Raw genomic sequence first — 55,584 nt, 5'->3', positions numbered from 1 at the left:
AATGACAACGGCTATCCGCCGTCGATGCGTGAAATCGGCGACACCGTGGGCCTGGCGAGCTTGTCCAGCGTGACCCATCAGCTCTCGCAGTTGGAGAAACTGGGATACCTGCGCCGGGACCCGAAGCGTCCGCGCGCCATGGAGGTCCTGATGCCGTTGACGCTTGACGGCGGGTCGGCCAAGACCAACGGGGCAACCAAGCCTTCAGTCCTGCACGGCATCGGCGGAACGGTCACCGAGCTTCCCTCTGCCATGGACACCGCTATGGTGCCGTTGGTGGGCCGGATCGCGGCCGGCGGGCCCATCCTTGCTGATCAGGTGGTGGAAGACGTGATGCCCCTGCCACGGCAGCTCGTGGGCCAGGGTGAGCTTTTTATGCTGCGCGTGGCCGGCGACTCCATGGTAGACGCGGCCATCTGCGACGGCGACTGGGTAGTGGTCCGCCGCCAGGCCGACGCCGCCAACGGCGACATCGTCGCGGCCCTGCTGGACGATGAAGCCACCGTCAAGACGTTTCGCCAGCGTGATGGCCACACGTGGCTGTTGCCGCAGAACACGCAGTACGAGCCCATTCTGGGCGATCACGCCACGATTATGGGCAAAGTCGTCTCAGTCCTGCGGTCTTTGTAGTACCCGCGCTTCGTCAGGCGCTCTTCCCGGCCAGCCTTTCAAGGGCGGCAAACGCTGTCTTGCGGTCCGTGGTGGGCCAGAACGGCGGCAGCGCTGCGCGGAGGAATCCGGCGTAGCGCTCGGTGGCAAGCCGGGAATCAAGCACGGCCACCACGCCTTTGTCTCCGGTGGAACGGATCAGCCGGCCCGCGCCCTGAGCCAGGCGGATGGCCGCATGGGTCGCCGATACCGCCATAAAGCCGTTTCCGCCGGCCTGTGCAACGGCGCGGGACCGTGCGGTCATCAGCGGATCATCCGGCCGCGGGAATGGAATGCGGTCGATCACCACGAGCCGGCATGATCCGCCCGGAACATCAACACCCTGCCACAGGGACATGGTTCCGAAGAGGCAGGTGTCGGGCTCGTCCGCGAACTGCTTCACGAGGGCAGTCATGGTGGAGTCGCCCTGGCACAGAATGCTGAGGCCGAGCCGGGGACGCATCGCCTCCGCTGCCTCCTCGGCGGCACGGCGCGATGAAAAGAGACACAGGGCGCCGCCACCGGACGCCCGGATCAGCGCCTCGAGTTCATCGAGTGCCTCCGGCGAAGCCCCGCGGCCCGGCTTGGGGAGGTGCCCTGCGACGTAGAGGATCCCCTGCTTGGGATAGTCAAAGGGCGATCCGACATCGATTCCGGTCCAGCTCGGCGCGCCCTCCCCCACCAACCCCAAGCCGCCGGCGGCCGGTTCAAAGGCTGAGCCGATGGCTAGGGTTGCCGAGGTCAGCACCACGGTGTGGCCCGCGAAAAGCCCTTCCCGGAGCTTGCCGGCAACGCTGAGCGGCGCGATGTTGACCAGAGCCGGCGCAGAGTCGTCGGGCTGCGCATAGCCCTGTTGCGGGTCGAAGGAACTCGCGCGGGAAAACCACACCACTTCACGGTTTTCCCGTGCCACGATAAGCCGTTCACAGAGTTCCAGGATCAGCATCAGACGTGAGCGTGCAAGCTGCCGCCCCCCGTCGGCCGTTTGGCTGCCGTCCCCCTTGGAGTCGGACAGAGCAGCGCGGCAGGCTTCACGCAGCTGGTCCACGCAGTCCAGCTGTTCGTCGTTGAGGCCGTTGGGGAGCAGCCCGTTGGGCACCCCGGCCAGGGCGAGTTCCAGGTTGGCGGCAGCCGCGTTGAGGGCATCCACGGTGATGGCCGTGTGTTTCCGCGCACCCGATGCCGCGGCGTGGACCATTGCCACGGAAAGCTGCCCGGACACCGCGCCGGTGACCCGGTCCTGCAGTTCGTGGGCCTCGTCCACCACCACAACGTCGTACTCAGGGAGGACAGCGAGGCCTTCAAAGGCGCTGACGGCGAGCATGGCATGGTTGGTGACCACAACGTCGGCCTCGGCGGCGTCGTGGCGTGCCAGTTCGCTGAAGCATTCGGCGGCCATGGGGCATTTTTGGGCCCCCAGGCATTCCATGGACGTCACTGAAACCTGCCGCCAGGCCCGGTCTGTGACCCCGGGAAGCAGTTCATCACGGTCACCCGTGGTGGTCTTTTCCGCCCACTCGCGCAGGCGCACCACTTCCTTCCCCAGCTGGGACGACGGCCCGCCCAGGGCCGCGGCGAAATGCGGAACGCTGGTGTCCTCGCCGAGGGAGAACAGCTGGCCCTCGGCGGGTTCCTCGGAAGGGAACCCGCCTACGAGCTTGTGCTGGCACACGTAGTTGGAGCGGCCCTTGACCAGGGCCACCTTGACCGGGCGGTCCAGGGCGGGGGTGATGGTCTTCAGCAGCCGGGGAAGGTCGCGCCCCACAATCTGGGTCTGCAGCGCAAGCGTGGCTGTAGACACCAGGGTGGGTTTGTTGCTCACGAGTGAGTGCGCAATGAGCGGAATCAGGTAGGCCAGCGACTTTCCGGTCCCCGTCCCGGCCTGCACTAGGAGGTGGTCGCCGGTTTCGATGGCTCTGGCCACCTGCCGGGCCATCTCGTGCTGCCCGCTGCGGCTTTGACCGCCCATGCCGGCCACGGCGCGGTCGAGCAGTTCGATCACGAACTGCTCGCCGGCCGTACCTTTGACTTCCCCCGCCACAACCTCAGTCATGGTTGATGAAGGATTCCAGTTCAGCCGCAAGGCCCTCGCGCACCATCACCAAAGCACGGGTACCGTGCTCGCCGTGATCCAGGCTCAGGATCTCGGCATCGGTCTCGTGCAGTTTGCTGATCAGGTCACCGCGGTCGTAGGGAATAAGGAGCTCCAGCTTCACGCCGGGACGGGGAATACCGTCACTGATGGCCTGCAGCAATTCGGCGATCCCCTGGCCTGTGCGGGCAGAGACCACCACGTGGCGCGGCTCGCGCTGCTTAAGGCGCTCCACCACAAACGGATCAGCGGCATCGGCCTTGTTCAGGACAATGATCTCCGGCACCTTGCGGGCATCCACTTCGCTGAAGACTTTGCGGACTGCAGCAATCTGGCCCTCCGGGTCCGGATGGGACACGTCCACCACGTGCAGGATCAGATCCGCGTCAGCCACTTCCTCCAACGTGGAACGGAAGGCCTCCACCAACTGCGTGGGCAGTGAACGCACAAAACCCACGGTGTCCGCCAACGTGTACCCGAGGCCATCGGAGGTCTCGGCCTTCCGCACAGTGGGATCCAGGGTGGCGAACAGTGCGTTCTCCACCAGGACGCCGGCGTCGGTCAGCCTGTTCAGCAGCGATGACTTCCCGGCGTTTGTGTACCCGGCAATGGCAACGGACGGCACTGAATTACGACGGCGGTTGGCTCGCTTGGTTTCCCGTGCCGGCTTCATCGCCGCGATTTCGCGCCGCAGTTTGGCCATGCGGGTCCGGATCCGGCGGCGGTCCAGTTCGATTTTCGTTTCACCGGGTCCGCGCGAACCCATGCCGGCACCGGCGCCGCCCACCTGGCCACCGGCCTGGCGGGACATCGAATCACCCCAGCCGCGCAGGCGCGGCAGGAGGTATTCAAGCTGCGCCAGCTCCACTTGGGCCTTGCCTTCGCGGCTCTTCGCGTGCTGGGCAAAGATGTCCAGGATCAGGGCCGTGCGGTCAATGACCTTGACCTTGACGATGTCCTCAAGGCTTCGGCGCTGGGACGGTGCCAGCTCGGCATCCACCACAACGGTGTCAGCCCCTGTGGCCATTACGATTTCCTTGAGCTCAAGCGCCTTTCCGGAACCGAGGAACGTCCCCGGGTCCGGTTTGGCACGGCGCTGCACCATCCCGTCCAGGACTTCCGAGCCTGCCGTTTCGGCCAGGGCGGCGAGTTCACGCAGTGAATTTTCCGCGTCCGCCAACGTACCTTCGGACCATAGCCCGGCCAGGACCACACGTTCGAGCCGCAGTTGCCGGTATTCGACTTCGGTGACGTCTTCGAGCTCGGTGGACAAGCCGGCCACACGTTTCAGTGCCCGGCGTTCCTCCCGGTCCTGCTGGTCGCCGTCGTAGCTGGTGTGTTCGTCGTCCAAGCGGGAAATCGCCTGGGCCCTGCCGAACACGGCCTTGTCACCGTCAGAGGCGGTGACGTTCCTGGCCGGTACGTCCTTGGCGAGAATCCGGTCGATGACAGCTTGGATCTCCTCGGGACTCATGTCCTGGGCTGCTGGATCGGAACCGGTGTTGGGCTGGCTGGTCATGGTCTCCTTTGAAGATTCGGCATTTTCAGAATAGTGCTGATCGTTGGTCTGTGGTGAAGTATTCGCGCTGGGCTGACGGCTTGCAGTCATCCGGGCCTCCTGGTCTGCTGCGCGCGCTGGTCGGGACCGTGGCGTGCAGGGAGTCTTCGCATCCAAGAGATGCGGGGAGTGGTGGAAAGCGCGGGCAAACAGCACGGGACCGGCGTCGGCAGATCACTCGAGTATTGCCCGGCGGCATAACAGCTACGAACAGCTGTTACGTGGCGCATTTGCGGAAGGTTAATACCTGCATCGCTGCGGGGCGCGGCTTCGGGACAGGCGGCGTCGCGGGCCCTGTTGGGCTAGACGCTGCCAGTGCCGGCTACTCGAAGATCAGGAACATGGTTTCAAGATTAGCAGAAGCGGTGGCCGCGGTTTCGCATTGTCCACCCCGGCCAACTAATCTGGCCAGTTATGGAGTCCGCACACTATTTCAGCGCATCGCCCGCCGGGCCGTTCACCCGCAAACCGCTCACCGTGGAACTGGCCGGCGAGACGCGCAGGTTGCAGACGTCCGGCGGCATCTTCAGTCCCGACGGCATTGACAAGGGAACGGCGGTGCTCCTGGCCGAGGTCCCGGCGCCGGACCCCACAGGCAACCTCCTTGACATCGGCTGCGGCTGGGGGCCCATTGCCCTGACCCTCGCACTGCGCGCGCCGCATGCCAAGGTGTACGCCGTGGATGTCAATGAACGCTGCATCACGCTGACCAATGAGAATGCGGCCCTGCTGGGCCTCGGCAACGTGCAGGCCAACACTCCGGAGGCTGTGGACCCGGAACTGCGCTTCGACACGATCTGGTCCAACCCGCCCATCCGGATCGGCAAGGATGAACTCCACAGCCTCCTGAAGATGTGGCTGCCGCGGCTGGCGCCGGGTGGTTCCGCGTGGCTGGTGGTCCAAAAGAACCTGGGCTCGGATTCGCTTCAGCGCTGGCTCTCGACGGAGCTGGATGCCTCGTTCACCGTCAGCCGGGAGTCCACGTCCAAGTCTTTCCGGATCCTTCGGGTCAGGAAAGCGTCCCAGTAGCGACAATTACGGCGGGCCCGCTGAGCTCGACGTGCTCGTGCCCGCCCGCTCCGGCGAAGAACTTGACGCCCACGACGCCTCCCGGCACGTTGACCTGCCAGGAGTCCGGCGCTTCCGCCCCCGCCCAGTGCCGGATTGCCACTGCGGCCGCGCATGCGCCGGTACCGCAGGACTGGGTCTCACCCACGCCCCGCTCATGGACGCGCATGGTCACGGTGCCGATCCCGTTGTGGACCAGCGGTTCAGCAGGCACCACAAATTCAACATTGGTTCCATTGGCGGGCACCGGATCGACCTGCGGAGCAGTGTAGAGCTTGGTGGACTCCAGTTCGGACAGTTCAGCCAGCGCCACCACGGTGTGCGGGTTGCCCATGCTGACGGACAGTGCCGGGCGGGGCACCTCCAGGCCGTCCGCGGTGACCAGCGAATCCATGGCCTTGGCGCTCGCGTCGCCGGGGAAAATAAACTCCCACGGCCCCATATCCACCGCATAGCTGTCCCCGGTCCGGACCACGGTCTTGACGCCGCCGCGCGTCCCGATGGTGAGTGCGCCGCCGTCGGGCAGGTGTACCAGTCCCTCGGCACGCAGGAAGTGCACAAAAACGCGGACCCCGTTGCCGCACATTTCCGAGAGCGAACCGTCGCCGTTGCGATAGTCCATGAACCACTCCGCCTCGGGACTGCTCAGCAGCAGCTCGCGGCCTTCGGAGAGGTACCGGGAGGGCACGGCACGGATCAGGCCGTCGCCACCGATTCCGCGGTGACGGTCGCAGAGGGCGGCTACCTGGCCGGCGTCGATGGTGTGGACGCCATCGGGATCAGCGATCAGCACAAAGTCGTTGCCTGTGCCGTGCCCCTTGGAGAAGCGGAGTCCGCCCAGGGTGCGGAAGGCGGGCTCTGTGGTCTCTGCGGGAGTTACGTCCATGGTCCTAGATTACCGGCTGAGCGCCACGGCCAGGGCCGCAAGGTCCGGCGCCTGCCAGTCCAGCCAGCTGATGCGGGGATCGGCACGGAACCAGGTGAGCTGGCGCCTGGCAAACTGCCGGGTGGCCACAATGGTGTCCTCGGCTGCCTCGGCAACTGTTGAGCCGCCGTCGAGCACTTTCAGGAACTGGGCATAGCCCAAGGCCCGCGGCGCAGTTTTACCGACACGCAGACCGGCCGCATCCAGCCGGCCCACTTCCGCCAATAAACCCTGGTCCACCATGGTGTGGACGCGCTGGGCCAACCGTCCGCGGAGGACGTCGCGATTCACCGCCAGCCCGATCTGGACAGCAGGCTGGAAATACTCGCGCTGGGGCATAAAGGAGCTGAACGGCCGGCCGGTGAGCTCGTGGACTTCGAGCGCCCTGATGATCCTGCGCGAATCGGAGACACGGGCCGCTGACACCGGGTCAACCTCCCGGAGCCGCACCAGGAGGGCATCCTGGCCGGCTTCCTCGAGCTCCGCCTCAAGCTGCCTCCGGAGGACAGGATCCGTGCCGGGAAATTCGAGGATGTCGAGGGCAGCCCGCACATAGAGACCCGAACCGCCTGCCAGAATGGCGCGCTTGCCGCGTGCGTGGATATCGCTGACGAGGCTCCGGGCCTGCTGCTGGAAGTCTGAAACGCTGGCCTCCTCCGTGACGTCCAGGATGTCCAGGAGATGGTGGGGAACGCCCTTGCGTTCTGCCGGCGTGATCTTGGCGGTGCCTATGTCCATCCCGCGGTAGAACTGCATCGAGTCGGCGTTAATGACCTCGCCGTCCAGTTCCAGCGCCAGGCTCACGGCCAGATCGGACTTACCGGACCCCGTGGGGCCAACAACTGCGATAACCGGTGGCTGGACCACCGGTCAGCGGCTCCGGACAGGCAGCGTGGGCATACCGAGCGAAACTCCGCTCCGGCCGGGGCCGCCTGCGGCAGCCGGCATGGGAGCACCGCACGAGTCGGCCTGGGACCTGTCCCAGGCATCCCCCGCGCGGGAGCGCCGCAGGCTGTAGTCCTGCACTGACGGATCGGCCACGAGGTGGAAGGCTGCGGCTTCGGTGATGGTCACGGTGACCAGATCCCCGGGACGCGGCGTCTCTGCCCCGTCGGGAACAGAGAAGTGCACCAGCCGCTGGTCCTGGGACCGGCCGGACAGCCTGTGGGTTTCTTCGGACTTGCGCCCTGAATGGGCAGTGACCATCACCTCTACCCGGCGGCCGAGCTGTGTGGCGTTTTCCTCGGCGGCAATCCTGTCCTGCAGTGCGGTCAGACGCTCAAACCGCTCCTGGACCACGGCCTTGGGAAGCTGGTCCGGCAGGTCTGCGGCCGGGGTGCCCGGACGCTTCGAATACTGGAAGGTGAAGGCGGTGGCGAAGCGCGACTTCTCCACCACGTCGAGGGTGGCCTGGAAGTCTTCCTCAGTCTCGCCGGGAAAGCCGACGATGATGTCGGTGGAGATGGCGGCGTGCGGGATCTTCTCCCGGACCTTGTCCAGGATGCCCAGGAACTTGGTGGAACGGTAGGACCGTTTCATGTCCTTCAGCACTTTGTCGGACCCCGACTGCAGCGGCATGTGCAGCTGCGGCATAACGTTGGGGGTTTCGGCCATGGCGTCAATGACGTCCTCGGTGAAGGCGGCGGGGTGGGGGCTGGTGAAGCCGACCCGCTCCAGCCCGTTGATTTCGCCGCACGCGCGCAGGAGTTTGGAGAATGCCTGCCGGTCACCGAACTCCACGCCGTATGAGTTCACGTTCTGGCCCAGCAGGGTGACTTCGATGGCGCCGTCATCCACCAGGGCCTGGATTTCCGCGAGAATGTCGCCCGGGCGCCGGTCCTTTTCCTTCCCGCGCAGGGCCGGGACGATACAGAACGTGCAGGTGTTGTTGCAGCCGACAGAGATGGACACCCAGCCGGAATACACCGAATCACGCTTGGTGGGCAGGGTGGAGGGGAAGACGTCCAGGGATTCGAGGATCTCCAGCTGGGCTTCGTTGTTGTGCCTGGCCCGGTCCAATAGTGCCGGCAGAGCCCCGACGTTATGGGTGCCGAAGACAGCGTCAACCCAGGGAGCCTTCTTGAGGATGGTCTCGCGGTCCTTCTGGGCCAGGCAGCCGCCGACGGCGATCTGCATCCCCGGGTTGGCCGCCTTGACCGGCGCCAGCATGCCCAGGTTCCCGTAGAGCTTGTTGTCCGCGTTTTCCCGGACCGCGCAGGTGTTGAAGACCACGACGTCGGCCTGCTCACCGAGAGCCGGCACGTAGCCCGCGGCCTCGAGCATGCCGGCCATCCGCTCCGAATCATGCACGTTCATCTGGCAGCCGAACGTACGTACCTGATAGGTACGGGGCTGCTGCAGGGCAGGGTCGGCTGACGGGGCGGTAACGGATGCGGGGGAAGGAATGGTCAAACTCACCTGTTAAGGGTAGCGGGTCGCTCAGGTTACTGGATCGATCAGGTTTCCGGACCGCTCTGGTTGCCGGATCGGCGAGGGCGCCGCTTCGGCGGCCTATGGATCGAGCAGGTTGTCCGGCGCGTCTGTCTGGGTCTCCGCATGTGCGTCCAGCACTTCACCGACGATCCGGAACGCCTGCGACGGCTGATAGCCCTTGCGGGCCAGCATGGACGCCAACCGCCGGGTGATTTTGTCCCGCTCGGCGCGGTCGGACAAATCCGTGCCTGCCCGGAGCTTGCGTTCCACCAGGAGCCGGGCAGCAACTTCCTCGTCCGCGTCAGAAAGTTGTTCCAGCGCGGCGGCGGCGGTGTCTGCGTCAATCCCCTTGTCCGCCAACTCGCGCCGGAGGGCCCCTTTGGCAAGCTTCCGGGACTGCGACCGGCTGCGCACCCACATGTCAGCGAACTCGGCGTCGTCAATGAGGCGGACCTCCTGGAAGCGGTCCAGGACGGCCTCCGCCACATCCTCCGGAATGTTCCGCTCGGCCAGTTTCCGCGCCAGCTGGAGCCGGCTCTTGGCCGAACTGGTCAACTGCCGTAGCACGATGGCCCGCGCCACGGACGCGGGATCCGGTTCGGCGTCTGCGTTTGCGTCCGCTGCGATGGCAGCCTCCGGATCGGGTCCGTTCGGCCCGAAGCCGGGGCGTCCGCCACCCCGTCTCCGCTGCCGTCGGCCCGATCCGGCGTCCTGCCCGGCCGCACGCCAGCCGGTGCTCTGACCGACTGTCAGGTCACGGGCTTCCCTAGAAGCCGTCAACAGCCTTCAGCTTCGGTGTGTCTTTGGCATCGTCTTCGGCGGGCTTGACTACCCCGACACCAAGCTTCTCCTTGATCAGGCGTTCCAGTTCGGTCGCCAGCTCCGGGTTGTCGCGCAAGAACCTGCGGGAGTTCTCCATGCCCTGGCCCAGCTGGTCGCCGTCGTATGTGAACCATGAACCCGATTTCTTGATGATGCCGTGCTCAACGCCCATGTCGATGATGCCGCCCTCGCGGGAGATGCCCTGGCCATAGATGATGTCGAATTCGGCGATCTTGAAGGGCGGGGCCATCTTGTTCTTGACGATCTTGGCCTTGGTGCGGTTACCGACGGAGTCGGCACCTTCCTTGAGCGTCTGGATCCGGCGGACGTCGATGCGGATGGACGCGTAAAACTTCAGGGCCTTACCGCCGGTGGTGGTCTCCGGGGAGCCGAAGAACACGCCGATCTTTTCACGGAGCTGGTTGATGAAGATGGCGGTGGTTTTAGTCTGGCTCAGGCGGCCGGTGATCTTTCGCAGCGCCTGGCTCATAAGACGGGCCTGGAGGCCCACGTGGCTGTCGCCCATGTCCCCCTCGATTTCCGCACGCGGCACCAGGGCAGCAACGGAGTCGATGACGATGACGTCCAGCGAGCCGGAACCGATCAGCATGTCCATGATTTCCAGGGCTTGCTCGCCTGTATCCGGCTGCGAGACCAGGAGGGCGTCCGTATCCACGCCCAACCTGGCGGCGTATTCAGGGTCCAGTGCGTGCTCGGCGTCGATGAAGGCGGCAATGCCGCCCAGGCGCTGCGCGTTGGCAACGGCGTGCAGGGCCACGGTGGTCTTACCCGATGATTCCGGACCGTAGATCTCCACTACTCGGCCGCGGGGCAGGCCGCCAATTCCCAAAGCCACGTCCAGCGCAATGGATCCGGTGGGGATGACCTCGATGGGGGCACGGACTTCATCGCCCAGCCGCATAACCGAGCCCTTGCCGAACTGCTTGTCGATCTGTGCCAGCGCTGCGTCGAGCGCCTTTTGCCGATCCGGGGCTGCCGCCATGGTTCACACCTCTAATGCTTTCTCGCTTTGGAGTGGCCTCAGCGGCCATTTCTTGGTCATCTCTGACGCTAACGGCACCCGCCGACATTCTGGCCGGATGACATCGCCTATGTGGATAACCGACTACAAAAAGCATAGCTTTACCCGAACAGATATTCGAACAGATCCGACGGCGTGTCAGCGCCGAAAGGTCGCAGATGAGCTGGACCATGCGGACACGTTGGTGGCGGCGGCGTCAGTCGCGCAGGGGTTTGACGTCGCGTCCCAGGCGCCTCTCCGGCGGCACATCCTGGACGTCACAGACGGCCAGCCACACCTGCCGGGGGCTCAGCCCGGCCGCTAGGGCCTGGTCCGCGGTCCGCCCGCCGGCCCCGGCCAGGACCAGGGTGCTGCTCAAGACCCGGGAGTAGCCGGCCCCGAATTCGTCGTCCATAAGCCGCCAATAGTCACTGATCCGCACCAATAGAGTCTCTCACGGTCCCGGACCCTAGAATTGTTGCCATGAGCAACCCTGCCGACGGCCCTCCTGCGACAGGCCTTCCTGAGACCGGCGTTCCCGCGACGTCCCCCGCGGAGACAGGTGCCGACAAGGACACCGTCGATGAAGCCCTGAACACCGTGGAACACCAAATCAGTCTCTTTTGGCGGCGTGCCCGGTCGGTGTCCCATCAGCTCTCGCGGCAGGTGCACCCGGACATGGAACCGGCGGCCTACGGCCTGCTATCGGTCATCCGGCGAGAGGGACCCATCCGGTTGACGGACCTGGCCCTGAACATCGGCGTGGGCAAGCCTTCCGTTAGCCGCCAGATCGCTTTCCTGGAGAGCATCGGGTTGGTGTTCAAGGAGGCTGACCCCCTGGACGGAAGGGCGCAGTCGATCCGCCTGACCGAAAAGGGCGAGGAAAAGATGCACCAGGTCCAGGATGCGCGCCGGCAGGACTTCCGTGAGCGGCTGGCTGAGTGGCCGGTCGAGGAACTACAGACCCTCGCCGAATACATGGCAAAGCTTAACTCCATGTTTGAGCTCGACGGCTTCGTGAAGGATCCGTCCGCCGGCGACACGGCAAAATAGCCACCACACAGCAAAGCCTCCGGCCAATGGCCGGAGGCTTTGTAGCACTTCCTGTCAGGCTCCTGCGGACGGCTTACCGTGCGCCGGAAAGCAGGCCCTTGGACAGTTCGTTGTTGAGTTCAGCGTTCAGATCGCGATCAAGGTCGCGGCCGTAGCGCTGAGAGAATTCCTGGGGAACGGTGTCCGGAACGGCGACGCCCTCGGCGACGGCGACACGGTCGCTGACTTCCCTGAGCATGCTGGACAGCGGCACGTCCAGGGCTGAGCAGATCGACGAGAGGAGCTCTGATGAAGCTTCCTTCTGGCCGCGTTCTACTTCGCTGAGGTAGCCCAAGGAAACACGGGCGCTGTGCGAAACTTCGCGGAGCGTGCGTCCCTGGCGCTGGCGTACATCGCGCAGGACATCACCGATTTCGTGACGAAGTACAACCATCTTGCGCTCCTTCTGTTGGCTTTTGGCCTGATCGGCGAGGCCCACATCCTTCCAGCGGACAACGCCGTTTATGGATACGGGCTGCTTTACCATCTGTATCGCCTTGCTCCCTCATAAGTGCGGTTCGCCGTGGAGCGAACCGTGCTGGTTTATTCATCCTAGGCGCCTCCGCTCTCCGGAAGCGACACAATGTAATAACTAATGGACACCGGGATTTGTTCCCGGCAACTTTACGCCCGGTAGCTTCAGGAAGATAGGGCCGCGATCAGGCTTTCCAGCGCCGCACCACAAGCCTGTCCGCGGATCTCTGCCCGGTTACCCGTGAAGCCGTACTCGACGTGGGACACACCGGCCGCTGTGGCAATCCCGATGAACACCTTCCCCACCTCTTTGCCGTCATGTTCCTCCGGGCCGGCTACCCCCGTGGTGGCGATCCCGATGTCAGCCCGCAGCGCAGTCCTTGCCCCGGCTGCCATGGCCGCTGCGACGGCGCCGTCAACGGATCCGGCGGCAGCCAGCAGCCCCGCCGGAACACCGAGGACGTCCACTTTGACGGAGTTCTGGTAAGCCACCACGCCGCCCTGGAGCATGCCCGAAGCTCCGGCTGTGTCGGCGAGAACAGCACTCACCATTCCTGCAGTGAGTGACTCCGCGGTTGCTACGGTGCGGCCCATTTCCAAGGCCGTTTTGACGGCCTGTTCCGCCAGGTGGTGAAGGTTGGTCACGTCGGCTCCCTAGTTTCCAGCTGTAGTTGTTCCCGCCCGTTTGCCCTGTGACCGAATTCGCAGGGCTTCAATGACGTACTCGACGCCGGTCCATACCGTGATCAGCACAGCCACCATCATGACGGCGAATGCCACCCACACAAGCCAAGGTGCCAGTGCACCGAGTGGCAGGAGGTACAGGAAGATCGCGGCCGTCTGAACGACGGTCTTGAGCTTGCCGCCGCGGGAGGCTGGGATGACACCGTACCGGATGACAAAGAAGCGCAGGGCGGTGATGCCCCATTCCCTGACGAGGATGACGATGGTGACCCACCACGGCAGTTCATTCAGGATGGAGAGCATCACCAGGGCTGAGCCGATGAGGAGCTTGTCGGCGATGGGGTCTGCAATTTTGCCGAAATTGGTAACGAGGCCGCGGCTCCTGGCGATGTCGCCGTCGAGCTTGTCAGTGTAGATGGCGACGGCGAACGCCACCACCGCGGCCCAACGCCAGGGCCCTGATTCGCTGCTCAGCCCTGGGGCATCGGCGAGGAGGAACCAGACGAAGAACGGCACCAGGGCGATGCGCAGCATGGTCAGGATGTTGGGAAGATTCCAGATTCCTGAGCTGTTGGAGCCGGCGGCAGTTCCTTCGGTACTAGTCACACTCCTAGGCTACCGTCCGGTGAGTGACCACGCGTCTTCGGAACCGTCCTCGTCGTCTCCCGATGTGCCATCGGCGCCGTCAAAGTACTCAACCTTCTGGCTGCGCTGGTCCAGGTCCGCCTGTACAAGGTCCTCCGCGTAACCGCCCTGGGCGATGTTCGAGTTGGCGTTGTCGCTGAGCGCCGCAGTCTGCGAGTCCGTAACTGCGGGCGCGTCCTGGCCCTTCATGGCTGCGAGCACGGAAGCGAGGTCGTCCGGTTTTACCAGAACGTCGCGTGCCTTGGACCCTTCTGAGGGGCCAACCACTCCCCTGGACTCGAGCAGGTCCATCAGCCGTCCGGCCTTGGCGAAGCCTACCCGGAGCTTGCGCTGGAGCATCGACGTCGAGCCGAACTGGGTGGTGACCACCAGTTCGGTGGCCTGCAGCAGCACTTCGAGGTCGTCCCCGATGTCGTCGTCGATCTGCTTTTTTGGCGCCTCGGGGGCGACATCGTGGCGGTAATCGACTTTGAGCTGGCCTTTGACGTGTTCCACGACCTTGTGGATTTCGGACTCCGTGACCCAGGCGCCCTGGACACGCATGGCCTTGGAGGCACCCATCGGCAGGAACAGGGCATCGCCCTGGCCGATGAGTTTTTCGGCGCCGGGCTGGTCAAGGACCACGCGGGAGTCGGTGACGGACGACGTGGCGAAAGCCATCCGGGACGGCACGTTGGCCTTGATCAGGCCGGTGACGACGTCCACGGAGGGCCGCTGGGTGGCCAGGACCAGGTGGATGCCGGCGGCGCGGGCCAGCTGGGTGATGCGGACAATGGAGTCTTCGACGTCGCGCGGGGCCACCATCATCAGGTCGGCAAGCTCGTCAACAATCACCAGCAGGTACGGGTAGGGCCGGATGACGCGCTTGGAGTCCACGGGCGGCTGGACCTTGCCGGCGCGGACGGCCTTGTTGAAGTCATCGATGTGCTTGAACCCGTAGTTGGCGAGGTCGTCGTAACGGGCGTCCATCTCGCGGACCACCCACTGCAGGGCCTCGGCAGCCTTCTTCGGGTTGGTAATGATGGGAGTGATCAGGTGCGGGACGCCTTCGTAGGCGGTCAGTTCCACACGCTTGGGGTCCACCATGACCATGCGGACCTCATCCGGGGTTGCCCGCATAAGGATCGAGGTGATCATGGAGTTCACAAACGAGGACTTACCGGCGCCTGTGGCACCTGCGACGAGCAGGTGGGGCATCTTGGCGAGGTTCGCCACAACGTAGCCGCCTTCGACATCCTTGCCGACACCCATCACCATGGGGTGGTCGGTCCGGCGCGCGTTCTGGCTGCGGAGCACGTCGCCGAGGGAGACGGTCTCACGGTCCGTGTTGGGGATCTCGATACCGATGGCGGACTTGCCCGGGATGGGGCTGAGGATCCGGACGTCGCTGGAAGCGACGGCGTAGGAGATGTTCTTGGACAGGGCGGTGACGCGCTCCACCTTGGTGCCCGGGGACAGTTCGATCTCGTACCGGGTGACGGTGGGCCCGCGGCTGAAGCCGGTGACCTGCGCTTCCACGTTGAACTGGTTGAGGGTCTCAGTCAGGGAAGCCACTATGGCGTCGTTGGCTTCGGTGCGCTCCTTGGGGATGGAGCCGGGGGTCAGAACGTCCGACGGCGGCAGCGTGTAGGTGACGTCGCCCGCCAGTGAGAGTTGCTCTGTCCGCTGCGGAATGGGAGCCGGAAGGGGCATGGGCGTGACAGGCCTGGCCGGCACCTGCGCAGCGGCGGCAGGTGCAGCGTTGAGCGAGCCGGCGGCGACCATCCCGGGGGTGACCAGCGGGATGGCCTCGGTGGCGTTGTTCTCGGCCGGCGCGCTGCCTGCGGTGCCGATGCCCTGGGCGGCTTTGATTTTCTCGACGGCGATCTCCGCCTTCGTGGGGCGGCGCACGCCGGGAGCGGGGCGCGGTCCACTGCCGGATTTTGCGTCGGCCTCGTCGTCGTCGATAACGGCGTGCTCGAAGGCTTCGTCGCCCACGTAGCCTTCCAGACCGGCGTCGGACTCGTCGTCCTTGCCGAAGAAGCGCCGCTTCTTCTTCCGCGGCGCCTGGATTGCCTTCGTTTCCTCGAGGTAGCTGCGGTCGTGGCTGTCCCCGTCGTCGCCGGGTTCCTGCAGGTCCAGGCCCATGAGGTGCGCATAGGCACCCCGGAGCCGGCGTGGAATGGCGCCGAAGGGGGTTGCGGTAATGATGAGCAATGAGATGAACGCCAGCAGCCCGTAGATCACGACGGGCACTGCTGCATGGATGGCTGCGAGAGGTGAGGCGGCCAGGAAACCGAGCATACCGCCGGCCTGGCGGAGGCCGTCGAAGCCTTCGGCAACGGTGGGCTGCCCGCCCACAACGTGGGCAAGGCCGCAGCCCGCAAAGGTCATGATGAGGAAACCGATCCCCACCCGGTTGTTTCCCCGGCCGTCGTCCGGTTGCCGGAAGAGCCTAAAAGCGCAAACAAACAACATCAGCGGCAAAAGCAGCGACATCCAGCCGAAGGTGCCGTTGACCACGCTGTAGACGGCGTCGGGGAACCAGCCGGTCATTCCCCACCAGGCGAAGGTGGCGATGAAAACACCCAGGGCAAGGTTGAACAGGGCAGCACCGTCGCGGCGTTCTTCTGCCGGCAGGTCGCTGACATCGGAGCCGATCCTGCGGACTCCGCCGCCGACCAGATGGCCGACGCCCAACCAGGCGCCGCCCACAACGCGAAGGAGCCAGGGCTGCCGCTGTTCGACGGCGGGAAGCTGGCGGGTGCGTGCGGTGCCCGTCGATGAACCGGCCCGTCCGCCGGTGCGGCCGGATCCTGTGGCGCCTGCACCGCGGCCCGCCGGGCTGCCGGATTTGGCGCTGGATTTGCCGCCAGCGGTGCCTCGGGGCGCGGGAGTAGTACGAGTGGCCATACGTGCCACGGTACCGGAACTGACGCGGTTTTCCGCGGATTTCCGGCTGTTCCCGGCCTCATGTTGCAGATGCGAAAGGCCCGGTTCCGAAGAACCGGGCCTTTCGCTATTCCGCTTGCCTTCGGGGCTGTTACGCCTCGAGGACCACCGGGATGATCATGGGCTTGCGGCGCAGCTTGCGGTTGACCCAGGTGCCGACAACGCGGCGGACAACCTGCTGGAGCTGGTGTGTGGTGTGGTCCGTGCGGTTGAGCACGGCTTCTTCCAGGGCGGCGTTGATCTTCGGGATGATCTCGTCGAAGACCGAATCGTCCTCGGCTACGCCGCGGGCGTGGATCTCCGGTCCGGAGACCACCTTGCCGGTGGTGCGGTTGATGACGGTGATGATGGAGATGAAGCCTTCATCGCCGAGCGTCTGGCGGTCCTTGAGGTCCGCTTCCGTGACCTCGCCGACGCTGGAGCCGTCCACGTAGACGAAGCCCACTTCAACCTGGCCCACTACGTCTGCGCGGTGGTCCTTGAGGTCGATCACGGTGCCGTTGTCGGCAAGGATGACGCTGGCGGTGGGGACGCCGGACTCGATGGCGATCTTGCCGTTGGCGATCAGGTGGCGGGTCTCGCCGTGCACCGGCATGGCGTTGAGCGGCTCGAGGATGTTGTAGCAGTACAGCAGCTCGCCGGCGGCCGCGTGTCCGGAGACGTGCACCTTGGCGTTGCCCTTGTGGATGACGTCCGCGCCGAGCTTGAGCAGGCCGTTGATGATTCGGAAGACGGCATTCTCGTTGCCCGGGATGAGGCTGGAGGCAAGGATCACGGTGTCGCCGTCGCCCACAACTACGCGGTGGTCGCCGTTGGCCATGCGGGACAGCGCGGCCATCGGTTCGCCCTGGGAACCCGTGGACATCAGGACCACGCGGTTGTCCGGCAGGTTGTCGATGTTCTTGATGTCCACCAGGAGGCCCTCGGGAACGTCAAGGTAGCCGAGCTTGGCGGCGATGGCCATGTTGCGGACCATGGAGCGGCCCACGAACGCCACCTTGCGGTTGTGCTTGGCGGCGGCGTCGAGCACCTGCTGGACGCGGTGGACGTGCGAGGAGAAGGACGCCACGATGATGCGTTTGGTGGCCTGGCCGAAGAGCCGTTCCAGCGTGGGGCCGATTTCCTTTTCGGCGGTGGTGAAGCCCGGTACGTCGGCGTTGGTGGAGTCGGACATAAAGAGGTCAACGCCCTCTTCACCCAGCTTGGCGAAGTGCCGGAGGTCGGTGATCCGGCCGTCCAGGGGCAGCTGGTCCATCTTGAAGTCGCCCGTGTGCAGGACAGTGCCGCCGGCCGTGCGGATGAACACTGCCAGTGCGTCGGGGATGGAGTGGTTGACCGCGACAAACTCGCATTCGAAGGGGCCAAACTTTTCGACCTGGCCCTCTTCGACGGTCATCGTGTACGGACGGATCCGGTGTTCCTGCAGCTTGGCCTCGATGAGGGCCAGCGTCAGCTGTGAGCCCACCAGGGGGATATCGGCGCGCAGCCGCAGCAGGTAGGGAACGGCACCGATGTGGTCCTCGTGGCCGTGGGTCAGGACAACGGCCACGATGTCGTCGAGACGGTTCTCGATGTAGGAGAAATCGGGCAGGATCAGGTCAACGCCGGGCTGGGTCTCCTCCGGGAAGAGGACTCCACAGTCCACGATGAGCAGTTTGCCGTCAATTTCGAACACGGCCATGTTCCGGCCGATCTCCCCCAGTCCGCCCAGCGGAACGATCCGAAGGGTGCCTTGCGGCAGGCGTGGAGGCGTGACAAGGCCAGGAAGGGCGGTTTGGGTCATAGTGCACTACTTTCCAGGCGGAAGGGTGCTGGTCTTAGCCCTCAGGGAAAGACCAGCCCCGCTTCCGCCAAATCCTCGCGGATGGATACGATCTCGGCTTCGTCCGGCTCCACGAGGGGCAAACGGACAATCGAGTTGGGCAGGACTCCCTGCCATTTAAGAATTAGTTTGGCTGCAACGGCTCCCTGGATGCGGGTCATCGTTGCCCTGACAACGGGCAGCAGCTCGAAGTTGATCTTACGCGCGGTTTCGAAGTCGTTCGCATTGATGGCGTCGATCAGGTCGCGGAAGCGGCGCGTTGCGATGTGGGTTGTGACACCCACGAGTCCGACGGCGCCCAAGGACATCCACGGAAGGGTCAGCCCGTCGTCGCCCGAGTAGAAGTTCAGGTCCGTCTCTGCCATCACGCGGCTGGCTGCCACGAAATCGGCTTTGGCATCCTTGACCGCGACGATGTTCGGGTGCTGCGCCAGGCGGATCATGGTTTCGGGCTCGATCGCGATGGAGGAGCGGCCCGGAATGTCATAGAGCATAACGGGCACATCGGTTGCAGACGCGACGGCCTCGAAGTGTGCCTGGACCCCGGCCTGGCTGGGCTTGTTGTAGTACGGCGTGACGAGCAGCAGGCCGTCGACGCCGAGCGCTGCCGCCTGCTGGGAGAGGTGCACCGAATGTGCGGTGTCGTTCGTCCCGGTGCCGGCAATGATGGCGGCACGGTCTCCCACAGCCTCCTTGACAGCGCGGAACATGCCAAGGTTTTCTTCATCCGACAGGGTGGACGTTTCGCCGGTAGTCCCGGTGACGACCAAGCCGTCGCAGCCATCGTCCACAAGTTTGGTGGCCAGCTCGGCTGCCTGCTTGTAGTCCACGGCGCCATCCTTGGAGAAGGGCGTGACCATGGCGGTCAGGAGCGTACCAAGGGCAGGAGCGGTGGCGGATTTGTGAGGCATGGAAAAAACGTTACCCTGTCGGCGGCTGGTTAGGACAATGGGGGCGGCGTGATACGCGTCAAATAGCGGGCCGCCGTGCCCTACTGACTACGGTCAGGAAGCACTGCAGTTCGACTCCCGCGGCGTCAGCGGAATTTCCGCAAGGCGCTCCGTTGCAGGACGGTGGTGACCACTTCTGTGCCGGTTCCGGCGGCCTTTTTCAGTTCGAAGCCGTCCGGTCCCCAGAACCCGCTGAGGCCGCAGGAGGGACCCAGCGACGTGGATCCGCCAAGGTTCGCCAGGACGGCGAACATCCGGTTGTCCATGGCCCTGGCTCCGAGTTGCAGGCGAAGCCGCTGCTCTTCAGCCAACGTGTACAGGGCCGACACGGCATAGATATCCGCGCCGGCCTGGGCTGCCCCGGTGGAGTGGGCCGGAACCGCGGCGTCAAAGCAGATGGCTAGCGCGATCTTCCAGCCATCCAGCTCGATCACGACGGCCCCGTCGCCGGCGGCGAAGACCTCCCGCTCCGGTCCATGGAGGTGGGTTTTGAAGCCGAGTTCGGTGGTGCCGTTGGGATGGATCACGACGCTGGCTAGTCGCGGCGTGCCATCCGGTTCGCGATAGGCAGCACCGGCCACGGCGGTGATCCCGGTCCGGCGGCAGATTTCGTGGAGATCGCCCAGGCGTGGGTCATCGCTTTGAAGCCACGGCTCGTCAGCAGCCAGTAGCCCCAGGTTGTACCCCGTCAAAGACAGCTCAGGGAACACCACCAGCCGGGCACCGTGGGATTCGGCATCCTCGATCAGCCGGACGTGTTGTTGCACATTCGGCACAATCCCGCCTTCCAGCGCCTGGTACTGCACGGCAGAGACGGTCAGGGAATCAGTCACCTCTTTATCCTAGGGATGCCGCCTAGCCGAGGGAACTACGCCATCCTGCTGCTTCCCCGGCTGGCAGTACCGGTCCACCGCAGCCTCCCGCAGCCCCTCGGCCCAGGCTGCGAGCCGCTGGGCCGCCCGGACGTAGTGGAACAGTTCCGTGGGCGTCAAAGCGTCGAGGTCGGTGTCGGCCAATCTGCGGGCCAGCTCGGCCCCCGCCGGCTGGGCGGTGAGTGTCACGCCTTCGTCCTGCCACTGGATGTCCACGGGAGGCCGACCTGCCACGAGCTGCCGGAAAAGAAAGTCCACCACTCCTGGACTCATCGCTTTCATTAGCCCTGCAGGATGTGCCGGAGCAGCGTCCTGGGCATCCCGGGCGGGGCGCACCGATCCGCTGGCGGCTGGGGATTCCGGAAACGGTCGCGGCTGGGATGGGGTTTGCATGGTGTCCATATTATTAGAACATATATTCGAACACAAGGACTTCGGGACCGTGTTTCCGGCCGGTCTGGCTGCCGCCACAAAGGTTGGTGTGAGAACATCGCCTCATGACGTCCCGTGCCCCGGCTAGACCCTCGCGGGCGCCTCGAACCTCACAGGCCGCGGGCCGCCTCCGCGGTATTGACGCCGCCAGGGGGCTGGCGCTCCTTGGCATGATGGCCACGCATCTGCTGCCCACCTTCGAGGCAAACGCCGACCTCACGCCCACCTGGATCGGCCTTACCTTCTCCGGCAGGGCGGCCGCGCTGTTTGCCGTATTGGCTGGCGTGGGACTGGCACTGTCCACCGGAAGGCAGGTACCTCCGGAAGGTACTGCCTTGAACGCAGCCCGCCGCGGCATCGCACTGCGCGCCCTGGTGATTGCCGCCGTCGGGCTCTCACTGGGCGGGCTGGAAGTAAACCTCGCGATCATCCTGGTCCACTACGCCCTGCTGTTCCTGTGCATCCTGCCGTTCCTGGGCCTGAAGCTGAGGGCGCTATGCGCGTGGGCCGTCGGCTGGATCGTGGTTTCCCCGGTGCTCGCCTATCTGCTCCGCCCCTGGCTGATGGCGGCCAACCCTCCCCTGAACCTGGGGCACAACCCGTCCTGGGAAGACCTCTCGACCCCTTTCCCTCTCCTGGGAGACCTGTTCCTGACCGGTTACTACCCGGTGTTCCAGTGGCTGTCATACCTGCTGGTGGGCCTCGTCATCGGACGGCTGGCCCTCACCAAGGCGATGATTCCCGTCCTGCTGCTCTGCAGCGGCGCGGCGGTGGCCGCCTTGGCCAAGGCTTTGGGTACAGCCGCGATGGAGAACTGGGGCGGACGGGCCGCGCTGGAAGCAGTCCTGAACGCGCCCGGCTACCCGCTGGACAGTGTCCTCCAGGTCAATCTCACGGGAATCCGGCAGGAAGGTTCCTGGTGGTGGCTGGCGGCCGCGGCGCCGCATTCGGCCACCACGCTGGACCTTCTGCACACCTGCGGCGTGGCAGCCGCCGTGGTGGGTGTGTTCCTCCTGCTCGGCAGGCTGGCTGACTGGCTGGACCTGGACCTGTTGCTGCCGCTGCGCGGCGCGGGTGCCATGACGCTCACGCTCTACTCAGCGCATGTCTGGGTGGTTTCGGCGTTCTACCTGAAGCCACTGCCCGCGGGCTGGACCGAGGACGGGATGTACTGGGCGCATGCCGCCACGGCCATCACCGTGGGAATTGTGTTTGTGCTCCTGAAATGGCGGGGCCCGTTGGAGCTGGTGGGCCATGCGGCCAACCAGCTGGGGCGCGGCGAGCGGCCCAGCCTGCGCTGACCGGGCCAGCCTGCGCTAGGCAGGAACCTTGCCACGGAACAGTTTCACGGCGTCGCGCATGGACGCGCGGGCACGCTTCCGGTCACCGGCAGCGTCATAGGCGCAGCTGAGCCGGAACCACGAACGCCAGTCACCGGGCGCCGCTTCCGCTTCAGCCTTGTATTTTTCGAATTCCAGATCCGCCGCTGAGCGGACGATCCGGCCGGCGGGTGTGCGCGGCAGCTCGTCGACAGGGAGCCCGCCTTCGGCCTCCAGGACCTTGGCCATCTGTTCAGTGCGTGCGCCGAACAGCAGTTCACGGATCATGGCCCAGGCGCCGATGGCCGGGAGAACCAGGTAGGCAGCTCCGATGGCCTTGGCGGCGGGATTGCTGTCCAGCAGCAGGAGCACGGAGCGCTGGAAGGACACCACCAGGTAGAAGACCAACAGGAGCGTTACTGCACCCACCCAGATCTTGGTGCGGTTCTTCCGGAACGCGGCAAAAAACCCGCCCACGGCCTAGAGTCCCAGGTCCAGGTAGCCGTCCAGGCCCACCGTCAGTCCCGGATGTGCGGCAACATTGCGCACGCCAAGCAACACACCGGGCATAAAGGAGGCACGGTCAAAGGAATCGTGCCGGAAGGTCAGCTGCTCCCCCGGACCGCCGAGCAGCACCTCCTGGTGGGCCACCAGCCCGCGCAGCCGGACGCTGTGAACGCGGACTCCCTCAACGTCGCAACCCCGCGCGCCGGCGAGTTCACTGGTGGTCGCATCAGGGCTGGGGGGAACGTCCGCGGCCTTGCGCTCGGCGGCAATGAGCTGGGCCGTCCGGACAGCGGTCCCGGACGGCGCATCAACCTTTTCCGGGTGGTGCAGTTCGATGATTTCGACGGACTCGAAATATTTGGCGGCCTTGGCGGCAAAGGCCGAGGCCAGCACGGAGCCGAGGGCAAAATTGGGGGCGATCAGCACCCCGGTTTCCGGGTTTTCCGCGAGCAGTTCCTCCAGGGCGGTGAGCCGGGTGGCATCCCAACCGGTGGTCCCCACAACGGCGTGCATGCCATGCTCGACGGCGTAGCGCACGTTCGCTTCGGTGCTTTCGGGGACGGTGAGGTCCACCACGATCTGGGCACCCGACGCGGCCAGCTGGTCCAGCGAGTCGCCGCGTCCGAAGGCGGCTACGAGCAGCAGGTCGGAGGCAGCTTCAACGGCCTTAACGGCTTCGGCGCCCATGCGCCCGTTGGCGCCCAGGACAGCCACGCGGGTGGGCACGGAGAGTTGTTCGATCATGCCGTTAACCCTACCGTCGGGCCGGGTGCGGGATTGAACCGAAGGCTGTGCGTTACCTCGCAACCGCCGGAAGGCGTCGGGAATCCGGCACTGCTCAGCTGCCCGCGCCGACCCACTCCACCGTGCCGTCGGCGAAGAACTGTTCCTTCCAGATGGGAACCTGCTCCTTGATGCGGTCCACCAGTTCGGAACACACGGCAAAGGCCTGTCCGCGGTGCGCAGCGGAGACCGCACAGACCAGCGCAGGATCGCCGATCTCCAGCATCCCGATGCGGTGGGCAGCCCAGATCCGCACGGGCTGCGTTCCGGATCCGTCGCCGGCATGTTCGGCGGCCAGCCGGGCGACGACGTCGGCCATTACCTGGTGAGCCGTGGGGTGCGCACTGTAACTGAGCCGCTCCACTGCCTTGCCGCCGTCGTGATTCCGCACTACGCCGCTGAAGCTGACCACGGCTCCCGCGGTGTCAGACTCCACCGCGGCGATGGCCTGGTCCACGGAGATGGGTTCCGGGCTTAGTACCGCGTGGACTACTTCGAATACCGAGTCAGTGCCCATGGCCGCCCTCCAGCTGGTCGCACAGGTGCCCGATCAACGGGTCAAGCACAGACAGGCCGTCCATGACCCCCTTGGGTGAGCCAGGCAGGTTGACAATGAACGTCTGCCCGGCGGCTCCGGCGTGCCCGCGGCTGAGCGCCGCAAGCGGCGTTTTGGCCGCGCCTTCACGCCGGATGGCCTCCATGATGCCCGGGATCTCGCGGTCCAGGAGGGGCAGGGTGACGTCGGGGGTGCGGTCGTCCGGGCTGAGCCCGGTACCGCCGCTGGTGATCACGACGGCGGGATGCTGGGTCAGGAGGGCGCGGATCGCCGCACCGACGGGCGCGCCGTCCGGCACCACCATGGCGGGGTACGCCTCGAAGCCGTGCTCGGTAAGCCAGTCAATAATGACGGGCCCGGTTTCATCCTCATAGATGCCTGCGGCGGCGCGGGTGGAGGCAATGACAACCCCGGCTTTCCGCCCCTGCACCTCGCCGTGCGTGTGCGGCTCCGGCAGGATAGTGCTCTCGGTGCTCATAGTGTCCAGTCCCCGCTCTTGCCGCCGCTTTTCGCCAGCACTTTGATGTCGGTCAGCACGGCGTGCTTGTCGACGGCCTTGATCATGTCGTACACGCTGAGCGCAGCCACGGAGGCCGCCGTCAGCGCTTCCATCTCAACCCCGGTGACCCCGCGGGTTTTGACCGTGGCCAGGATGGCCACGGAGTCGGTTCCGAGCTCGAAGTCCACGGTGACCTTCGAGAGCGGCAAAGGATGGCAGAGCGGGATGAGGTCGGGGGTCTTTTTTGCGGCCATAATGCCGGCAACGCGCGCCACGGCCAGGGCATCGCCCTTGGGCAGGCCGCCGGATCCGAGCAGGCTCAGCACTTCGTCTGTGGTGCGGACCGTGGCAGTGGCGGTGGCCTCCCTGGTGGTTTCGGCTTTCGCTGACACGTCCACCATCTGGGCGCTTCCGTCCTGGCGCAGATGGGTCAGCGCGGACGGGCTATGTTCTGGATTCACAGCATCCATACTTCCACCTCGTCGCCCTCGGCGAGCGCCGAGACCCCAACGGGAATGTGCACCAGCGCGTTGGAGCCGGCGAGGGCATGCATCAGGTGGGAGCTTTCGCCCCCTTCAAGGCGGACGGTTCCATCCCCCTGGAGGGTTCCGCGCCGGACCTGATGCTTGTGTTCAGGCGACGACAGGCTGTGGCCCAGCCGTGCGCGGGCCGGGATCCGCGGGGCAGGTGAGCCAAACAGTTCGGCCAGCACCGGCCGCAGGAACATTTCGAAGGAAACCAGGCAGCTGACGGGGTTTCCCGGGAATCCCAGGAAGGGCACGCCGTCGAATGTCCCGATGCCCTGCGGTCCGCCGGGCTGCATGGCGACATGCAGGAACTCAGTGGCCTGGCCCTCCATGGCTTGGCGGACAACTTCGTAGGCTCCCTTGCTGACCCCGCCCGTGGTGACGATCAGGTCCACCGCACCGGCATGGCCGCGCAGCAGTGTACGGAATTCGTCAGGATGGTCCGACGCGATGGCCGTGCGCACCACTGCCAGGCCGGCCTGCCGCATGGCGCTCTCGAGAAGGGTTCCGTTGGAATCGTAGATCTTGCCGGCCGGCAGCGGCTGGCCGGGTTCCACCACTTCGTCGCCTGTGGTTGCCAGGAGGACGGTCACCGGCCTGCGCACAGTGACCTCGGCGATCCCCAGGGCTGCCAGCAGCCCCAGCTGTGCCGGGCCAAGGAAGGTTCCCGCGGCAAGCGCCCGCTCCCCCACGGCAATGTCACTGCCGGCCGACCGCACGAAGGTGCCGGCCGCCGTCGCCGGCACCCACACAGTGGTTGTTTCCCCCGGAGCCGGGAACCGGTCAGGAACGGCACGTTCCACGGGCACGACGGCGTCAGCCCCGGCGGGAATCATTGCTCCCGTCATGATGGGGGCGGCAGTGCCACGGTCCAGGGCCGCCGGCACGGCACCTGCCGGAACGGGGACAACCACAGGCAGCTCCGCACCGCCGTCGGGCACGTCCAAGCTGTTGACGGCAAAGCCGTCCATTTGGGAATTGGCGAACGGCGGGAGGCTTATTGGGGCAATCACGTCTTGGGCGAGGCCCTTGCACAACGCCTCGCGAAGTGCCAGCGTTTCCGTCCGCCCCTGGGCCAGCAGCGGCGTCAGCAGCTCGGTGACGGCGGCCCGGTGCAAGGCAACGGACCGTGCCTGGTGGTGCGTGTGGCCGTGCTGGTGCGGAGGGCTGTGCATGGTCCTGCCTTCGGTCCGGGCCGTCATGGATTCACGTCAACTCTAATCGTGTGGAAGCCGGTGGCCCCGTCGGGAGCAACCGGCCGGCGTTCCTCCACCTGCGGCTCGCCGTTGAGGTCCGTGGCGCGGACCTGGACCTCGTACTGGCCCGGAGTCAGCTCGATGCCCAGCTGCCACTGGTACCAGGTGTCCAGTGAAATCCCGGGCGCCAGGCGGGCCGCCTGCCACGGACCGCGGTTGACGCGGAGTTCCACCTTGCCGATCCCGGTGTGCTGGGCCCAGGCCACGCCGCCGAACATGACCGTTCCAGCAGCCACCCGCCGGCCGGTGCGGGGCACGTCGATCCGCGAGGACGTTTTGATGGGGCCGCGGTCGGACCAGCCGCGCGGCGTCCAATAGCCGACGTCGTCCGCGAACCTGGTCACGCGGAGTTCGGTGAGCCATTTGGTTGCGGAAACGTAGCCGTAGAGGCCGGGCACGATCATCCGGACCGGGAAACCATGTTCCAGCGGCAACGGTTCGCCGTTCATCCCCACCGCAAGCAGGGCGTCCCGCTGATCGGTGAGTACCTCCAGTGGGGTGCCCGCCGTCCAACCGTCGGAGCTCCGTGACAGCACCATGTCGGCGCCGGCTTGCGGCCGGGCAAGGGCCAGGAGTTCCCGCACGGGCCAGCCAAGCCAGCGGGCGTTGCCGATCAGGTCACCGCCCACTTCATTGGAGACACAGGCGATGGTCACATGACGTTCGATCAGGGGCTTCGCCAGCAGATCAGCCAGGTTCAGCTCAATCTCCTGCTCCACCATTCCCGTGACGCGCAGAACCCAGGAGTCGGGGTCGAGGGACGGGACGATCAGGGCGGTGTCGATCCGGTAGAAGTCACGGTTCGGTGTGACCAGCGGCTGCATTCCGTCCAGGCCCACCTCGGCGCCGGCCGGGATGGCGGGCGCTTGTGAGACTGCGGCAGGCAGTTGCAGTTTTTCGCGGGCGGTGCTGATGCCGACGGCCGCACCTCGCCAGACCGCGGCGACAATGCCACCCACGGCGGTGGCCCCGGCGCTCGCAGCCAGGACCTGCAGGAACGTGCGCCGCCCGGCGGCTGGTGCTGTCCGCGCGGGAAGTTGCGCGTCCGCGGCGTCTGTCCCCGCGGCTGTCCCGCCTGCTGTCCCTGCTGCGCCGGCCGGGAGTCCTTCGTGAAGCCGACGGATCAGCCTTTCCAGCAGGAGCGCACCGGCCAGGGCAGCGGCCAGCGGCACAACAGCCGCGGCCGGGGTCAGTTGGGCGCGGGTAAGCACGGCAGTGAGCCCTACAAGCCCAAAAACAGCAATCACCGCCACACCGGCAAACCGCCTGCGCTGTTCCAGGATCCCGGCCAATGCCCCGACCGCTGCGATGACCAGCAGCATCCCGGCCACGAACACTGTTTTGTCCGCAGTGCCAAACAGGGCGACGGCCCAGTCCTTAACACCTGGCGGAACAGCATCGATCATGACCCCGCCTACCGCCGTCAGGGGCGACAGGGACGGACTGAACAGACCTGCCAACAACTCCCCTATGACGACGGCGGCGCCGGCGGCCACTGCCCCCGAGGCTGCGGCCCAGCGGCGGCTGCCTTGAGCGGCACTGCCGGTTCCCGAGCGCCCGGGCGAGGTGACGCCGTCGTCGGCCGTTTCCTGCAGGGGCTGGGAGCTGTTCACCTCTCCAGCATAGGTTCGCCGGGCCCCGGCAGCGCCGGACTTCGCCGCCATTCGGCGGGACTTCCGGCGACGTACCCGATCCCGGGCGTCACGGGCGTGATCCCGGGGGTAAAGGTGGCGTAGCCTGAATTCATGAGTGTTCAGCTAGGCATGCCGCAACCCCGGGAAGATGCAGGGCCGGGCTTGCCGCCTGCCCGCCCTGCCGGCACGCCGTCGGGGCTGCTGGACCAATATGGCCGCCGGGCCACGGACATGAGGCTGTCGTTGACGGACAAGTGCAACCTGCGCTGTACCTATTGCATGCCGGCCGAGGGGCTTGAGTGGCTGTCGAAGCAGGCCGTGATGTCCGCCGAGGAGATCGTGCGGATTGTCCGGATCGGTGTGGACCTGCTCGGTGTCCGCGAACTACGGCTGACCGGCGGTGAGCCTCTGGTCCGGGCGGACCTGATGGACATCATTGCGGCCCTGCGCAGCAATCATCCGGAGCTGCCGATCTCCATGACCACCAACGGCGTGGGCCTGGACAAAAAGGCTGCCGCGCTTAAAGCTGCGGGCCTGACGCGCATCAATGTCTCCTTGGATTCGCTGCACGAAGAGACCTTCACCAAGCTGACCCGGCGCCCGTTCCTGGACCGCGTCCTGGCCGGCGTCGACGCCGCCTGGGCGGCCGGGCTGGGCCCCGTCAAGCTCAACGCCGTGCTGATGCGGGGCATCAACGACACCGAGTCGCCGTCCCTGCTCGCGTGGGCGCTGGACCGCGGCTACGAACTCCGCTTCATCGAGCAGATGCCCCTGGATGCAGACCACGGCTGGACGCGGCGGAACATGATCACGGCGGCGGAGATCCGCACCCTACTCTCGGGCGACTTTGTGTTGAGTCCCGATCCCCGGGCCCGCGACGGAGCGCCCGCAGAGCGCTTTGAAGTACGACGCCGGGTGGCCGGGTCCGCGGGGCCGGATGGTGCTGTGCTGGGAGCTGAGGGAGCGGCTCTGGAGGCTGTGGAAGCGGGGGCGGAAGCCGTGGAACCGGCACTCGAAGCCACGGGCCCGGTGTTGGGCACCGTGGGGATCATCGCGTCCGTCACCGAACCGTTCTGCGCCGACTGCCGCCGAACGCGGATCACCGCTGAGGGCAAGATCATGAGCTGCCTGTTCTCCCGTGAGGAGTTCGATCTTTTGGGTCTGCTGCGGGAGGGCGCCAGTGACGAGGCCCTGGCCGAACGCTGGCAGGACGCCATGTGGGTCAAACCAAAGGCCCACGGCATGGACCACACAGGTCTCGGCGCAGCGGACTTTGTCCAGCCGGACCGCAGCATGAGCGCCATCGGAGGCTGAATTCTTGAACGTACGTTACTTCGCTGCCGCGCGCGCCGCTGCGGGCGTGGACGACGAGTCCTTTGATCTCCCGTCCGGGACTACAGTGGCCGGCTTGCTGCAGGCAGTCCTGGCTGTGGACCGCGCCGAGCCACCGGCCGGCACTCCTCCCCTGCAACGGATCCTGTCCCGGAGCAGCTTCCTGCTCAACGAGGTGGCCGTCCGGGACCGCACGACTGTGTTAAATCCGGGCGATGTGGTTGACGTACTGCCGCCCTTCGCTGGCGGGTAGGGAGCCCTTCACCGGAGTGTAGGGCGCCGTTCGGACAGCGCGAACGGACAGTTGAGACCCTGGATCTGAGGCTTGATGTGTCCCCTCGTGCCGACTTGCAGGGCACCAAATCAACTCCACGCTCCGATAGGGCCGGGCACCAAGCGGCTCCAGCCTCCGATAGGGCCGGGCCCTTCACGTTTGTCCCTGCCATGGAGGCCAACGAGGCCGCAGGGTTATGCACATAGGCGTTCGGCCTGGCCGTTTTTGTCACACCCTGCTGGGATGATTTAGGTATGGATAGCAGAACGGGAGTGGTGACGGCGGAGGCCCTTTCGGTGTCTTTCGCTGAGCTTGCTGCAGGGCTCCGTGGCGGGTCCGATTCCCCCGGTCGCGGGGATGCTGATCCGCTGCGGCGGGCGGCGGATGGATTCCTGGACGGGCTGGCCGAGATCTCACGACTGGAGGCGAAAAGTGCCGCCCTGAAAGTCTGGCTGGCTGCCGGTTACAGCGCCGCTGCCGAGGCTCTCGCGGGCCCGGCTGAGTCCCCGCAGGACCACCGGGGCCAGGAGATGGCCGTGGTCGCCGAGGTCGCCTGCGCCATGACCGTCAGCGAACGCAGTGCCGGTGCCCTGCTCGGCGAAGCCCACTCCCTGACCACGGCCCTGCCGCTGACGTTCTCGGCGCTGCAGGCCGGGACGATTTCGTGGCAGCACGCGAGGATCATGGTCGACGAAACCACCAACCTGGACCCCGCCGGCGCCCAGGCGCTGGAGGCACATTTCCTGGACCCCGACGCGGTGAACGCGGCGAGGGGTGGTTTGGCCGGTGAACTCATCCCCGGGAGGTTCCGGCACAAAGCCCGGACCTGGCGGGAACGCCACCACCCGGTGAGCATCGAAAAACGCCACGCACGCGGTGTCCAGGATCGAAGGGTGGAGTACGCCCCGGACCGCGACGGCATGGCCTGGCTCTCCGCCTACCTCCCCGCCGACACCGCCGCCGGGATCTGGAACCGCACCACCACCGCAGCCCGCGCCCTCCAAGGACCGGACGAGGACAGGAACCTCACCCAGCTCCGCGCCGACACCATCGCCACCTGGCTGCTTGACCGGATCGGCGATGCGGCCGGGGACGTGGACGGGAATGACGGTGTCCCCTCGCCGCGGGCGCAAGTTCTCGTGACCGTGCCGGTGTTCGCGCTGATGGGCCTCACCGATGAACCGGCCATGCTCGACGGATACGGACCCATCCCACCCTCCATGGCCCGCCGACTCGTCGCCGACGGTGCCGAGTCGTTCCACCGCGTCCTGATCGACCCGCGCGAGGGGGCTGCGTTGGAGATCGGGCGGAGCAGCTACCGGGTCACCAAAGCCCAACGCCAATGGCTCAGACTGCGCGACGGCAAGTGCCCATTCCCAGGCTGCAGCAACCACTCCCTCGACAACGAAGCCGACCACCTCCTCGCCTGGGCCCACGGCGGCACCACCGGCATCTCAAACCTCGGCCAGCCCTGCCACAAACACCACAGACTCAGACACACCACAGCCTGGAAACCCACCACCGCCACCAAAAACGAACCACCCGGCTGGACATCACCCACCGGACGCCACTACACCAGCGAACACCCCGACTGGGAACCACCAACCTGGCCAGCAAACATCTCCATGCCCGGAGCCAGCACTGGTATCAGCACCGCTTCGGCATTGGACGTGCACCTGGAACGCGACTTCGACCCGGACCCGGACCTGAAACTCGACGTGGACCAGGACCAGGACACACTGCCACGGGCACATAGTTGAAGGCCGGTCCGGTTACTGGGCCGTTCCCATCGCCAAAGCCAACAGTGTCGCGCGGCTATGGACGCCGCATGTCTCGAAAATCTGCTTGAACTGATCTTGGACGGTGTAGGCCCCAATCCCCAAGGCGTCAGCCATGGCGTTGGTGTCAGCCCCGCTTGCTGCAAGTTCAAACAATTCCCGATGCCGTCTTGTCAGCCCGAAGCTCCGGGCGAACATATCAAGCCTCGCCTCTGGAGGGCAGGCCTGAATGGTGACGGCCAATGGCGGAATGGCCGCTGTGCCGGTGGAGTCCACCCGGCTGGCCTGGAGTAGAGCCCACTGGCCCGACTCGATGTGCACACGGGCGGACGCAGCATGACGATCCACGCCCGCCTCACACGCCAGCAACTGGGCAGCGACGTTGAGAACCTCGGCCGGTACGCGTTGAAACGGACGCGGGCCAGCCTGAAGCAGCCCCAGCCAATCCTCCACCGAAGCCGTTCCACCCACCACCGCCATATCCGCATCCAGAGTCAGCACAGCCTGCTGAGGCAACTCCTGCCTCAGGCTTCCGCCGCTGGCTGATACCCCCGCACGGATAGTCTCGTGTCCTACGGGGTCCCGTCCGCCGGGCAGCTCCACGAGAAACTGCCGGGCTATCGAACGACGCAGGGCGGGCGTGACCTCACGCGTCACGGCAGCGATGTATTCCACTTCGTCGGCAGTAAAGGGACCGTTCCGGGCCGTTCGCCAGAGGTCGATCCAACCCCAGCAGCCGTGCTTGTCCGCCAGGACCGCGAACAGGACATCAGTCACTCCGTAGCGCTTCATCAGGCCATTCCACACCAGGCTCCGTGATGGATTGCCGGCGGTTTCGCGCAGCAGCGTCGTCACTGGCAACGGACTCACCGCCAACTGCGTCCAGCGACCTGCCTGCGTCAGATACTTGAGCCGGATCAACAACGGCAGTTCGTCCGGGCACGGAATCCGGGCAATGGGCGAAATACCCGTCGCCGTGAGCGGATCTGAGAGCGGCCATACGAAGCCACTGAACGGCAGCACGCGGCCCAACTCAGCGAGCACAGCTATCCGTAATGAGTGGTGATCCGGGGCGGAATCGCCGATCAACCGGATCCGTTCAAGGCTCCGGTTCCAGGGCCTGCCAGGGGTCATTCCCCCAGTATGCGCTCTGCTGTCGACGCGGGCGCTTCCCGTCCCGGGCCCCAGATTTCTGGGATACCGGCGGCAGTGGCCAACAGTTACCGTGACGGTAGGTAACGCAGCGGAACCGTGCGGCTCTCCCAGCAGAGGAGCGAAAGGTGGGAGCGCGGAGGCAACAAGTGCCACCAACGAACGCGATCAACTAAGGAGAAACAGCAATGTACACACTGCAGATAGAACATGGCATCAAGGACTTTGGCATGTGGAAGGCGGCCTTCGACCGGGATCCGGTGGACCGCGCGGCGTCCGGAGTCGTCTGTCACCGAATTTCCCAGCCGGTGGATGACACCCACTACGTGGTGGTGGAACTCGATTTCAAGGAACGCGGCCAGGCCGAGCAATTGCTGGCGAACCTGAGAGATAGGGTGTGGAATTCCTCCTCCGCAGCGCCAGCCCTGAACAGCGCGCCGCGGACAAGGATCCTGGAATCAGCCGGCTGACTGCCAAACTTGCAGGGCCGCGAGGGCCCGTTCACGCAGAGGCAGGGGCCTCAACTGTCCTCTCGCGCCAACATGCGGGCCTGCCAAACTTGCAGGGCCTAAAGTGCCCGTTCGCGCCGAGGGCAGGTGGAACATGCGGCAGGATGGGGTCAGACGCGGCGGCACTCGGAGTTCATGAACGGGACAAAGTCTTGACCGTCGCCGAGGCGCAACTCGGCGGTGTGGATCAGCACGTTGTTGTCCACGCGGAAGGTATGGCGCGCAGTCCCCCGGTCACTGTGGCGCTCTACGCGCAGCACACCATCCACCCACGTGCACCGGGCCGGAGCTCCCGGCGGCAGGCCCATGCTGTCCACGTGGTACCAGAGGATGTCGTTGTGGTCACGGTCGACAGTAAAGACGCCGTGACCTTCAAAGTGCGTGCCATCGGCTTCGGTGTGCCTGTAGCTTTGCACCACGGCGTAGCCTCCGGCGGCCCTAGTGTAACTGACTTCCGCCGAGGCCGTACGCTTCGGCCCCCAGGCCGACGCGTCCAGCCGGGTGGTGCCGCGCCAATGCCCCAGGAAGTTCTCCAGTACGGCATGGACCGTGCCTGGCTGCGGAAGGATCATAAGTTCATTATGGCGTCCGCACGCCGGCCCGTCAGAGACCGAAGGTTTCGGTCTCCTCGAACGGGCCCACCACGGTGACGGTCCGCGGCGCGGCTGCCAGTTCCATGGCAAGGTCCTGGACCTCCTGAGCGGTGACCGCCTTGATCTGCCGCAGGGTCTCGTCGATGTCCTGGTACTCACCGGAGACCAGTTCAGCGCGGCCCAGGCGGGACATACGGGAACCCGTGTCCTCAAGTGCCAGCACAATTCCGCCGCACAGCTGGCCCACGGCCTTGCGCAGTTCGTCGTCGGAGATCCCGCCTTCGGCAAGCTTGTCAAGCTCCAGGCCCAGCAGGTCCAGCACTTGGCGGACCTTGGACGGAGTGCACCCTGCGTACATCCCGAAGTAGCCTGCATCCGCGTAAGAGGAGGCAAAGGAGTACGTGGAGTACACCAGGCCACGCTTTTCGCGGATCTCCTGGAACAGCCGCGAGGACATCCCGCCGCCCAGGACGGCGTTGAGGACACTCATAACGTAGCGGCGTTCATCGGTGGCCACAATCGTGGGGCAACCCATGATGATGTTGGCCTGCTCTACCGCACGCTTGACCACATGCAGCCCGGCAGTTCCGGTGATGTCGGCCCGCGTGGTGGAGCGGCGATCCACCGGGGCGGCGTCCGGCTGAAGTGACCACCCGGCAGTGTGGAGGGCGTCCACCACAAGGCGGCAGACGACGTCGTGCTCCAGGCCCCCGGCGGCGGTGATGACCAGCTCATCCGGGCGGTAGTAGCGGCGGTAGTGCTCCCAGACGGAGTCTCGCGCGACGGCGCGGATCGCGGCGGGAGTGCCGCCGATGGGGCGGCCCAGCGGGTGGGTGCCCAGAACGGCAGCCACAAAGTTTTCATGCGCAACGTCCGTGGGGTCGTCGCTGTCCATGGCGATTTCCTCCAGGATGACGTCGCGCTCCTGCTCCATCTCGGCCGGATCCAGGACGGCACCGGTGATCATGTCGGCAATGACGTCGATGGCCATGGGCAGGTCCGTGTCCAGCACGCGCGCGAAGTAGCACGTGCTCTCCTTGGCCGTGGCGGCGTTGGACTCCCCACCCACCTCATCAAAGGCCGAGGCGATTTCCAGGGCGGTGCGGCGCTTGGTTCCCTTGAACAGGAGGTGCTCCAGGAAGTGCGTGGAGCCGTGCTGGCCCGGGGCTTCATCGCGTGACCCGACGCCCACCCAGAAACCAATGGTCGCCGAACGCTGGCCCGGCATCGCTTCGGTGAGCACCCGCACGCCGCCCGGCAGCACTGAACGCCGGACAACGGAGCCGCCGTCGGAGCCGTGGACCAGGGTGTCGCCGGGCTGGTTCTGCTCAAGCGGCAGGGGTACAACAGTCATTGAAGCCTTTCAGGAGCGGCAGCCGGATCTGGCTGCCATCGTAACAGCGGCGGGGCCGGTGGATCATCCACCGGCCCCGCCGATTCATGCTGAGTGACGGAGGATGTTACTCCGCGTCAGTGGACTACTACGCTTCGGAAGCGCCCTCTGCGGCGGAAGCGTCAACGAGCTCGACGCCCTCTTCTTCAGCCACTACGGGGGACAGCGACAGCTTGCCACGGTCATCGATCTTGGTGATTTCCACCTGGATCTTCTGGCCGACGGAAACCACGTCATCAACGTTGTCCACGCGCTTGCCGTTGGCCAGCTTGCGCAGTTCGGAGATGTGCAGGAGGCCGTCCTTGCCCGGGGTCAGCGAAATGAAGGCACCGAAGGTGGTGGTCTTGACGACCGTACCCAGGTAGCGCTCGCCGATTTCCGGGATCTGCGGGTTGGCAATGGCGTTGATCGCGGAGCGTGCTGCGTCAGCAGACGGACCGTTCGTGGCGCCAATGTAGACCGTGCCGTCGTCCTCGATGGAGATGTCAGCGCCGGTGTCTTCCTGGATCTGGTTGATCATCTTGCCCTTGGGCCCAATGACCTCGCCGATCTTGTCTACCGGGATCTTGACCGCGATGACACGCGGCGCGAACTCGGAGAGCTCATCCGGGGTGTCGATCGCGGAGTTGAGGACGTCCAGGATGTGAAGACGGGCTTCGCGGGCCTGCTTCAGTGCTGCTGCCAGCACGGAAGCGGGGATGCCGTCGAGCTTCGTGTCCAGCTGGATGGCCGTCACGAATTCGGCGGTGCCGGCAACCTTGAAGTCCATGTCGCCGAAAGCATCTTCGGCGCCGAGGATATCGGTCAGGGCTGCGTAGCGGGTCTGGCCGTCAACCTGGTCGGAGACCAGGCCCATGGCGATACCGGCAACAGCTGCCTTCAGCGGCACACCTGCGTTGAGCAGGGACAGTGTCGAGGCGCAGACGGAACCCATCGACGTCGAACCGTTGGAGCTGAGAGCCTCAGACACCTGGCGGATCGCGTAGGGGAATTCCTCGCGGGAGGGCAGCACCGGCATGATGGCGCGCTCTGCGAGGGCACCGTGGCCGATTTCGCGGCGCTTGGGCGAACCCACGCGGCCGGTCTCACCGGTGGAGTACGGCGGGAAGTTGTAGTTGTGCATGTAGCGCTTGCGCGTGACCGGCGACAGCGAATCGATCTGCTGTTCCATCTTGAGCATGTTCAGCGTGGTGACGCCCATGATCTGGGTTTCGCCGCGCTCGAAGATTGCCGAGCCGTGCACGCGGGGCAGAACCTCAACCTCGGCGGTGAGCTGGCGGATGTCCGTCAGGCCACGGCCGTCGATGCGGATCTGGTCCTTGAGGATGCGCTGGCGCACAACCTGCTTGGTGACCGAGCGGAATGCTGCGGACAGCTCCTTGTCGCGGCCTTCGAACTGGCCGGCCAGGGAAGAAGTGACTTCGTCCTTGAGCGCATCCGTTGCAACGTCGCGTTCCTGCTTGTCAGCGATCTGGAAGACAGCGGCAAGCTTCTCAGCGGCAGCGGACTCAACAGCGGCGTAGACGTCATCCTGGTAGTCCAGGAAGACCGGGAACTCAACGGTGGGCTTGGCAGCGCGTGCAGCCAGGTCAGCCTGGGCTTCGCAGAGTGCCTTGATGAAAGGCTTGGCAGCCTCGAGGCCCTCGGAGACGACCTCTTCGGTGGGAGCGGTGGCGCCCTGTTCCTTGATGAGGTTCCAGGAGTTGTCGGTTGCTTCGGCTTCGACCATCATGATGGCGACGTCGTCGTTCTTGATGCGGCCGGCAACGACCATGTTGAAAACGGCGTTCTCGAGCTGGGAGTGCTTCGGGAACGCAACCCACTGCGAACCGTGCTCGTCGGCGATCAGAGCAACGCGGACGCCACCGATCGGGCCGGAGAACGGCAGGCCGGAGAGCTGGGTGGACATCGAGGAAGCGTTGATGGCTACCACGTCGTAGAGCTCGTCCGGGTTGATGGACAGTACGGTCACCACGATCTGGACCTCGTTGCGCAGGCCCTTAACGAAGGCCGGACGCAGCGGGCGGTCCATGAGGCGGCAGGCCAGGATGGCCTCGGTGGACGGGCGGCCTTCGCGGCGGAAGAACGAGCCCGGGATACGGCCGGCGGCGTACATGCGCTCTTCAACGTCAACCGTCAGCGGGAAGAAGTCGAAGCCTTCGCGCGGGTGCTTGCCTGCGGTGGTGGCGGACAGCAGCGCGGTGTCTTCGTCGATGTACACCATGGCTGCGCCGGCTGCCTGCTTGGCAAGGCGGCCGGTTTCAAAGCGGATTACACGCTTGCCAAAGCGGCCATTGTCAATGACTGCTTCTGAGAACTGGATTTCGGGACCCTCCAAGAGAGTCACCTCCGTTTCTTGTTTCACGGAGTCCAGCCGCATCAACCCAGTCCAGCATCTGTCTACTGGCCTGCACTGCACCCGGTCATCGATCGAGACCCACGGGCCGAGGGCCTCATTCTTCGAAGCCGTTCCCGGGGATCACTACCGAGGACCGCGAATGCGTGATGCGGTTGATCCTCCTGTTTAATTTTCGTCTGAAGAAGGCGGCCCCTTCCGTCACGGAAGGGGCCGCCCCTTAAAGCTGACTAGCGGCGCAGGCCGAGACGCTCGATGAGCGCACGGTAGCGGGTGATGTCAGTGTTCTTGAGGTAGGTGAGCATACGCTTGCGACGACCAACCATGGCCAGCAGACCGCGCTGGGTGTGGTAATCGTGCTTGTGTACCTTCATGTGCTCAGTCAGATCCTTGATCCGCTGAGTCAGGACTGCAACCTGGACCTCCGGCGAACCGGTGTCGCCCTCGGACGTTGCGAAATCCTGGATGATGGACTGCTTTACAGCGGCTTCAAGTGCCACAATAACTCCTAGAGATGTGCCGTGAGGCCCGAATCAGTACTTCACTGCCGGGTCTGCCCGCGCGGGAATTCCCCGGAAACCAGGGACTTTCCACACATGGCAGGAACCAGCCGCCACGGACTGCAGCCGGAACCAACCCTTAGTTTACCGGCCCCGCCGCAATCTTGTCGAAACAGCCCCGCCGTCGCCAAGCCCCGTCTTCAAAATGCCGTGCCCAAAAACCGTCGGCAAAGGCCGTGAGCAAAGGCGGCACTTAGCGGCGCAGCTGATCCCGAATGGCGGCCATCCCCCGGAACAGCTCAGCGAAGCTGGTGCTCAGGGGCGACAGCCCCACGCGGATCCCGTGCGGTGCGCGGAAGTCCGGGATGACGTCCCGCTCCCACAGTGCCGCCGTCACGTTTCGGAACGCCGGATGATCCAGGGTGATGTGGCTCCCGCGAAGCTCCGGATCGCGCGGCGATGCCAGCTCCACGCCCGCCGGCTCCAGCCATGCCTCAAACAGCTGCACGGCGTACGCGGTGAGTTTCAGGGACTTCTCCCGGATGGCAGCCATGCCGGTCTCTTCGATGAGGTCAAGGGTGCCGCGCATGGCCAGCATCCCGAAGATGGCCGGCGTGCCACTGAGGAAACTCCGGATGCCGGGCGCCGGCTCGTAGCCCGCCGCCATCTCGAACGCGTCCTTGCGTCCCATCCAGCCCCAGATGGGGTGCCGCAGTCCGGGCAGGTGCCGGCGATTGACGTAGGCGAACGCCGGCGAGCCCGGTCCGCCGTTGAGGTACTTGTAGGTGCAGCCCGCGGCAAAATCCACATCCGCCCCGTCCAGGTCCAGCTCCACCGAGCCGGCGGAATGACACAGATCCCAGACCACCAGTGCCCCCGCGCTGTGCGCAACTTCCGTGATGCCCGGAAGATCGGCCAGGAAGCCTGAGCGGTAGGCCACGTGGCTCAAGAGTACGACGGCGGTGGCCGGGCCGGTTGCGTCCCGCACCTGTTCGACGGTGACCCCGGACTCAGGATCGGCGTCGATCCACCGCAGGGTCAGGCCTTCCTCGCGGGCGATGCCCTCGACCAGGTAGCGGTCCGTGGGGAAATTGTCGGTGTCCAGGACAATCTCGGTGCGGGCCGGGTCAGCCACGGCGGCCAGCGCAGCACGGATCAGCTTGTAGAGCACCACCGTGGTGGAGTCGGCGATGACGGTCTGGCCCGGGGCTGCACCGAGGACAGCCCGGCCCAGTTGATCGCCGATGGCCTGAGGCAGGTCCAGCCATTCCTCGTCCCAGCCACGGATGAGCCGGCCGCCCCAGCCTTCCTCGATAAAGGTGCTGATGTCCTGTGGGGTCCGCTTCAGCGGGCGGCCCAGGGAATTGCCGTCGAGGTAGGAAAGGTCCGTGTCCGTCCCGATGAAGAGCCCGCGGTAGCGTGCCAGCGGGTCAGCGGCGTCCAGTCTGGCTGCCTGCTCAAGGAGGGTGGCGTCGTCGTGATTTTCCATTTTCGCGTCCATCGCATTGCTCATTGGCCGATCTCCGTCCGTACGGCAAACAATTCAGGGAAGAAGGTGAGCTCGAGGGCCTTCTGCAGGAAGGCAGCGCCGCTTGATCCCCCGGTTCCCGTTTTCATCCCGATGGTCCGCTGGACCGTGCGGAGGTGCCGGAATCGCCAGAGCTGGAAATTGTCTTCAAGGTCCACGAGTTCCTCGCAGGCCTCGTAGGCGCCCCAGTTATCGGCTGCGTTTTCGTAGATGTGCTTGAACAGCGGTACCAGTTCGGGGCAGAACTCGTGGGCGCGGGTGACGTCCCGCGCCAGGATGGACTGCGGCACGTCGAAACCCTGCCGTGCCAGGTAGGCCAGGAACTCGTCGTAGATGCTTGGCGCGTTCAGCAGTTCCTCCAGCATGGCGTGCGCTTCCGGATCCGATTCGAACACCGGCAGCATTTTGCGGTTCTTGTTGCCGAGGACAAACTCGACGGCCCGGTATTGGCTGGACTGGAAGCCGGACGAGTTGCCCAGGAAACCGCGGAACTGGGAGTATTCCGTGGGCGTCAGCGTGGCCAGGACGGACCACTGCTCCGTCAGGGTTTTCTGGATGTGCTTGACCCGGGCGATGCCCTTGAGTGCGGAGCCGAGATCGTCTGTGCGCAGCCATGCCGCGGCGCTGCGGAGCTCATGCAGGACCAGCTTCAGCCACAGCTCAGTGGTCTGGTGCTGGATGATGAACAGCATTTCGTCGTGGTGTTCGGGTGTGCTGACCGGCTGCTGTGCGCTGAGCAGAGTGGGCAGTTGGAGGTAGGAGGCGTAGCTCATCCGGGAACTGAAATCGCGGACTATGCCCTTGTCCAGTTTGCGGGTGTTCTTCTCGACGGCCACTGTGCTGCCTCTCTGGCTGTTCGTTGCGGGTGGGTCCCGGTCAGCGCCGTACCAGGAGATCGTGGGCCTGAACTACGTCCAGACGTATCTGGTCCACAAGCGCTTCCGGCCCACGGTATGCCACCATGCCGCGGAGCCGCGCCACAAATTCGACCACTACTGTCTGGCCGTACAGATCGAAATCCTCCACGGCCTCGTGCGGACGGTCGATCACATGGGCTTCGACCTGGCGGCTGACGCCGTCGAACGTGGGATTGGACCCCACCGAGATGGCCGCCGGCCAGCGCGTGCCGGCCTGGTCCACCAACCAGCCCGCGTAGATTCCGTCGGCTGGGATGAACCCGCTGGCCTGGTGGGCAAGGTTTGCGGTGGGGAACCCGAGCACACGGCCGCGGGCGGCACCGTGGACAACCTCGCCGCGCATACGGTGCGGTCGTCCCAGCACCGCGGCGGCGGTGGCGACGTCGCCCTCCTGCAATGCTTCGCGCACCCAGGTGGAGGAACAGCGGCGGTCCGTGCCGCCGTCGTTATGCAGCGGGTAGCCTTCCGAACCGAACTCACTGATGACCTGGACGTCGAAGTTGAACTTTTCGCCCAGCTCCTTCATGGTGTCGAGGTCACCGGAGTTGCCGCGGCCGAACCGGGAATCGTGACCGATCACCACGTGGCTGGCGTGCAGGCTGTCCACCAGGACCTGGCTCACAAATTCCTCAGGGGTGAGGCTGGCCAGGTTCAGCGAGTACTTCATCACCAAAATGGCATCCAGGCCCAGCTCGCCCAAGGCCACCAGCTTGTCCTGCAGGCCCATGATCATTTCGGGCGCGGACTCCGGCCGGTGGATCAGGGCGGGGTGCGGGTCAAAGGTGACGGCAACGGCTTTTGTCTTGTTGAGCCGGGCCGAGCGGGTGAGCTCGGAGAGCACCTGCTGGTGCCCGCGATGGACGCCGTCGAAGTTGCCGAAAGTGACAACGGAGGGACCAAAGTCCGCCGGGACCTCGGACGGATCGTTCCAGATGTAGACCATCACCCTCGCCTTTTACTGCCTTTAACTGACATCTCTCCGAACGCGCCGACGCCGGAACTATCTAAGATTACCCGCATTCAGGCTGGCTTCCGGACGGCGCCGGGCCAACAGGATGGCAGACGCGGACCTACCCGGAGGCGGCTCACAGCCGGTGCGGCCGACGCCGGTAAAGCCACACCAGTCCCAGGATCGGCAGCAGCAGCGGTATGAACGCGTACCCCCGGCCAAAAAGGGACCAGACGGTTTCATGCGGGAACGCCACCGAATCGAAGACACTCAATGCGCCCACCACCAGCACACCGACAAGTTCCACCAGGACGGCGGCCAGGGAGATCCTGAACCAGGTGCGGCCGGGCTTGGCCAGCGACACTGTTGCCACCACGTAGACCAGCGCCGCGAAGGCAGAAAGCAGGTATGCGAGCGGAGCCTCGGAGAACTTCGTCAGGATCTGGTAGCCGGCGCGTGCGGTGGCCGAAATGGCAAACACTGCATAGACGGCGATGAGCAGGCGTCCGGGGCCGGTGTTCCGGGTGTCCTTGCCGCCGGCCTTGGCATCTGCCTTTGCCCGGGTTGCTTCGGAACGAGGTGCTTTCACGTTGCGTGCTTCTTCCATTTCAGTACCAGATCTGGTTCATGCGGGCGGCCATCACCAAAGCCGTGACACCGACGGCGGCGAGGACGAAGTTGCTCCAGCGGGTCCGTTCCAGGATGGACCAGTACACGGCAGCCGGCGGCAGGAGCATCGCAGTGGCCAGGTATCCCCAGAATTCCCAGGCTTCGCCGGCAATCGGTTCGCCCGCGATGACCCTCACAATCGAGCCCACCAGGTAAACCACTAGTGCCAGCTCGACGGCGGCAACGGACAGGATGGTTAAATCGTTGGGGGCCTTTTTGAGGATGCCGGCACCGAGGCAGATTCCGCTGGAGAGCAGCCCGATCACCAGGATGATGTAGAAATAGGCGTCCATGCCTATGCGTCCCCGGGCGCCGCAGTTTCGGACGCAGCACTTCCGGACACAGTTTTCCCAGCCTCTGTCTTTCCGGCCGCACCGTTGCCGGGCGCGAACACCAGGACGGGCTTGGCAAAGTTTCCGGAGTCCGCCAGGAGCGCCACGAGGCTGCCGTCCGGCGCGAACGCTGCCGCGGGGTGTTCAGCGGTGGCGGCCGCGGGATCGCCTGCTTCCGCTCCGGCTGCGATGCGGCGTCCGAAGGAAATTTCGGTGGTCTCCTCCGCCGTGAGTTCGCGGTTGGGCATCAGGGCCCGGGCAGCCTCGGACATTTCCAGGACATTCAGTTCCTCGGCGAGCTGCTCCAAGGTCCGGGCCTGATCCAGCGAATACGGGCCAACGTGGGTCCGGCGGAGGGCAGTCAGGTGGCCGCCCACTCCCAGCCCGTCGCCGAGGTCGCGGGCGAGGGCCCGGATGTAGGTACCGGAGGAGCACTCCACCGTGACATCAATGTCCACAACGTCGCCGCCGGCTTCCCGGTTGATGCCGTGAACTTCGAAACGCTGGATGGTGACCGGTCGCGCCGCGAGCTTCACCTCTTCTCCCGAGCGGACCCGGGCGTAAGCGCGTTCACCGTTGACCTTGATGGCGCTGACGCTGCTGGGCACCTGGTGGATTCGACCCGTGAGGGCGGCGACGCCGTCGTGAATCGCTTCGTCGGCGACGGCGGCGGCACTGACGGCGGCAATCACGTCACCTTCGGCGTCGTCCGTGATGGTGGACTGGCCCAGCCGGATGGTTGCCGTGTACGTCTTGGACGTGCCCACGATGTAGGTCAGGAGCCGGGTGGCCTTGTTGATGCCGACCACCAGGACGCCGGTAGCCATGGGATCGAGAGTGCCGGCGTGCCCCACTTTCCGCGTCCCGGCGAGACGCCGCATCCGACCAACCACATCATGGCTGGTCCATCCCTGCGGTTTGTCCACTATCACCAGTCCAGAAAGCACGCTTCCCAGTATATCGGCGCTGACCACCGCCCCTGCCCACACGCCTTACCCACAAGCTCTGCCCCCCACCTCCGGCGGCTAGGATGGCATCCATGCCTGAGCTTGCGGCGCACGCGCGCGACGTCCCCGTCAACCAGATCCGCGAAATCACCGAGGCCGCCTGGCATACTCCCGGGGCCATCGTCCTCAGCATCGGCGAACCGGGCTTCGCGCTCCCCCGCCACATCCTGGAGGCCGGCATGGCGTGCCTCGACCGGGACGAGACTAACTACACACCAAACGCCGGTATCCCGGCCCTCCGTGAAGCGTTCGCCGCCAGGTTCCGTGAACGAGCCGGACTCAGCGCCAGCTTCGGTGCCGAGCGCGTCTACGTGGTGGACGGCGCGCAGCAGGGCCTGCACTTCGCCATGAGCCTCCTGCTCTCCCCCGGCGACGAGATCCTGATTCCCAACCCCGGCTACCCCACATTCGCCATGACCAGCCGGCTCCTGAATGCCGTGCCCGTGGGCTACCCGCTTTATCCAGAGCATGACTTCCAGCCTCGAATCCAGGACGTTGCGGCGCTCATCACGGACCGGACCCGGGTGCTCATCCTGAATTCCCCGTCCAACCCGCTGGGCGCCGTCCTCGGCGAGGACCTGACCCGCCAGCTGGTGGACCTTGCCCGCAAGCACGATCTCTGGATCATTTCGGACGAATGCTACGAGGCCTTCACCTACGATGTCCCCCACGTCAGCCCGGCCCGGTTCGACAGCGACGTCCCCGGCGAGGCGCGGGTGTTCACGTCACTGACTCTCTCCAAGACGTACGGTCTGACCGGCCTGAGGATCGGCGCGCTGGTCTGCCCGCCGGGGCTGGAACAGAAGATGAACAACGTGATGGAGGCGATTGTCTCCTGCGTTGCCTCCCCGTCACAGTATGCCGCGCTCGCGGCGCTGACAGGCCCGCAGGACTACGTCTGGCACGCCCATGCCCACTACCGCGCCAACCGGGACGCTGCCTCAGCAGTGCTGGACGCCAAGGGAATCCCGTACCTGAGTGCCCAGGGAGCCTTCTATCTTTGGGCCGACGTCTCCCACGTCAGCGACGGGGACGTCCGGAGCTGGACCCGACGGTTCCTCGCCGATTCCGGCGTCGCGTTCGCGCCGGGAACTGCCTTTGGCTCGATTGGCGAGGGCTGGGTGCGGATCGCGTTGTGTGGCAGCCGGCAGGAGCTCGTCGACGGCCTGGGCCGCTTGCCAACACGCGACCGGGACCTCTTGCTTTTAGCCTCGGGCGGCCAGCGCTGAGTCGAGCCAGGACCGGAGGGCCGCGGCGGGTGCTGCCCCTGCCTGCCTGGCCAGCACCTTGCCCCCATCCATGACCATCAGGGTGGGAATGGCCTGTACATCGAACCGCCCGGAAAGCCGCGGCGCCCGGTCAACATCAACTTTGACGAGCTTGATTGCACCGGCCCGTTCCGTGGCCAACTTGTCCAGGACCGGGCTCACCATCCGGCAAGGCCCGCACCAGGCTGCCCAGAAATCAACGAGCACAGGTACCGGAGATTGCTCCGCCACGGCGGCGAAGTCATCGTCCCCGGCCGTGGTAATCCAAGGCAGCCCCAGCCTGCAGTTACCGCAGCGAGGACGGCCGGAGGCGGCGGCCGGGACGCGGTTCGTCTTGCCGCAGCCGGGGCATTTGATCAGCGCAGGTTCCATCGCGTGCCTCCGGGCTCAGTAGTTAGTGCGGTGCCCATTGGCGCGCCACGCGTCAAACGGAGCGTCCGACGTCGGAATGGCGGCTTGGGCGACCGGCAGCAGTTCCGGACGGGTGCCGTTGAAATACTCGTAGAACACGGCGTCGTCGAAACCGGCCGCGGCTGCACCATGGCGGTCGGCCGCAAAATAGACCCGATCGATCCGCGCCCACAGCGCGGCTGACAGGCAGAGCGGGCACGGCTCGCAGCTGGTGTAGAGCACCGCGCCCCTCAAGTCGAACGTGGCCCCCGCCCTTGCGGCGACGCGGATTGCCACCACTTCTGCATGCGCGGTGGGGTCGTGGTCCCGGGTGACCCGGTTGATGCCTTTATGGACCCGGCCATCCGGGGTCACCACCAGCGCACCAAACGGCCCGCCACCGTCGGAGACGTTCCGGACAGCCAGCTCAATGGCCTGTTCCAAGTAACGGGTGGCCTCGTGGTTGTCGCTCGCCTGCGTCATATCTAGATCCTAACCACGACCCAGGATTTCCGGTTCAAAATAGGGGGCTCACAAAGGGAAATTTCCGTCGACGCAGCCCGCCTGAAGGACTATTCTGGCGCCCGGGGGCTGTTAATTCCATATCTACTTTGGTCTCATTGCCCAGCCCCGTCCGCGGGGCGGCGCACCTCAATTGCGGAGGATGCAATGAAGAAAAAGTTTTCCTTGGTCGCGTGCCTGGCAGCAGCGGCGTTAGTCATTCCTATCGGGCCGGCCGCGGCGGGCTCCTCATCGCCAGAGCCGAAAATCCTTGCCGACGGGCTGGTCACAGCCTTGAGCCTCGCCGTCGGTAGGGACGACTCTGTCCTGGTAACCCAGAATTTTGTGGGCCGGCTTGACCGCGTGGAGGACGACGGCCAACTGGCCAACGTCTACACGAAGGCGGAGTGGGACGTCGGCGGTGTCTCAACCAGACGCGGGACCACCTACTTTGTGGAGAGCGTGGGCGGTGGTGGAGGCAATCCCGATGCGCTTGAGGGTTACCTGAAGTCCATCGACTGGTCGGGCGACGTGACGACCGTTGCCGATCTCGCGAGTTATGAACGCGCCCACAATCCGGATGGTGACCAGGAGTACGGCTTCGGTTCCGATGTCTCAGCTGAGTGCCTGCAGCAATGGCCAGTTTTCCCGCCGGCCCGGTATACGGGTGCCCTTGATTCCCATCCCTATGCCACGGCAGTCAAGGGGTCCACTGTCTATGTTGCTGACGCCGGCATGAACGCCATCCTCGAAGTCGACGTGGATTCCGGTGACGTCTCGACTGTCGCTGTCTTGCCGCCACGGCCTGCCGTAGTCCCCGCCGGCACCAGGATCCCGATAGATATGGCGGGCGGCACTGTCGAAGTCCCTGCATGCGTCGTTGGCCACGAATACTCGTTTGAACCGGTGCCAACGGACGTGGAGATCGGCCCCGACGGCTGGCTGTATGTGTCCTCGCTCCCAGGCGGTCCCGAGGATCCGTCCCTGGGCGCCCGCGGTGCCATCTTCCGCATCAACCCGTGGACCGGCACAACACGCCTGTGGGCAGAGGACATCCTGAGCCCCACCGGCATCGCAGTGTCCGACAGCGGGGATGTCTACGCAGCCTCGATGTTCGGCAACGAGATTGTGAAAATCGACGCCTGGACCCGTGAGGCCTCACAGTTCCTGGCTGTTGACGGTCCTGCGGCGGTCGAGCTGAGCGGGGAGACCCTTTACGCCACGGCGGGCTTCAGCTTCGGGCAACCGACTGGAACCGTGCTGAAGGCCCACATCAGGTAGGTCCTGCCGGGAGTCCAACCCGGCAGACGAACGAAGGCCCGGACCGCAGTTCAGTTGCGGGTCCGGGCCTTCGCCTCGTGTCAGTTACCTGTTGGCGTCTTCGTCGAGGTCCTCGTCGTCGGTGAGGTCAATGTCCTCTTCGTCAAAGTCGTCCTCGTCGATCTCCACATCGGCGGGAACGTCGCTCTTGTAAGGATCGGCGTCGCCGGCGTGCTTGGCGTTTTCGGCCAGGGCAGCCACCTCGGCGTCGCGCTTCTTGGCGGCCCGGAGCAGTTCCTCCAGGTTCGAGGCAACAACCGGGATCTGGTCGGCGACAAATTCGAGCGTCGGCGTCAGGCGGACTGTCACGTTGCGCCCTACCTCCTGGCGGAGCACACCCTTGGCCTTCTCCAGGCCCTTGGCAGCATCAGCCTGGATCGCCTGGTCGCCGAAAACGGTGTAGTAGATCGTGGCATGCTGCAGATCATTGGTCACCCGGGCATCGGTAACAGTAATGCCCTCCAGCCGAGGATCCTTAACCTTCCGGCCCAAAGCCTCCGCAACAACAACCTTAATCCGCTGCGCCAACTTGGCAGCCCGTGCGGGATCAGCCATTTCCACTCCTAAAAATTTTGGATGTACGACGGCGCGCTAGCGGCTTGCGTACACACGTTTGCTTGGTTGCCACGCGCCTAAGGCGAGTCTACGACGGACTCCCGTTGGATTTTTTCCGGCGGCCTGGGAGTGGCATCAAAGGAACTGGCCGAGGGCCCCGACCCGAGCTTGCGAGGGTTGGGAAGGCCAGCTCCGCTGCCGAAGCTGGGCGGCAAGGGATCGCAGATCCGATGCCGCCCAGCGTAGGGGCGGGGCCGCCGGAAAAATCCAGCGCCCCCGACCCGTCAAGCTACAACACGTTAGACGCGCGGCTTTTCGCGCATCTCGAAGGTCTCGATGATGTCGCCCTCGGTGATGTCGTTGAACGAACCAAGACCGATACCACACTCGAAGTCCGTGCGGACCTCAGTGGCGTCGTCCTTGAAGCGCTTGAGCGTCTCAACGGTGAGGTTGTCACCGATGGTCTTGCCGTCGCGGCTGATGCGGGCCTTCGTGTTGCGTCGGATGATGCCCGAGCGAACGATGGAACCGGCGATGTTTCCGAACTTGGAAGAGCGGAAGACTTCGCGGACCTCGGCGGTGCCCAGCTGGACCTCTTCGTACTCCGGCTTGAGCATGCCCTTGAGGGCCATCTCGATGTCATCGATTGCTGCGTAGATGACGGAGTAGAAGCGCATGTCCACGCCTTCGCGGTCTGCCAGTTCGGCAACCCGCTCGGCAGGCTTGACGTTGAAGCCGATGATAACGGCGCTGTCGACCGTTGCCAGGTTGACGTCGTTCTGCGTGATAGCACCAACGCCGCGGTGGATGACGCGCAGCTGCACGCCTTCGCCGACGTCGATCTTGAGCAGTGCGTCTTCGAGGGCTTCCACGGCACCGGACACGTCACCCTTGAGAATGAGGTTGAGGGTGTCGATCTTGCCGTCGGCCACGGCCTGGTCGAAGTCTTCCAGGCTGATGCGCTTGCGGCGCTTGGCGAGGGCGGCGTTGCGGTCGGCTGCTTCACGCTTCTCGGCGATCTGGCGGGCGGTGCGCTCGTCAGCGGTCACAAAGAAGGTGTCGCCGGCGCGCGGCACGTTGGACAGACCCAGAACCTGCACGGGGCGGGACGGGCCGGCCTCGGTCAGGACACTGCCGTCGTCGTCGAACATGGCGCGGACGCGGCCGTGAGCCGTACCGGCCACGATCGTGTCACCGACACGCAAGGTGCCGGACTGCACCAGGACGGTGGCCACGGAACCGCGGCCCTTGTCCAGGTTGGCTTCGATCGCGATACCGCGGGCGTCCTTGTTCGGGTTGGCGCGCATGTCCAGGGCAGCGTCCGCGGTGAGCAGGACAGCCTCGAGCAGCTCGTCGATGTTGAGGTTCTGGCGGGCAGAGACCTCCACGAACATGGTGTCGCCACCGTATTCTTCGGGAACCAGTCCGTACTCGGTCAGCTGGCCGCGGACCTTCTCCGGGTTGGCGCCTTCCTTGTCGATCTTGTTCACAGCCACCACGATCGGCACATTTGCTGCCTGCGCGTGGTTGAGTGCCTCAACGGTCTGCGGCATTACGCCGTCGTCCGCTGCGACCACCAGGATGGCGATGTCGGTGACCTTCGCACCACGGGCACGCATGGCGGTGAACGCCTCGTGGCCCGGAGTATCGATGAACGTGATCTTACGATCGATGTCTTCGTGGGTGTGCGTGACCTGGTAAGCACCGATGTGCTGCGTGATGCCGCCGTGCTCGCCCGCCATAACGTCGGACTTGCGGATGGCATCGAGCAGGCGGGTTTTACCGTGGTCAACGTGGCCCATGACGGTGACAACCGGAGGACGTGCCTCGAGGTCGTCGTCGCCTTCGGCTTCGAGCTCTGCTTCGAAGTCGATGTCGAAGCCGGATAGCAGCTCGCGCTCCTCGTCTTCCGGCGACACAACCTGAAGCTTGTAGCCAAGCTCCTCGCCGAGCAGTGCGAAGGTCTCTTCATCCAGGGACTGCGTGGCCGTGGCCATTTCGCCGAGGTGGAAGAGGACCGTCACCAGCGCTGCGGGGTTTGCCTCGATCTTGTCGGCGAAGTCCGTGATGGACGAGCCACGACGAAGCCGGACTACGGTGTTGCCGTCGCCGCGGGGTACGCTCACGCCACCCAGCGACGGAGCACTCATCTGCTCAAGTTCCTGGCGCTTGGCACGCTTCGACTTGCGCTGCTTGCCACGGCCTGCGCCGCCCTTACCGAAGGCACCCTGGGTGCCACCGCGACCGCGGCCACCCTTGCCGAAGCCGCCGCCGGCCGGAGCGCCGCCACCGGCACCCGGTGCGCCACCGGTACCTGGAGCGCCACCCGGACGTCCGGGGCCACGTGCGCCGCCACCGGGACGTCCTGCACCAGCGGGTGCGGGACGCTCAGTGCGGTTGGGCATCATGCCCGGAGTAGGCCGGTTTCCACCGGCACCCGCGGGACGGGGTGCACCCGGGCGGGGTCCACCTGAGCCAGCAGCCGGACGGGGGCCGCCAGCACCGGCTGCGGGACGCGGACCACCGGGACGGGGGCCACCTGCACCGGCTGCGGGACGCGGGCCACCGGGACGGTCGCCGTCGGGACGGCTACCGCCGCGGGGCATGCCCTGCGAAGGAGCGAACGGGTTGTTACCCGGACGGGGAGCACGCTCGCTGTCGCCGCCGCGGCCGCGGGGCATGCCCTGGGACGTGGCGAACGGGTTGTTGCCCGGACGGGGACCGCCGGGACGCGGTGCGGAGCCGCCCTGTGAACCGCCCTGCGCTGATCCGCCGGAGCGGGTCGGTGCAGCCGGGGCTTCGGCCTTCGGTGCCGGACGGGCGCCGGGCTTAGCGCCGGTGGACGGTGCACTTGCAGCCGGAGCAGCTGGTGCCGCCGGGGCTGCGGAAACGGGAGCGGGTGCAGCCGGAGCCGCAGCAGCTGGTGCTGCCGGGGCTGAAGGAGCTGCGGGACCCGGAGCAGGTGCTGCGGGTCGTGTGTCGGCCGACGGGGCAGGCGCCTTGGGCGCGGCTGCCGGAGCTGCGGTCTTGGCAGCTGCGTCGGGGTAGGCGTTGCGGAGTTTCCGCACCACCGGGGCCTCAATTGTTGAAGAGGCGGAGCGAACGAATTCGCCCAGTTCCTGCAGTTTGGTTACTGCATCTTTGGAAGTAATACCGAGCTCTTTAGCAAGCTCATGTACGCGGACCTTGGCCACATTTCTCCTGTCTCGGTCCGCACCGAGCCAGGCACGAACCGTCTACTTCTTACTGCGGGCCCTAGCCGCGGTTGCAACTAAAGGGCCCATTGCAGAGCGCAACAAAGTTGTCATCGTTGCGCACTCATCGCTGGGAACTCATCGGGTTTCCATCAGTTTTCTGACCCGCTTTCAGGTTGGACGGTTTTTGCTGCATCTGCCAGAGGCATGTGCTGTGGCATTTGCAGCGGGCCGGCGTCCTGCTTGCCTGCCATGATCCGGCGTTCGACGGCGGTGGACCCGGTTGCGCCGTTAAGGGCCCTTCCGAATGCTCGCCGTTTGACCGCCAGGGCCAGGCACGCTTCGCTGGGGTGCAGCCATGCACCCCTGCCAGCCATCCGGCGTCGTTCGTCTACCAGCACTGCGGTGGAACCGCTGCCTTCGGCGACGAGCCGGAGTAACTCAGACCGCGCAGCCTTTTTCCGGCATCCGATGCAGGTACGCTGCGGTTGATCCTCGATGTGAAGCACTTCTGCCACGGTGAGTATCTTCCTGACGTTCATAACTGCCGGCCCTAAGGTCCCCACCGCACATCGGCGGAACGGGAATACTCAGGGCACACGAATACCGGCCGTTAGGCGCGGTCTTGTCTATTCTAGCCCCTCGGGGCAGTTCTGCCCGAAACCGGGGCATCGGCCGGCAGTGTCCGCCGTTGGCCGTTGCCCCGGAACGGGTTCAGCTTTCGCGCGCCGGGGCAGCGTCAGAGACGATATCGATCCGCCAGCCGGTCAGCTTGGCCGCCAGCCGGGCGTTCTGGCCCTCTTTGCCGATGGCCAGGGAGAGCTGGTAGTCCGGGACCACCACACGCGCGGAGCGGGTGGCCTCATCCACGATGGTGACCGAATTCACACGCGACGGGGAAAGCGCGCTGGCAATAAACGTTGCCGGATCCTCGCTGAAGTCGACGATATCGATTTTTTCGTCGTTGAGTTCCGTCATAACAGCACGGACGCGGGAACCCATTTCACCGATGCAGGCGCCCTTGGCGTTGATGCCCTGGGTGTTGGCCTTGACGGCGATCTTGGTGCGGTGACCGGCCTCGCGGGCCAGGGCCACGATCTCCACTGAGCGGTCCGCGATCTCCGGGACCTCCAGTTCGAAGAGCTTCCGGACGAGGCCCGGGTGTGAACGGGACAGCGTGACGGACGGGCCCTTGGTGCCGCGGTGGACATCGATAACGATGGCGCGGAGCCGGTTGCCGTGGACGTACTTCTCCCCCGGCACCTGTTCGGGCGGCGGCAGCAGGGCCTCCACCGAACCCAGGTTGACCTGGATCATGTGCGGGTTGTTGCCCTGCTGGATCAAGCCGGCCACAAGTTCGCCCTCGCGGCCCTTGAACTCACCCAGGATGGCGTCGTCCTCGACGTCGCGCAGGCGCTGCAGGATGATCTGACGTGCGGTGCTCGCTGCAATACGGCCGAACCCGGCCGGAGTGTCCTCGAACTCGCCGATGGGGTCGCCGTCGTCGTCGATCTCCACGGCCCAGATGGTCACGTGGCCGCTCTTGCGGTCCAGTTCAGCCCGGGCCTTCTCGAAGGCTCCGGGTGATTTGTGGTACGCCACCAGGAGCGCCTGCTCGATGGTGGGGATCAGGAGGTCCAGCGGGATTTCGCGCTCACGCTCCAGTAGTCTCAGCGCGCTCATGTCAATATCCATCAGGCCTCCTCAGAAGGTCCATTGTGCTCAGGTTCCAGACCAGCTTCTTCGAGGTGGCTGAATTCGATCTCGACTTTTCCGTTGCGGATCCTGTCGAAAGGAAGAATCTGGGGCTCGCCCTGCTTGGGCTTCATGCCCTTCTTGACGGCGATCTCCGGGATGATGCTGACGCCGGAATCGTCCACGGACTGGACCCTGCCGGTGACATTTTCGCCCTGGATGACGTTGACCTTGACCATGCGGCCCAGGGCACGGTGCCAGTGCCGGACTTCGGTGAGGGGACGCGCGACACCCGGGGAGGAAACCTCGAGGTCGTAGGGGCGCCCGTCGTCCGCTGGATCGTTGTCCAGGACGTCGGAGAGGACCCTGGAGATGTCCGCAATGACATCAAGGTTTACGCCGCCGGTTTCCTCCTGCGGCAGGTCAACCACCACGTGGACCACGCGATGCGAACCCGCCATGATGGATACGTCCTCGAGGTACAGGCGGTTGGCCTGCACCGCCGGTTCCAGCAGCGCCCGAAGCCTGATGGCTTCGGGATTGTTGGCGGGCGCAGCAGCAGCGGTACCCGTTCCGGTAGCGTCTGATGAAGTCGTGGCTTCTGCATTACTCACGATGCCGGCCGCCTTCCGATAGATGATGTTGTGACTACTAGCGTAACGATTTTCCGGCCGCAGTGGTGCACGTAGATTCACGTCAGGCGTGAGAACATGGTCTGTTGTGAAAGACGACACGCCGGAAACCGGCCGCCGCAGGCGCTATTTCCAGTACGCCGTTTTTGGGCTGGCCGCCCTTCTGGTGGTGAGCCTGGGATTGGTACTCATCCCCCGCGAACCGTCCCCGCCTGCGGCGCCGCCGTTTTCCGAGCAGGCAAGGGCATCCGCGTTCGCGGATTCCCTGAGCCTTCGGGCCGCGGGCTTGGAACTGCAAGGCGCTGCCGACGCCATTGCGCCGGCTTCGCAGGCCTCCGCCCTGGCCCGGATTGTGACTTTGCTGACTGTCCAGGCCCGGGCGTTAAACCTGCCGGCTGGTACTCCTGCCCCGGACAGCGCGGCTGCTTCCCAGGCCACGGCGCTTGACACCGTCGCGCCGCCCTCGACCACCGCGGACTTGGCCACTGCCCTCCAGGCAAGCGGGGCTCAGCGGCTCCAGGACGCTGAAACGGCCGACGGCGGCATGGCCCGCCTTCTCGCCGGCGCCGGCACTGCCCAGCTTCTGGCCGCCGAGGACCTGGCCTCGGCGACCGGGATCTCGTTGGCACCGCTTCCAGGCGCTGACTCCTCCCCCACCGCATCGCCGGCACCCACCCCGCCTGTTACGGCTTCAGCTTCCGTCAGTTGTGCCAGCAAAGCGGCGGTCGCCGGCGCACGCACTGGCGCGGACCTCGGCACGGCCTTTGCCTCAGCCGTTGCCGTCGAACTCGAACTGGTTTATGCGTACCAAGCGGCACTGACCAGGCTTAACTCCGGGTCCGTTGCTCCGGCGTCGAACTTCCTGGCCCAGCACGGCATCCTCCGAAACGAAGCGGAGGCCATGGGCAGGTCCCACTGCGCCGCGGTACCCCAGAGGCAGCCAGGCTACGCCCTGAGCCAGGTGTTCCTAGCGGACCCTGCAGCCGGGCTGGGAACACTGGAGGCCGGGACCCTTCCGGTGCTCGGCGACCTGGTGGCCCTCAGCGAGGGGCGCGAACGTGAATGGGCACTCTCAGCCCTTCAGTCGGCGGCCCGGCGGACCGTCCATTGGGGTGCATTACCGGGCCCGGTTCCGGGCATGGTCCTGGACGAAGCTCTCCTGCCTCCGCTGCCGGAGCCTGTATCAACCCCTGAGCCTTCCGCAACCAGCGCCAGTCCTCCCCGCAATTCGTAGCCACGGCCCCGCGTGCTGGCTTGCCGGGGGCACTAATGCTTTGCTGGAGGCATGGACAGTGCCGGCGCCCCCGCCCTTCACGAGAATGAGCCACACCAGAACGACGTCGCGCAGCGCCTGAACTGGCTCCGCGCCGGTGTGCTGGGTGCCAATGACGGCATCGTCTCGGTCGCCGCAATCGTGGTGGGCGTCGCAGGTGTCACCACACAGGCCGGCCCGATTCTCGTCGCCGGCACGGCCGGCCTCGTGGGTGGTGCAATATCCATGGCCTTGGGCGAATATGTCTCCGTCAGCAGCCAGAAGGACAGCCAGGAGGCCTTAATCGAAAAGGAACGCCTGGAACTGCAGGAAGAACCGGAGGAAGAGCTGGAGGAACTCACTGCGATCTACCAGGGCAAGGGCCTGAGCCTGGACACAGCAAGGAAAGTGGCCAGTGAGCTGACAGCCCACGACGCCCTGGGCGCACACCTCTCCGCCGAACTGAACATCGACGAGGCAGACATCGTCAGTCCTTGGCACGCCGCCATTGCCTCCGCCGTCGCGTTCCTCATCGGCGCCATCCTTCCGATGCTCGCCATCCTGCTGCCGCCGGAGAACATCCGGGTTCCCTTGACCTTCGCGGCCGTGCTGATTGCCCTTGCTGCCACCGGGGCCCTGGGCGCCTGGATCGGTGGCGGCTCGAAGCTGCGGGCCGCCGTCAGGGTGGTGGTGGGCGGGGCCTTGGCCCTGGCTGCCACGTACTCCATCGGCAACCTGCTCGGCGCAAGCGGCGTCGTATGAGTGTCCAGATTGGCGTGCCGATCCCGCCGGCCCTCAGCACGCGTTACAGCCACAGCAGTGCTGGACGGGCCTGGCTTTCCTCGCTCCCGGGACTGGTCCAGGGGCGTCTGGAGCATTGGGAACTGGCCGTTGATCTGGCAATCGGCGCCCTCCCGTGGCATGGCCACGGCGGCGTTGTGGTTCCGGTCCGCCGGACGGACGGGACTCCAGCGGCGCTCAAGATCGCCTTTCCCCACGACGAAGCCCGGATGGAACGCCATGCGCTGGCACTCTGGGGCGGATCGGGCGCCGTCCGGCTTTTGGAATCCGACGCCGGAACGTGCGCCATGCTGCTTGAACGGCTGAATGCGGACTGCTCGCTCCAGACCATCCCGCTGGATGAAGCGGCGGTGGCCTGGGGCAGCACAATGCGGCAGCTGGGCCTGGTGCCCGACGGACGGCCGCAGTGGCAGGAATTCGACCACATCGCAGCGCGGGCCGAACAATGGAGCGATGACCTTCCGGCTGATTGGGAACAGCAGGGCCGCCCGTTCCCGCGCTGGCTCCTGGAGGCGGCCCTGGAGGTCTGCCAGACCCGCGGCGCAGTGGGCCGCCGTTCCGGCAGGGATGTCCTGGTCCATACCGACCTGCATTTCCTGAACATCCTTGCCCGCCCGCAGACCAACAGCGCAGCTGTGCCCGGGCAGGCCTTCGTCGCCATCGACCCGCAGCCCATGATCGGCGAACCGGAATTCGCGGTGGCACCGCTCCTGTGGAACCGTCTCGCCGACCTGCCCCGGACCGATCCGGCCGGAGGCTTGCGCCGGCGCTGCCAGGAGTTCAGCGCCGCAGCCGGCCTTGATGCCGAAGCCGCGCGCCAGTGGGCCGTGGCACGCGAAGTGGAGAACGCCCTGGGCTACGCCGCTGTGCCGCGACACCGAGGAGACCTGGCCCGCTCCCTCTGGGTGGCCAGCACCCTCGCCGGGCGGACACTCTACGGTCTCCCCTCGGCGCACGCCCTGCCTGACCCGGGTCAGGGCGACAGCTGAGCGACGGTGCCTCCCGGGCGATCAGCCGGCAGCCCGCACAGCCGCCAAGGCGGAGCTGACCGCCTCGACGGCAGTACCGACGTCGTCCGCGTCCGTGCTCCAGTTGCTGACCGAGACGCGCAAGACGTCCCTGCCCTGCCAGCGTGAA

At 65.6% G+C, this 55,584-nt stretch carries 55 protein-coding genes (2 of these 55 only partly in view); 13 read left to right on the top strand and 42 right to left on the bottom strand.

The window, feature by feature from the left end; translation table 11 throughout:
* Positions 1-630, top strand: the 3' portion of a protein-coding gene (gene lexA, locus ACZY0Q_RS13275; RefSeq protein WP_463917487.1) for a transcriptional repressor LexA. It extends 114 nt beyond the left edge of the window; the window shows 630 of its 744 coding nt (coding positions 115-744); the start codon falls outside the window, past its left edge; it ends in the stop codon at positions 628-630.
* Positions 631-643: 13 nt separating this feature from the next.
* Here lexA and ACZY0Q_RS13270 read toward each other — a convergent pair whose 3' ends face one another.
* A complete protein-coding gene (locus ACZY0Q_RS13270; protein ID WP_463917485.1) occupies positions 644-2,701 on the bottom strand; it encodes an ATP-dependent DNA helicase in 2,058 nt (685 codons plus the stop codon).
* Positions 2,694-4,259: a GTPase HflX gene (gene hflX / locus ACZY0Q_RS13265; RefSeq protein ID WP_463917483.1), complete on the bottom strand. Its 1,566-nt coding sequence runs from the start codon at positions 4,257-4,259 to the stop codon at positions 2,694-2,696. Before hflX ends, ACZY0Q_RS13270 begins: the two co-directional genes overlap by 8 nt.
* 453 nt (positions 4,260-4,712) lie before the next feature.
* Here hflX and ACZY0Q_RS13260 point away from each other — a divergent pair, with 453 nt between their 5' ends.
* Positions 4,713-5,327 (top strand): class I SAM-dependent methyltransferase, encoded by a 615-nt coding sequence (locus ACZY0Q_RS13260; RefSeq protein ID WP_463917481.1) that lies wholly within the window; start codon positions 4,713-4,715, stop codon positions 5,325-5,327.
* On the opposite strand, the gene dapF is transcribed toward ACZY0Q_RS13260, so the two are convergent.
* From dapF to ACZY0Q_RS13230, 6 genes are all read right to left on the bottom strand, one after another.
* Positions 5,308-6,252, bottom strand: a complete 945-nt coding sequence (gene dapF / locus ACZY0Q_RS13255; RefSeq protein ID WP_463917479.1) for a diaminopimelate epimerase — start codon at positions 6,250-6,252, stop codon at positions 5,308-5,310. The two genes, ACZY0Q_RS13260 and dapF, sit on opposite strands and share 20 nt — an antisense overlap.
* 9 nt (positions 6,253-6,261) lie before the next feature.
* Complete coding sequence (gene miaA / locus ACZY0Q_RS13250; RefSeq protein WP_463917477.1) at positions 6,262-7,158, bottom strand: tRNA (adenosine(37)-N6)-dimethylallyltransferase MiaA; 897 nt, start codon at positions 7,156-7,158, stop codon at positions 6,262-6,264.
* A 3-nt stretch (positions 7,159-7,161) separates the two neighbouring features.
* Entirely contained in the window at positions 7,162-8,709 is a 1,548-nt protein-coding gene (miaB, locus tag ACZY0Q_RS13245) for a tRNA (N6-isopentenyl adenosine(37)-C2)-methylthiotransferase MiaB (protein WP_463917475.1), read from the bottom strand.
* 93 nt (positions 8,710-8,802) lie between these two features.
* The gene (locus ACZY0Q_RS13240) at positions 8,803-9,306 is read right to left on the bottom strand and encodes a regulatory protein RecX (RefSeq protein WP_463917581.1); all 504 of its coding nucleotides are present in this window, start codon (positions 9,304-9,306) and stop codon (positions 8,803-8,805) included.
* Between the two features lie 184 nt (positions 9,307-9,490).
* Entirely contained in the window at positions 9,491-10,549 is a 1,059-nt protein-coding gene (recA, locus tag ACZY0Q_RS13235) for a recombinase RecA (protein ID WP_354159139.1), read from the bottom strand.
* A 235-nt stretch (positions 10,550-10,784) separates the two neighbouring features.
* On the bottom strand, positions 10,785-11,009 hold the full coding sequence (locus ACZY0Q_RS13230; RefSeq protein WP_463917474.1) for a DUF3046 domain-containing protein: 225 nt from the start codon (positions 11,007-11,009) through the stop codon (positions 10,785-10,787).
* Positions 11,010-11,050: 41 nt separating this feature from the next.
* Here ACZY0Q_RS13230 and ACZY0Q_RS13225 point away from each other — a divergent pair, with 41 nt between their 5' ends.
* The gene (locus ACZY0Q_RS13225) at positions 11,051-11,620 is read left to right on the top strand and encodes a MarR family winged helix-turn-helix transcriptional regulator (RefSeq protein ID WP_463917472.1); all 570 of its coding nucleotides are present in this window, start codon (positions 11,051-11,053) and stop codon (positions 11,618-11,620) included.
* Between the two features lie 73 nt (positions 11,621-11,693).
* Here ACZY0Q_RS13225 and ACZY0Q_RS13220 read toward each other — a convergent pair whose 3' ends face one another.
* From ACZY0Q_RS13220 to ACZY0Q_RS13185, 8 genes are all read right to left on the bottom strand, one after another.
* Positions 11,694-12,146 carry a helix-turn-helix domain-containing protein gene (locus ACZY0Q_RS13220; protein WP_463917471.1) on the bottom strand — a complete coding sequence of 151 codons (453 nt, stop codon included), beginning with the start codon at positions 12,144-12,146 and terminating at the stop codon, positions 11,694-11,696.
* A gap of 152 nt (positions 12,147-12,298) precedes the next feature.
* Positions 12,299-12,778: a CinA family protein gene (locus tag ACZY0Q_RS13215; protein ID WP_463917469.1), complete on the bottom strand. Its 480-nt coding sequence runs from the start codon at positions 12,776-12,778 to the stop codon at positions 12,299-12,301.
* 9 nt (positions 12,779-12,787) lie between these two features.
* A complete protein-coding gene (gene pgsA, locus ACZY0Q_RS13210) occupies positions 12,788-13,423 on the bottom strand; it encodes a CDP-diacylglycerol--glycerol-3-phosphate 3-phosphatidyltransferase (RefSeq protein WP_463917467.1) in 636 nt (211 codons plus the stop codon).
* Between the two features lie 9 nt (positions 13,424-13,432).
* Complete coding sequence (locus tag ACZY0Q_RS13205) at positions 13,433-16,354, bottom strand: FtsK/SpoIIIE family DNA translocase (RefSeq protein WP_463917465.1); 2,922 nt, start codon at positions 16,352-16,354, stop codon at positions 13,433-13,435.
* Between the two features lie 130 nt (positions 16,355-16,484).
* On the bottom strand, positions 16,485-18,176 hold the full coding sequence (locus tag ACZY0Q_RS13200) for a ribonuclease J (RefSeq protein ID WP_463917464.1): 1,692 nt from the start codon (positions 18,174-18,176) through the stop codon (positions 16,485-16,487).
* A gap of 41 nt (positions 18,177-18,217) precedes the next feature.
* Entirely contained in the window at positions 18,218-19,126 is a 909-nt protein-coding gene (gene dapA, locus ACZY0Q_RS13195) for a 4-hydroxy-tetrahydrodipicolinate synthase (RefSeq protein WP_463917462.1), read from the bottom strand.
* Positions 19,127-19,251: 125 nt separating this feature from the next.
* Complete coding sequence (locus ACZY0Q_RS13190; RefSeq protein ID WP_463917460.1) at positions 19,252-19,998, bottom strand: carbon-nitrogen hydrolase family protein; 747 nt, start codon at positions 19,996-19,998, stop codon at positions 19,252-19,254.
* Between the two features lie 9 nt (positions 19,999-20,007).
* Entirely contained in the window at positions 20,008-20,430 is a 423-nt protein-coding gene (locus ACZY0Q_RS13185; RefSeq protein WP_463917458.1) for a hypothetical protein, read from the bottom strand.
* Between the two features lie 104 nt (positions 20,431-20,534).
* On the opposite strand from ACZY0Q_RS13185, the gene ACZY0Q_RS13180 reads away from it, so the two are divergent.
* The gene (locus ACZY0Q_RS13180; RefSeq protein ID WP_463917456.1) at positions 20,535-21,770 is read left to right on the top strand and encodes a heparan-alpha-glucosaminide N-acetyltransferase domain-containing protein; all 1,236 of its coding nucleotides are present in this window, start codon (positions 20,535-20,537) and stop codon (positions 21,768-21,770) included.
* Positions 21,771-21,785: 15 nt separating this feature from the next.
* On the opposite strand, the gene ACZY0Q_RS13175 is transcribed toward ACZY0Q_RS13180, so the two are convergent.
* The 7 genes from ACZY0Q_RS13175 to ACZY0Q_RS13145 form a co-directional block, all read right to left on the bottom strand.
* Positions 21,786-22,265, bottom strand: coding sequence for a hypothetical protein (locus ACZY0Q_RS13175; protein WP_354159156.1), 480 nt, complete (start codon positions 22,263-22,265; stop codon positions 21,786-21,788).
* 3 nt (positions 22,266-22,268) lie between these two features.
* On the bottom strand, positions 22,269-23,039 hold the full coding sequence (dapB, locus tag ACZY0Q_RS13170) for a 4-hydroxy-tetrahydrodipicolinate reductase (protein WP_463917454.1): 771 nt from the start codon (positions 23,037-23,039) through the stop codon (positions 22,269-22,271).
* Positions 23,040-23,133: 94 nt separating this feature from the next.
* A complete protein-coding gene (locus tag ACZY0Q_RS13165) occupies positions 23,134-23,595 on the bottom strand; it encodes a molybdenum cofactor biosynthesis protein MoaE (RefSeq protein ID WP_463917453.1) in 462 nt (153 codons plus the stop codon).
* Positions 23,585-24,112 (bottom strand): MogA/MoaB family molybdenum cofactor biosynthesis protein, encoded by a 528-nt coding sequence (locus ACZY0Q_RS13160; RefSeq protein ID WP_463917451.1) that lies wholly within the window; start codon positions 24,110-24,112, stop codon positions 23,585-23,587. The genes ACZY0Q_RS13165 and ACZY0Q_RS13160 overlap by 11 nt, the downstream gene beginning before the upstream one ends.
* A complete protein-coding gene (moaC, locus tag ACZY0Q_RS13155; RefSeq protein WP_463917449.1) occupies positions 24,109-24,603 on the bottom strand; it encodes a cyclic pyranopterin monophosphate synthase MoaC in 495 nt (164 codons plus the stop codon). Before moaC ends, ACZY0Q_RS13160 begins: the two co-directional genes overlap by 4 nt.
* Entirely contained in the window at positions 24,591-25,835 is a 1,245-nt protein-coding gene (locus tag ACZY0Q_RS13150; RefSeq protein ID WP_463917447.1) for a molybdopterin molybdotransferase MoeA, read from the bottom strand. The genes moaC and ACZY0Q_RS13150 overlap by 13 nt, the downstream gene beginning before the upstream one ends.
* Positions 25,836-25,858: 23 nt before the next feature.
* On the bottom strand, positions 25,859-27,529 hold the full coding sequence (locus ACZY0Q_RS13145; RefSeq protein ID WP_463917445.1) for a molybdopterin-dependent oxidoreductase: 1,671 nt from the start codon (positions 27,527-27,529) through the stop codon (positions 25,859-25,861).
* 132 nt (positions 27,530-27,661) lie between these two features.
* Here ACZY0Q_RS13145 and moaA point away from each other — a divergent pair, with 132 nt between their 5' ends.
* From moaA to ACZY0Q_RS13130, 3 genes are all read left to right on the top strand, one after another.
* Positions 27,662-28,864, top strand: a complete 1,203-nt coding sequence (gene moaA / locus ACZY0Q_RS13140) for a GTP 3',8-cyclase MoaA (protein ID WP_463917443.1) — start codon at positions 27,662-27,664, stop codon at positions 28,862-28,864.
* A 4-nt stretch (positions 28,865-28,868) separates the two neighbouring features.
* Positions 28,869-29,135, top strand: coding sequence for a MoaD/ThiS family protein (locus ACZY0Q_RS13135; RefSeq protein ID WP_463917442.1), 267 nt, complete (start codon positions 28,869-28,871; stop codon positions 29,133-29,135).
* A 275-nt stretch (positions 29,136-29,410) separates the two neighbouring features.
* The gene (locus tag ACZY0Q_RS13130; RefSeq protein WP_463917440.1) at positions 29,411-30,916 is read left to right on the top strand and encodes an HNH endonuclease signature motif containing protein; all 1,506 of its coding nucleotides are present in this window, start codon (positions 29,411-29,413) and stop codon (positions 30,914-30,916) included.
* Positions 30,917-30,928: 12 nt separating this feature from the next.
* Here ACZY0Q_RS13130 and ACZY0Q_RS13125 read toward each other — a convergent pair whose 3' ends face one another.
* Positions 30,929-32,023, bottom strand: a complete 1,095-nt coding sequence (locus ACZY0Q_RS13125) for a helix-turn-helix transcriptional regulator (protein WP_463917438.1) — start codon at positions 32,021-32,023, stop codon at positions 30,929-30,931.
* A gap of 251 nt (positions 32,024-32,274) precedes the next feature.
* Here ACZY0Q_RS13125 and ACZY0Q_RS13120 point away from each other — a divergent pair, with 251 nt between their 5' ends.
* The gene (locus ACZY0Q_RS13120) at positions 32,275-32,556 is read left to right on the top strand and encodes a hypothetical protein (RefSeq protein WP_463917437.1); all 282 of its coding nucleotides are present in this window, start codon (positions 32,275-32,277) and stop codon (positions 32,554-32,556) included.
* 149 nt (positions 32,557-32,705) lie between these two features.
* Here the strand turns inward: ACZY0Q_RS13120 and ACZY0Q_RS13115 are convergent, their stop codons facing one another.
* The 10 genes from ACZY0Q_RS13115 to truB all read right to left on the bottom strand — a co-directional run bounded on the left by ACZY0Q_RS13115 (position 32,706) and on the right by truB (position 42,779).
* Positions 32,706-33,167: a DUF1579 family protein gene (locus ACZY0Q_RS13115; protein ID WP_463917435.1), complete on the bottom strand. Its 462-nt coding sequence runs from the start codon at positions 33,165-33,167 to the stop codon at positions 32,706-32,708.
* 31 nt (positions 33,168-33,198) lie between these two features.
* On the bottom strand, positions 33,199-34,542 hold the full coding sequence (locus tag ACZY0Q_RS13110) for a M16 family metallopeptidase (protein WP_463917433.1): 1,344 nt from the start codon (positions 34,540-34,542) through the stop codon (positions 33,199-33,201).
* A 127-nt stretch (positions 34,543-34,669) separates the two neighbouring features.
* Positions 34,670-36,919 (bottom strand): polyribonucleotide nucleotidyltransferase, encoded by a 2,250-nt coding sequence (locus ACZY0Q_RS13105; RefSeq protein ID WP_463917579.1) that lies wholly within the window; start codon positions 36,917-36,919, stop codon positions 34,670-34,672.
* Between the two features lie 248 nt (positions 36,920-37,167).
* Positions 37,168-37,437: a 30S ribosomal protein S15 gene (gene rpsO / locus ACZY0Q_RS13100; protein ID WP_104063120.1), complete on the bottom strand. Its 270-nt coding sequence runs from the start codon at positions 37,435-37,437 to the stop codon at positions 37,168-37,170.
* 253 nt (positions 37,438-37,690) lie between these two features.
* A complete protein-coding gene (kynU, locus tag ACZY0Q_RS13095; RefSeq protein ID WP_463917577.1) occupies positions 37,691-38,938 on the bottom strand; it encodes a kynureninase in 1,248 nt (415 codons plus the stop codon).
* Positions 38,939-38,946: 8 nt separating this feature from the next.
* Positions 38,947-39,801 (bottom strand): tryptophan 2,3-dioxygenase, encoded by an 855-nt coding sequence (gene kynA / locus ACZY0Q_RS13090; protein ID WP_463917432.1) that lies wholly within the window; start codon positions 39,799-39,801, stop codon positions 38,947-38,949.
* Between the two features lie 40 nt (positions 39,802-39,841).
* Positions 39,842-40,825, bottom strand: coding sequence for a bifunctional riboflavin kinase/FAD synthetase (locus ACZY0Q_RS13085; RefSeq protein ID WP_463917430.1), 984 nt, complete (start codon positions 40,823-40,825; stop codon positions 39,842-39,844).
* Positions 40,826-40,967: 142 nt separating this feature from the next.
* Positions 40,968-41,438, bottom strand: a complete 471-nt coding sequence (locus tag ACZY0Q_RS13080) for a hypothetical protein (RefSeq protein ID WP_463917429.1) — start codon at positions 41,436-41,438, stop codon at positions 40,968-40,970.
* Between the two features lies 1 nt (position 41,439).
* The gene (locus tag ACZY0Q_RS13075; RefSeq protein WP_463917427.1) at positions 41,440-41,793 is read right to left on the bottom strand and encodes a hypothetical protein; all 354 of its coding nucleotides are present in this window, start codon (positions 41,791-41,793) and stop codon (positions 41,440-41,442) included.
* Between the two features lie 2 nt (positions 41,794-41,795).
* A complete protein-coding gene (truB, locus tag ACZY0Q_RS13070) occupies positions 41,796-42,779 on the bottom strand; it encodes a tRNA pseudouridine(55) synthase TruB (protein ID WP_463917426.1) in 984 nt (327 codons plus the stop codon).
* Positions 42,780-42,871: 92 nt separating this feature from the next.
* Here truB and ACZY0Q_RS13065 point away from each other — a divergent pair, with 92 nt between their 5' ends.
* Entirely contained in the window at positions 42,872-44,068 is a 1,197-nt protein-coding gene (locus ACZY0Q_RS13065; RefSeq protein ID WP_463917425.1) for a pyridoxal phosphate-dependent aminotransferase, read from the top strand.
* Here ACZY0Q_RS13065 and trxA read toward each other — a convergent pair.
* Together trxA and ACZY0Q_RS13055 are read right to left on the bottom strand one after the other, a co-directional pair.
* Positions 44,045-44,479 carry a thioredoxin gene (gene trxA, locus ACZY0Q_RS13060; protein ID WP_463917423.1) on the bottom strand — a complete coding sequence of 145 codons (435 nt, stop codon included), beginning with the start codon at positions 44,477-44,479 and terminating at the stop codon, positions 44,045-44,047. The genes ACZY0Q_RS13065 and trxA overlap by 24 nt on opposite strands.
* Positions 44,480-44,494: 15 nt before the next feature.
* Entirely contained in the window at positions 44,495-44,980 is a 486-nt protein-coding gene (locus ACZY0Q_RS13055; RefSeq protein WP_463917421.1) for a nucleoside deaminase, read from the bottom strand.
* Between the two features lie 186 nt (positions 44,981-45,166).
* Between ACZY0Q_RS13055 and ACZY0Q_RS13050 the strand changes: the two genes are divergently transcribed.
* Complete coding sequence (locus ACZY0Q_RS13050; protein WP_463917420.1) at positions 45,167-46,279, top strand: ScyD/ScyE family protein; 1,113 nt, start codon at positions 45,167-45,169, stop codon at positions 46,277-46,279.
* Between the two features lie 84 nt (positions 46,280-46,363).
* Here ACZY0Q_RS13050 and rbfA read toward each other — a convergent pair whose 3' ends face one another.
* The 5 genes from rbfA to ACZY0Q_RS13025 all read right to left on the bottom strand — a co-directional run bounded on the left by rbfA (position 46,364) and on the right by ACZY0Q_RS13025 (position 52,376).
* Positions 46,364-46,873, bottom strand: a complete 510-nt coding sequence (gene rbfA / locus ACZY0Q_RS13045) for a 30S ribosome-binding factor RbfA (protein ID WP_463917418.1) — start codon at positions 46,871-46,873, stop codon at positions 46,364-46,366.
* Positions 46,874-47,172: 299 nt separating this feature from the next.
* Complete coding sequence (gene infB / locus ACZY0Q_RS13040) at positions 47,173-50,067, bottom strand: translation initiation factor IF-2 (protein ID WP_463917416.1); 2,895 nt, start codon at positions 50,065-50,067, stop codon at positions 47,173-47,175.
* Positions 50,068-50,219: 152 nt separating this feature from the next.
* The gene (locus tag ACZY0Q_RS13035; protein ID WP_463917415.1) at positions 50,220-50,609 is read right to left on the bottom strand and encodes a YlxR family protein; all 390 of its coding nucleotides are present in this window, start codon (positions 50,607-50,609) and stop codon (positions 50,220-50,222) included.
* 172 nt (positions 50,610-50,781) lie between these two features.
* The gene (gene nusA, locus ACZY0Q_RS13030) at positions 50,782-51,762 is read right to left on the bottom strand and encodes a transcription termination factor NusA (protein ID WP_463917413.1); all 981 of its coding nucleotides are present in this window, start codon (positions 51,760-51,762) and stop codon (positions 50,782-50,784) included.
* Entirely contained in the window at positions 51,762-52,376 is a 615-nt protein-coding gene (locus ACZY0Q_RS13025; RefSeq protein ID WP_463917411.1) for a ribosome maturation factor RimP, read from the bottom strand. Before ACZY0Q_RS13025 ends, nusA begins: the two co-directional genes overlap by 1 nt.
* 106 nt (positions 52,377-52,482) lie before the next feature.
* Here ACZY0Q_RS13025 and ACZY0Q_RS13020 point away from each other — a divergent pair, with 106 nt between their 5' ends.
* From ACZY0Q_RS13020 to ACZY0Q_RS13010, 3 genes are read left to right on the top strand one after another with little or no spacing between them, the layout of a single operon-like run.
* The gene (locus ACZY0Q_RS13020; protein WP_463917409.1) at positions 52,483-53,628 is read left to right on the top strand and encodes a DUF4439 domain-containing protein; all 1,146 of its coding nucleotides are present in this window, start codon (positions 52,483-52,485) and stop codon (positions 53,626-53,628) included.
* A gap of 51 nt (positions 53,629-53,679) precedes the next feature.
* Positions 53,680-54,408, top strand: coding sequence for a VIT1/CCC1 transporter family protein (locus ACZY0Q_RS13015; protein WP_463917407.1), 729 nt, complete (start codon positions 53,680-53,682; stop codon positions 54,406-54,408).
* Positions 54,405-55,436: an aminoglycoside phosphotransferase family protein gene (locus ACZY0Q_RS13010; RefSeq protein ID WP_463917405.1), complete on the top strand. Its 1,032-nt coding sequence runs from the start codon at positions 54,405-54,407 to the stop codon at positions 55,434-55,436. The genes ACZY0Q_RS13015 and ACZY0Q_RS13010 overlap by 4 nt, the downstream gene beginning before the upstream one ends.
* Before the next feature lie 21 nt (positions 55,437-55,457).
* Here ACZY0Q_RS13010 and ACZY0Q_RS13005 read toward each other — a convergent pair whose 3' ends face one another.
* Positions 55,458-55,584, bottom strand: the end of a protein-coding gene (locus tag ACZY0Q_RS13005; protein WP_463917403.1) for a pyridoxal phosphate-dependent decarboxylase family protein. The gene runs 1,271 nt beyond the window's last position; the window shows 127 of its 1,398 coding nt (coding positions 1,272-1,398); its start codon lies off the right edge, out of view; the stop codon is at positions 55,458-55,460.

This window comes from Pseudarthrobacter lactosi (assembly GCF_055412785.1).
This window is presented reverse-complemented; position numbering and strand designations above follow the sequence as displayed.

Excerpts from the sequence above, each read along its gene's own strand:
- ACZY0Q_RS13270 (WP_463917485.1), bottom strand. The coding sequence starts at position 2,701 with ATGACTGAGGTTGTGGCGGGGGAAGTCAAAGGTACGGCCGGCGAGCAG.
- hflX (WP_463917483.1), bottom strand. The coding sequence starts at position 4,259 with ATGACCAGCCAGCCCAACACCGGTTCCGATCCAGCAGCCCAGGACATG.
- ACZY0Q_RS13260 (WP_463917481.1), top strand. The coding sequence starts at position 4,713 with ATGGAGTCCGCACACTATTTCAGCGCATCGCCCGCCGGGCCGTTCACC.
- dapF (WP_463917479.1), bottom strand. The coding sequence starts at position 6,252 with ATGGACGTAACTCCCGCAGAGACCACAGAGCCCGCCTTCCGCACCCTG.
- recA (WP_354159139.1), bottom strand. The coding sequence starts at position 10,549 with ATGGCGGCAGCCCCGGATCGGCAAAAGGCGCTCGACGCAGCGCTGGCA.
- ACZY0Q_RS13225 (WP_463917472.1), top strand. The coding sequence starts at position 11,051 with ATGAGCAACCCTGCCGACGGCCCTCCTGCGACAGGCCTTCCTGAGACC.
- ACZY0Q_RS13220 (WP_463917471.1), bottom strand. The coding sequence starts at position 12,146 with ATGGTAAAGCAGCCCGTATCCATAAACGGCGTTGTCCGCTGGAAGGAT.
- ACZY0Q_RS13205 (WP_463917465.1), bottom strand. The coding sequence starts at position 16,354 with ATGGCCACTCGTACTACTCCCGCGCCCCGAGGCACCGCTGGCGGCAAA.
- ACZY0Q_RS13200 (WP_463917464.1), bottom strand. The coding sequence starts at position 18,176 with ATGACCCAAACCGCCCTTCCTGGCCTTGTCACGCCTCCACGCCTGCCG.
- dapA (WP_463917462.1), bottom strand. The coding sequence starts at position 19,126 with ATGCCTCACAAATCCGCCACCGCTCCTGCCCTTGGTACGCTCCTGACC.
- ACZY0Q_RS13185 (WP_463917458.1), bottom strand. The coding sequence starts at position 20,430 with ATGCAAACCCCATCCCAGCCGCGACCGTTTCCGGAATCCCCAGCCGCC.
- ACZY0Q_RS13180 (WP_463917456.1), top strand. The coding sequence starts at position 20,535 with ATGACGTCCCGTGCCCCGGCTAGACCCTCGCGGGCGCCTCGAACCTCA.
- dapB (WP_463917454.1), bottom strand. The coding sequence starts at position 23,039 with ATGATCGAACAACTCTCCGTGCCCACCCGCGTGGCTGTCCTGGGCGCC.
- ACZY0Q_RS13165 (WP_463917453.1), bottom strand. The coding sequence starts at position 23,595 with ATGGGCACTGACTCGGTATTCGAAGTAGTCCACGCGGTACTAAGCCCG.
- ACZY0Q_RS13160 (WP_463917451.1), bottom strand. The coding sequence starts at position 24,112 with ATGAGCACCGAGAGCACTATCCTGCCGGAGCCGCACACGCACGGCGAG.
- moaC (WP_463917449.1), bottom strand. The coding sequence starts at position 24,603 with ATGGATGCTGTGAATCCAGAACATAGCCCGTCCGCGCTGACCCATCTG.
- ACZY0Q_RS13150 (WP_463917447.1), bottom strand. The coding sequence starts at position 25,835 with ATGCACAGCCCTCCGCACCAGCACGGCCACACGCACCACCAGGCACGG.
- moaA (WP_463917443.1), top strand. The coding sequence starts at position 27,662 with ATGAGTGTTCAGCTAGGCATGCCGCAACCCCGGGAAGATGCAGGGCCG.
- ACZY0Q_RS13130 (WP_463917440.1), top strand. The coding sequence starts at position 29,411 with ATGGATAGCAGAACGGGAGTGGTGACGGCGGAGGCCCTTTCGGTGTCT.
- ACZY0Q_RS13120 (WP_463917437.1), top strand. The coding sequence starts at position 32,275 with ATGTACACACTGCAGATAGAACATGGCATCAAGGACTTTGGCATGTGG.
- ACZY0Q_RS13115 (WP_463917435.1), bottom strand. The coding sequence starts at position 33,167 with ATGATCCTTCCGCAGCCAGGCACGGTCCATGCCGTACTGGAGAACTTC.
- ACZY0Q_RS13110 (WP_463917433.1), bottom strand. The coding sequence starts at position 34,542 with ATGACTGTTGTACCCCTGCCGCTTGAGCAGAACCAGCCCGGCGACACC.
- kynU (WP_463917577.1), bottom strand. The coding sequence starts at position 38,938 with ATGGACGCGAAAATGGAAAATCACGACGACGCCACCCTCCTTGAGCAG.
- ACZY0Q_RS13085 (WP_463917430.1), bottom strand. The coding sequence starts at position 40,825 with ATGGTCTACATCTGGAACGATCCGTCCGAGGTCCCGGCGGACTTTGGT.
- ACZY0Q_RS13080 (WP_463917429.1), bottom strand. The coding sequence starts at position 41,438 with ATGGAAGAAGCACGCAACGTGAAAGCACCTCGTTCCGAAGCAACCCGG.
- ACZY0Q_RS13075 (WP_463917427.1), bottom strand. The coding sequence starts at position 41,793 with ATGGACGCCTATTTCTACATCATCCTGGTGATCGGGCTGCTCTCCAGC.
- ACZY0Q_RS13065 (WP_463917425.1), top strand. The coding sequence starts at position 42,872 with ATGCCTGAGCTTGCGGCGCACGCGCGCGACGTCCCCGTCAACCAGATC.
- trxA (WP_463917423.1), bottom strand. The coding sequence starts at position 44,479 with ATGGAACCTGCGCTGATCAAATGCCCCGGCTGCGGCAAGACGAACCGC.
- ACZY0Q_RS13055 (WP_463917421.1), bottom strand. The coding sequence starts at position 44,980 with ATGACGCAGGCGAGCGACAACCACGAGGCCACCCGTTACTTGGAACAG.
- ACZY0Q_RS13050 (WP_463917420.1), top strand. The coding sequence starts at position 45,167 with ATGAAGAAAAAGTTTTCCTTGGTCGCGTGCCTGGCAGCAGCGGCGTTA.
- rbfA (WP_463917418.1), bottom strand. The coding sequence starts at position 46,873 with ATGGCTGATCCCGCACGGGCTGCCAAGTTGGCGCAGCGGATTAAGGTT.
- ACZY0Q_RS13035 (WP_463917415.1), bottom strand. The coding sequence starts at position 50,609 with ATGAACGTCAGGAAGATACTCACCGTGGCAGAAGTGCTTCACATCGAG.
- nusA (WP_463917413.1), bottom strand. The coding sequence starts at position 51,762 with ATGGATATTGACATGAGCGCGCTGAGACTACTGGAGCGTGAGCGCGAA.
- ACZY0Q_RS13015 (WP_463917407.1), top strand. The coding sequence starts at position 53,680 with ATGGACAGTGCCGGCGCCCCCGCCCTTCACGAGAATGAGCCACACCAG.
- ACZY0Q_RS13010 (WP_463917405.1), top strand. The coding sequence starts at position 54,405 with ATGAGTGTCCAGATTGGCGTGCCGATCCCGCCGGCCCTCAGCACGCGT.